This window comes from Aquabacterium sp. (genome assembly GCF_016195855.1).
Lineage (GTDB): Bacteria > Pseudomonadota > Gammaproteobacteria > Burkholderiales > Burkholderiaceae_C > Aquabacterium.
The window spans coordinates 1-57,671 of sequence record NZ_JACPYU010000021.1 but is presented as its reverse complement, the minus strand read 5'-3'; the positions used below and the strand labels follow the sequence as shown (position 1 = coordinate 57,671).

General features: G+C 64.8%; 45 protein-coding genes and 1 pseudogene (1 of these 46 running past the window's edge). 11 read left to right on the top strand and 35 right to left on the bottom strand.

Features of this window, described 5'->3' with window-relative positions; genetic code table 11:
• The 21 genes from HY019_RS17735 to HY019_RS17635 all read right to left on the bottom strand — a co-directional run.
• On the bottom strand, positions 1–93 hold the 5' end (the start) of the coding sequence (locus HY019_RS17735) for a biopolymer transporter ExbD (protein ID WP_290694725.1). The gene continues 309 nt to the left of window position 1, outside the view; only the first 93 of its 402 coding nucleotides appear in the window; the start codon lies at positions 91–93; its stop codon lies off the left edge, out of view.
• A gap of 14 nt (positions 94–107) precedes the next feature.
• Positions 108–515 carry a biopolymer transporter ExbD gene (locus HY019_RS17730; protein ID WP_290694723.1) on the bottom strand — a complete coding sequence of 136 codons (408 nt, stop codon included), beginning with the start codon at positions 513–515 and terminating at the stop codon, positions 108–110.
• A gap of 13 nt (positions 516–528) precedes the next feature.
• A complete protein-coding gene (locus tag HY019_RS17725; RefSeq protein WP_290694721.1) occupies positions 529–2,235 on the bottom strand; it encodes a DUF2341 domain-containing protein in 1,707 nt (568 codons plus the stop codon).
• Positions 2,236–2,404: 169 nt separating this feature from the next.
• Positions 2,405–13,285 carry a filamentous haemagglutinin family protein gene (locus HY019_RS17720; protein WP_290694720.1) on the bottom strand — a complete coding sequence of 3,627 codons (10,881 nt, stop codon included), beginning with the start codon at positions 13,283–13,285 and terminating at the stop codon, positions 2,405–2,407.
• A gap of 30 nt (positions 13,286–13,315) precedes the next feature.
• Positions 13,316–14,941 carry a POTRA domain-containing protein gene (locus HY019_RS17715; protein ID WP_290694719.1) on the bottom strand — a complete coding sequence of 542 codons (1,626 nt, stop codon included), beginning with the start codon at positions 14,939–14,941 and terminating at the stop codon, positions 13,316–13,318.
• Positions 14,942–15,050: 109 nt separating this feature from the next.
• Entirely contained in the window at positions 15,051–16,349 is a 1,299-nt protein-coding gene (locus HY019_RS17710; protein ID WP_290694718.1) for a hypothetical protein, read from the bottom strand.
• Positions 16,350–16,424: 75 nt separating this feature from the next.
• The gene (locus tag HY019_RS17705) at positions 16,425–17,312 is read right to left on the bottom strand and encodes a PEP-CTERM sorting domain-containing protein (protein WP_290694717.1); all 888 of its coding nucleotides are present in this window, start codon (positions 17,310–17,312) and stop codon (positions 16,425–16,427) included.
• Between the two features lie 398 nt (positions 17,313–17,710).
• Positions 17,711–18,583, bottom strand: a complete 873-nt coding sequence (locus tag HY019_RS17700; RefSeq protein WP_290694716.1) for an ankyrin repeat domain-containing protein — start codon at positions 18,581–18,583, stop codon at positions 17,711–17,713.
• Between the two features lie 9 nt (positions 18,584–18,592).
• Positions 18,593–19,420, bottom strand: a complete 828-nt coding sequence (locus HY019_RS17695) for a LuxR C-terminal-related transcriptional regulator (RefSeq protein WP_290694715.1) — start codon at positions 19,418–19,420, stop codon at positions 18,593–18,595.
• A 78-nt stretch (positions 19,421–19,498) separates the two neighbouring features.
• A complete protein-coding gene (locus HY019_RS17690; protein WP_290694714.1) occupies positions 19,499–19,936 on the bottom strand; it encodes a type II secretion system protein in 438 nt (145 codons plus the stop codon).
• 5 nt (positions 19,937–19,941) lie between these two features.
• Positions 19,942–20,337 carry a prepilin-type N-terminal cleavage/methylation domain-containing protein gene (locus HY019_RS17685; RefSeq protein WP_290694713.1) on the bottom strand — a complete coding sequence of 132 codons (396 nt, stop codon included), beginning with the start codon at positions 20,335–20,337 and terminating at the stop codon, positions 19,942–19,944.
• 18 nt (positions 20,338–20,355) lie between these two features.
• Positions 20,356–20,841 (bottom strand): type II secretion system protein, encoded by a 486-nt coding sequence (locus tag HY019_RS17680; RefSeq protein ID WP_290694712.1) that lies wholly within the window; start codon positions 20,839–20,841, stop codon positions 20,356–20,358.
• Complete coding sequence (locus tag HY019_RS17675; protein ID WP_290694711.1) at positions 20,822–23,017, bottom strand: secretin N-terminal domain-containing protein; 2,196 nt, start codon at positions 23,015–23,017, stop codon at positions 20,822–20,824. The genes HY019_RS17680 and HY019_RS17675 overlap by 20 nt, the downstream gene beginning before the upstream one ends.
• 2 nt (positions 23,018–23,019) lie before the next feature.
• Positions 23,020–23,676 carry a hypothetical protein gene (locus HY019_RS17670; RefSeq protein ID WP_290694710.1) on the bottom strand — a complete coding sequence of 219 codons (657 nt, stop codon included), beginning with the start codon at positions 23,674–23,676 and terminating at the stop codon, positions 23,020–23,022.
• A complete protein-coding gene (locus HY019_RS17665) occupies positions 23,673–24,242 on the bottom strand; it encodes a hypothetical protein (protein WP_290694709.1) in 570 nt (189 codons plus the stop codon). The genes HY019_RS17670 and HY019_RS17665 overlap by 4 nt, the downstream gene beginning before the upstream one ends.
• Positions 24,242–24,835 (bottom strand): hypothetical protein, encoded by a 594-nt coding sequence (locus tag HY019_RS17660; protein WP_290694708.1) that lies wholly within the window; start codon positions 24,833–24,835, stop codon positions 24,242–24,244. The genes HY019_RS17665 and HY019_RS17660 overlap by 1 nt, the downstream gene beginning before the upstream one ends.
• A gap of 20 nt (positions 24,836–24,855) precedes the next feature.
• The gene (locus HY019_RS17655; protein ID WP_290694707.1) at positions 24,856–25,689 is read right to left on the bottom strand and encodes a hypothetical protein; all 834 of its coding nucleotides are present in this window, start codon (positions 25,687–25,689) and stop codon (positions 24,856–24,858) included.
• A gap of 2 nt (positions 25,690–25,691) precedes the next feature.
• A complete protein-coding gene (locus HY019_RS17650; RefSeq protein ID WP_290694706.1) occupies positions 25,692–27,272 on the bottom strand; it encodes a GspE/PulE family protein in 1,581 nt (526 codons plus the stop codon).
• Positions 27,269–28,357, bottom strand: coding sequence for a type II secretion system F family protein (locus tag HY019_RS17645; protein ID WP_290694705.1), 1,089 nt, complete (start codon positions 28,355–28,357; stop codon positions 27,269–27,271). The genes HY019_RS17650 and HY019_RS17645 overlap by 4 nt, the downstream gene beginning before the upstream one ends.
• Positions 28,358–28,377: 20 nt before the next feature.
• The gene (gene gspG, locus HY019_RS17640) at positions 28,378–28,857 is read right to left on the bottom strand and encodes a type II secretion system major pseudopilin GspG (RefSeq protein ID WP_290694704.1); all 480 of its coding nucleotides are present in this window, start codon (positions 28,855–28,857) and stop codon (positions 28,378–28,380) included.
• Positions 28,858–29,018: 161 nt separating this feature from the next.
• A complete protein-coding gene (locus tag HY019_RS17635) occupies positions 29,019–31,826 on the bottom strand; it encodes a right-handed parallel beta-helix repeat-containing protein (protein WP_290694703.1) in 2,808 nt (935 codons plus the stop codon).
• Between the two features lie 119 nt (positions 31,827–31,945).
• On the opposite strand from HY019_RS17635, the gene HY019_RS17630 reads away from it, so the two are divergent.
• Entirely contained in the window at positions 31,946–32,551 is a 606-nt protein-coding gene (locus tag HY019_RS17630; protein ID WP_290694702.1) for a YqiA/YcfP family alpha/beta fold hydrolase, read from the top strand.
• Here HY019_RS17630 and HY019_RS17625 read toward each other — a convergent pair.
• Positions 32,487–33,122, bottom strand: a complete 636-nt coding sequence (locus HY019_RS17625) for a GNAT family protein (RefSeq protein WP_290694701.1) — start codon at positions 33,120–33,122, stop codon at positions 32,487–32,489. The two genes, HY019_RS17630 and HY019_RS17625, sit on opposite strands and share 65 nt — an antisense overlap.
• Positions 33,123–33,236: 114 nt before the next feature.
• Between HY019_RS17625 and HY019_RS17620 the strand changes: the two genes are divergently transcribed.
• From HY019_RS17620 to HY019_RS17605, 4 genes are all read left to right on the top strand, one after another.
• Positions 33,237–35,300: an RNB domain-containing ribonuclease gene (locus HY019_RS17620; protein ID WP_290694700.1), complete on the top strand. Its 2,064-nt coding sequence runs from the start codon at positions 33,237–33,239 to the stop codon at positions 35,298–35,300.
• 70 nt (positions 35,301–35,370) lie between these two features.
• Positions 35,371–36,240 (top strand): energy transducer TonB, encoded by an 870-nt coding sequence (locus tag HY019_RS17615; RefSeq protein WP_363302789.1) that lies wholly within the window; start codon positions 35,371–35,373, stop codon positions 36,238–36,240.
• Positions 36,241–36,265: 25 nt separating this feature from the next.
• Positions 36,266–37,126, top strand: coding sequence for a shikimate dehydrogenase (gene aroE / locus HY019_RS17610; protein ID WP_290694698.1), 861 nt, complete (start codon positions 36,266–36,268; stop codon positions 37,124–37,126).
• 37 nt (positions 37,127–37,163) lie between these two features.
• Complete coding sequence (locus tag HY019_RS17605; RefSeq protein WP_290694697.1) at positions 37,164–37,964, top strand: transglycosylase domain-containing protein; 801 nt, start codon at positions 37,164–37,166, stop codon at positions 37,962–37,964.
• Between the two features lie 24 nt (positions 37,965–37,988).
• On the opposite strand, the gene HY019_RS17600 is transcribed toward HY019_RS17605, so the two are convergent.
• The 6 genes from HY019_RS17600 to HY019_RS17575 form a co-directional block, all read right to left on the bottom strand.
• The gene (locus HY019_RS17600; protein ID WP_290694696.1) at positions 37,989–38,204 is read right to left on the bottom strand and encodes a hypothetical protein; all 216 of its coding nucleotides are present in this window, start codon (positions 38,202–38,204) and stop codon (positions 37,989–37,991) included.
• 28 nt (positions 38,205–38,232) lie between these two features.
• On the bottom strand, positions 38,233–38,748 hold the full coding sequence (locus HY019_RS17595) for a DoxX family protein (RefSeq protein WP_290694695.1): 516 nt from the start codon (positions 38,746–38,748) through the stop codon (positions 38,233–38,235).
• Between the two features lie 91 nt (positions 38,749–38,839).
• Entirely contained in the window at positions 38,840–39,079 is a 240-nt protein-coding gene (locus tag HY019_RS17590) for a zf-HC2 domain-containing protein (RefSeq protein WP_290694694.1), read from the bottom strand.
• Positions 39,080–39,098: 19 nt separating this feature from the next.
• Positions 39,099–39,770 carry an RNA polymerase factor sigma-70 gene (locus tag HY019_RS17585; protein ID WP_290694693.1) on the bottom strand — a complete coding sequence of 224 codons (672 nt, stop codon included), beginning with the start codon at positions 39,768–39,770 and terminating at the stop codon, positions 39,099–39,101.
• Positions 39,771–39,837: 67 nt separating this feature from the next.
• Positions 39,838–40,005, bottom strand: coding sequence for a rubredoxin (locus HY019_RS17580; protein WP_363302788.1), 168 nt, complete (start codon positions 40,003–40,005; stop codon positions 39,838–39,840).
• Positions 40,006–40,070: 65 nt separating this feature from the next.
• The gene (locus HY019_RS17575; RefSeq protein WP_290694691.1) at positions 40,071–41,258 is read right to left on the bottom strand and encodes an alkane 1-monooxygenase; all 1,188 of its coding nucleotides are present in this window, start codon (positions 41,256–41,258) and stop codon (positions 40,071–40,073) included.
• A gap of 207 nt (positions 41,259–41,465) precedes the next feature.
• Here HY019_RS17575 and HY019_RS17570 point away from each other — a divergent pair, with 207 nt between their 5' ends.
• On the top strand, positions 41,466–42,443 hold the full coding sequence (locus HY019_RS17570; RefSeq protein WP_290694690.1) for an AraC family transcriptional regulator: 978 nt from the start codon (positions 41,466–41,468) through the stop codon (positions 42,441–42,443).
• Positions 42,444–42,543: 100 nt separating this feature from the next.
• Here HY019_RS17570 and HY019_RS17565 read toward each other — a convergent pair whose 3' ends face one another.
• Both HY019_RS17565 and HY019_RS17560 read right to left on the bottom strand, forming a co-directional pair.
• Complete coding sequence (locus tag HY019_RS17565; RefSeq protein WP_290694689.1) at positions 42,544–44,127, bottom strand: DEAD/DEAH box helicase; 1,584 nt, start codon at positions 44,125–44,127, stop codon at positions 42,544–42,546.
• Positions 44,128–44,186: 59 nt separating this feature from the next.
• Positions 44,187–45,296, bottom strand: a complete 1,110-nt coding sequence (locus tag HY019_RS17560) for a phosphotransferase (protein WP_290694688.1) — start codon at positions 45,294–45,296, stop codon at positions 44,187–44,189.
• A gap of 197 nt (positions 45,297–45,493) precedes the next feature.
• Here HY019_RS17560 and lptD point away from each other — a divergent pair, with 197 nt between their 5' ends.
• From lptD to rsmA, 3 genes are read left to right on the top strand one after another with little or no spacing between them, the layout of a single operon-like run.
• A complete protein-coding gene (gene lptD, locus HY019_RS17555; protein WP_290694687.1) occupies positions 45,494–48,031 on the top strand; it encodes an LPS assembly protein LptD in 2,538 nt (845 codons plus the stop codon).
• On the top strand, positions 48,024–49,460 hold the full coding sequence (locus tag HY019_RS17550; RefSeq protein WP_290694686.1) for a peptidylprolyl isomerase: 1,437 nt from the start codon (positions 48,024–48,026) through the stop codon (positions 49,458–49,460). The genes lptD and HY019_RS17550 overlap by 8 nt, the downstream gene beginning before the upstream one ends.
• Positions 49,450–50,304 carry a 16S rRNA (adenine(1518)-N(6)/adenine(1519)-N(6))-dimethyltransferase RsmA gene (rsmA, locus tag HY019_RS17545; RefSeq protein ID WP_290694685.1) on the top strand — a complete coding sequence of 285 codons (855 nt, stop codon included), beginning with the start codon at positions 49,450–49,452 and terminating at the stop codon, positions 50,302–50,304. Before HY019_RS17550 ends, rsmA begins: the two co-directional genes overlap by 11 nt.
• Positions 50,305–50,328: 24 nt before the next feature.
• Here rsmA and HY019_RS17540 read toward each other — a convergent pair whose 3' ends face one another.
• Complete coding sequence (locus tag HY019_RS17540; protein WP_290694684.1) at positions 50,329–50,772, bottom strand: FxDxF family PEP-CTERM protein; 444 nt, start codon at positions 50,770–50,772, stop codon at positions 50,329–50,331.
• Positions 50,773–50,912: 140 nt separating this feature from the next.
• On the opposite strand from HY019_RS17540, the gene HY019_RS17535 reads away from it, so the two are divergent.
• Both HY019_RS17535 and HY019_RS17530 read left to right on the top strand, forming a co-directional pair.
• Positions 50,913–52,136: a multifunctional CCA addition/repair protein gene (locus tag HY019_RS17535; protein ID WP_290694683.1), complete on the top strand. Its 1,224-nt coding sequence runs from the start codon at positions 50,913–50,915 to the stop codon at positions 52,134–52,136.
• A gap of 77 nt (positions 52,137–52,213) precedes the next feature.
• Positions 52,214–54,013: a long-chain-acyl-CoA synthetase gene (locus tag HY019_RS17530; RefSeq protein ID WP_290694682.1), complete on the top strand. Its 1,800-nt coding sequence runs from the start codon at positions 52,214–52,216 to the stop codon at positions 54,011–54,013.
• Positions 54,014–54,094: 81 nt separating this feature from the next.
• Here HY019_RS17530 and HY019_RS17525 read toward each other — a convergent pair whose 3' ends face one another.
• From HY019_RS17525 to HY019_RS17510, 4 genes and pseudogenes are all read right to left on the bottom strand, one after another.
• On the bottom strand, positions 54,095–54,736 hold the full coding sequence (locus HY019_RS17525) for a hypothetical protein (RefSeq protein WP_290694681.1): 642 nt from the start codon (positions 54,734–54,736) through the stop codon (positions 54,095–54,097).
• Positions 54,737–54,924: 188 nt separating this feature from the next.
• Positions 54,925–56,187: a cell division protein FtsZ gene (gene ftsZ, locus HY019_RS17520; protein WP_290694680.1), complete on the bottom strand. Its 1,263-nt coding sequence runs from the start codon at positions 56,185–56,187 to the stop codon at positions 54,925–54,927.
• 59 nt (positions 56,188–56,246) lie between these two features.
• On the bottom strand, positions 56,247–57,476 hold the full coding sequence (gene ftsA / locus HY019_RS17515; RefSeq protein ID WP_035036455.1) for a cell division protein FtsA: 1,230 nt from the start codon (positions 57,474–57,476) through the stop codon (positions 56,247–56,249).
• 13 nt (positions 57,477–57,489) lie between these two features.
• Positions 57,490–57,671 (bottom strand): annotated as a pseudogene (locus HY019_RS17510) (hypothetical protein); the annotation flags it as partial.

Genomic DNA, 57,671 nt, shown 5'->3' with positions numbered 1-57,671 from the left:
CAGGATGAACACCACGAGCAGCACGTACGCCAGGTCCAGCATGGGCGTGACGTTGATGGTGTCGTAGGGTTTGGCGTCGTCTTGAACTTGCATGGGGTGTTCCGCCTTTATTGCAGGCGCTTGGTCGCCAGGCCGATCTCGGTGATGTCGAGCTTCTTGGCGATCTCCAGCACAGCCATGACCTTGTCGTATTGCGTGGCCGCATCGGCCTTGAGCACCACAGGCAAGGCCGGGTTGGCGGCCTTGTACTGCGCCAGCGAGGACTGGAGCTGGTCCAGGCTCACAGGGTAGGCATCCAGATAGACCTGGCCATCGGCGGTGATCGTGATGCCACGCGTTTGCGGCTTGGCCAGGTTGTTGGTGGCCTGGGTCAAGGGCGGCTGGACCTTCACGCCCTGCACGGAGGCCGTGGTCATGATGATGAACGTCACCAGCAACACGTACGCGAGGTCCAACATCGGGGTGATGTTGATGTCGTCGTAAGGCTGGTTATCCGCTTTGACGTCGCCGGCCATGGCTTGCCCCTGTTCAGCGAGCGCCGTAGGTTTCGGCCACGCGCGTCACGAACTCATCGACGAAGATCTGCATGTCCGACGAGATGTTCTTGATGCGCGCTGCCAGGTAGTTGTAGCCAAACAGCGCAGGGATGGCCACGCCCAGGCCCGCCACCGTGGCCAACAGGGCCGCCGCGATGCCGGGAGCGATGGCATTGACGTTGACGTCGCCCGCCGCGGCAATGGCCGCGAAGGTGATCATCACGCCCACCACGGTGCCCAGCAGGCCCAGGAACGGGCCGCCGGAGATGGCGATGGTCAGCAGCACCATCTTGGAGTTCAGCTCGTGGCTCTCACGGACCAGGTCGGCGTCGATGGCGGCCTTGACGGCGTCGATCGAAGCGCCCGACAAGGGGTTGGAACCCGCCTTGCCCACATCGCGCTTGGTCAACTCGCGCAGGCCGGCTTCGTACAGACGCTGCAATGACGAGTGCTTGAGGGCCTTGGCCTCGATCTGCATCACGTCGCGCGCACCGCGAAAGCGCTGCAGGAAAGCACGGTTGGCCTTGTCGGCACGGCCCACGAACACGGCCTTGGCATACATGACCCATGCGGCCACGGCGAACATCACACCCAGGATGCCGATCACCACCCAGGCGTCCACGGTGAGGTTGCCCACCAGGATGCCGAAGTAGCCCGGCTCGCCGCCGCCGTCCTTGGCGGTGTCCGGTGTCTGGCTGATGCCGGCCACCAGCTTGGCGTCAGCGCTTTGCGCGGCGCGGGCCAATTTCAGCCAGTCGCCACTGCGCGCGGTGCTGGCGACTTCCAGCTCGTCGATTTGCGCTGCCAGGCCTTGGCCCAGGCTGATCTCGCCTTCGATGGGCGTGGTCGAGGCGGCCAGGTCAGCCTGCGCGGCTTGCTCGCCATTGAGGTACAGGCTGAGCTTGCTGTTGCCCACGACCACGGCCACATGGGCCCAGGCCGAAGCGGGCAGTTCACCGCCAGCGGCTTGCAGCTTGCCCAGGCTGGCTTGCAGCTTGCCTGCGTTCAGGGTCAGCGACAGGGGGCCTTGCTGGAAGACCGTGCCGGTGAGCGTCACGGGCTTGATCCACAGGCTGACCGTGTAAGGGCCGGAGGCCGAGGCCTTGAGCTTGTCCGCTGCGGGGATCACGATAGCTTGCTGGCCATCGAGCTTGGCGGCCGGGCCGATCAGGCCATTGATCTCGCGGGCCACAGGGGCAGCGCTGGCAATCTGGTTGACCGCATCCTGGGCGACAGCGCCATCCTTGCCCGCAAACGAGAAGGCGGCGCTCATGCTGCCGTCGTACACAGCGGTCGAGGTCTGCTCGGCTGTGGCCTTGTCATTGCCAGCGTAGACGTACACGACGTTCTTGTCGGTGCCAGGCGCCACGCTGGGCACCTGCACCCAGATCACGGCCAGCTCGTTCGTGCCATCAAAACGCTCGACCCAGTATTTCAACGGGGTCTTGTCGTCAGCGGCGACCACACGCAGGTCTGCACCATCGGGCTTGGCCGACAGGAAGTCGAAGTTGCCGGAATGCAGGCGCACAGGCACCACCACGCCCGACAGGGCTTCCTTGGTCTCCACGCCTTGCGCCGTGGTGTTCAAGGTGATCTTGGCCCGGGCCTTCCAGTCGCCGTTCCACCAGGCGTGGGCAGAGGTGGAGAAGAGGCCGCCCATCAGGGCTGCACCCAGCATCAAGGATCTGACAGTGTTCATGGGGCTCAGTCCGTCCAAATACAAACGGCTATTGTCAAAAGTGCATGTGTCGCCCTCGGGAAAACGCATGATCCAAAAGGACCATCGTTGACGACGATGGGGTGTCACAGCTTGGTCATAAAGGACCGACACCCCGCAGACGGGGGTGTCGGTATGGGGCAGGCCGGGCTCAGCGCTTGGTGCAGGCTTTGGCCTTGTCCTTCTTCTTGTCATCGTCTTCGCAGGCCTCGGTGCCGGCCGCTGGCGCGGTGTTGCCGGCAGCGGGCGCGTTGGCGTCGTCACCCATGCCCAGCAGGTCCACCGTCACCACGGAGGCGGGGTCCTTGGGCTTGCCATCCTGGCTGCTGGCTGCGGCTTGCGCACCGGCTGCGGTCTGGCTGGGCACACTGGTGTTGACGTTGATGGCTACGTTGACGGAGACCGCAGGCGGCGCGCCGTTGACCTTGCCGGCGATGTTGTCGCCGCCCTTGACCACCTGGGCACCGATGTTGATCTGACCGCCGCCCTCGTTGCGGATCTGCGCATCCAGTGCGCGGATCTCACCGTTGGGTGCGTTCAGGTAGACCTGCCCCTGCGACGCACCTTCCGAAGACGTGAGCCGGCCGATGCCACTGCCCGTGGTGAGGGGCGGCAACTCGAAGCTCACGCTGCCATCGGCGTTGCGCACGGCCACAGGCGGCGGCACGGTCACGTCGGTGTTGGCGCCACGGCCGGCGTCCAGGCTGCCGTAGGACGACCACAGCATGATGTCGCCATTGCCCACCACAAAGGTCTTCTGGGCGTTGACCAGGAAGTCACCCGCGGACATGGCGCGGATGCTGCCGCCGCCGTAGGTGACCAAGCCGTGGTCCTTGGCTTGATCCTGCTGCGCCTTCGTCAAGGCATTGAGCCCCACCAGCACACCGCCACCTGGCGCGAAGATGTCGATGCCACCGGTGTTCAGGTCGCCCTTGCCCTGCGTCTGCACGCCACTGCCGGCAATCTGGATGTCGCCCACGAAGTGGAAGCCCTTGCCCAGGCCAGCCAGATCGATGGCGGCAAAAGCCTTGTCGTACAGCGCCTGGCGTTGGGCATTGGCCAGCGCATTGGCAGCCGGGTCCAGCGACAGCGCCACATCGGCCGCCGCCTTGCCCCAGACCTTGAGCTCGTTCATGACCACATCGGCCTTGAATTGGGCAAAGGCGGTGCTGTCATAGGCGGTGTCGGACACGCCCATGCCCTTCGCCTTGGCTTGCCATGCCAGGGCATAGTCACTGCCGCTGGCCAGGTAGGCCTGGATGAAGGCCTTGTTGACCACGGCATCCGCGAAGGCAAGCTGATGCTCACGCGTGAAGGCCTTGTAGTAACTCAACGCCTGCTCATAGGCCGCTGCAGGATCGGCAGGCAAGTCGGCATCGCTCAATTTGAGCACCTGCTGCACATAGACCACCAGATCGGCACGGGCTGCGTCACCGGCAGGCAAGAAGCGCTGCACGAAGGTATCCGCATCCAGCGTCTTGGCCATGCCGGCTGCGAGCGTGATCTTGGCAGAGTCCGCCGACAGCTCGGTGTTGTACTTGTTGCCCACTGTGCGCACGCCGCCAGCGTCGCCCAGATCAAGCTGGCGGCCCGCCTTGACTTGCAGCTCGCCTGGGCCGGCCAGGGCAATCAAGCCCGACGAACCTCCGAGCCCGGCCGTGAACGAACCTGTGTTCTTGCCCAGGATATTGCGCCCCGCTTCGATGCGTGTCACGTCGCCATCGTGGTATTGCTGCCCCACATAGGTTAGCCCGATGATGTCCCGCCCCGCTGTGATCTCAGCGGCTTTTGGCAAATTGAAGGACGTACCCGTGAAACCCGTCGCCGCTCCCCCAATGTCCCGTTCCGCATGGATGTGGGCCACAGTAGCGTCGTTCTGATGCAAGGTGGACGAGGGCAAGCCGCTACCCGGTGCAGTCAAAACAGCCATCCCACCCACGCGGTAGCTCTGGAAGGCTTTGAGGAAGTTGGTCGCCCACGCCGAGTCCGACTGAGACGCGTCCACTGCGGTGCTCAAGGTGGGCCACAGACTGGGATCGCCATCGGCCATGACCAACCTGGCGTTCATCTTCAGATCGCGACCGGCAAACAGATCAAGCTGACCTTGCGATGAGGGAAAGAGCGTCATGACCATGTTGGTGACGGGTGTACTGAACACCACGTCGCCCGACAGCGCGGACACCGCCAGTGATGGTGGCGCGATCATCGTCAAGGGATAGTTGGTCACATATTGCGTGGGCAATTGATCCTGGCCAGCGATCTTGTTGAGTTGATTCAGGTAGTCCTTGAATCCGTCACCTTCAGGGGTCCAGTTCACGTCGCCGGACGTGCTGGTGATCGATACGCCCGCATCAGCGCCATAGGTGAAATAGCTTCCCCCAAGGTCGCCCGTTCGGTTGGATGAGGGCAAGGCCGTCGGGTTGTATACCGCTGCGATGGTGGCGCCCTTGGTCGCCTGCAAGGCCACATGACCATCCATCAGCCCGACCACGGCGCCAACTTGCGGCACCCCGGACTTGAGGCTGTCACCCTTGGTGATGGCGCCCCCTGCCTGAATCAGCGCGTCGCCACGCCCCAGGAAGTACACGCCGCCCTTGATGTCCTGGCCCGCATGCACATGGATGTCGCCCCCGTTGTCCACCACCTGCGTGCGCTCGGCGGTGACGTCATCCGTCACCTGCCTCATGGAGGTGGGTGCCACCACGCCGAGGTTGTTGATCGACTGGCCGGCGCGTACATCGATGTTGCCGCCGCCGAATGAGCCCACACCCTGCTTGAAGCTGTCAAAGAAGCTGTACCAGGAACCGCCGGTGATCTCGCTTTCACCCGCGTGCTGGAACCAGTTGTTGATCAACTGCGCCGCCGCAGGCGCCACGATGTTGCCGCCCGCAGCCAGCGACACACGCCCGCCATGGTTTGTGAACTGCGCCCAGTCATTGGGTGCGGTGTAAGACTGCCCCGCTGGCAACTCGGCACGTTGCCCAGCCACATACACCACCGCCTGGACAGGTGAGGCACCTGTGCCGGCCTTGAGCTCGATGTCCTTGGCGGCCGCCAGTTCGATCGAGCCACTGGTCGTGCGGACCATCTTGCCGCCATCGATGCGCAGGTTGCCATTGCTGGTCTTGGCGTCTGTCTTGAGCACATTGGCCGCAGACAGGTCTGCCCCCGCCACCAGGCGGAAGGACGCAGCCGGCCCGGCCTTGACTTCGGTGGGCAGGCTGTCGCCCGTGCCGATGCGCGTGGCGGTGGCAAAACCATCACTGAGGCTGCCCTTGATGTTGAGGTCACCCGCTGCGCGGATGGTGAGGTTCAAGGGCTCGCCACCTGCGCGCTCTTCGCTCCACAGGTTCCAGTCCTTGCTGACCTCGAAGTTGCCGCTGGATTGAATTTCGACGCCGGAGCGCAGGTGGGCGTTGGCAAAACGGCCCAACCCCATAGCGCTGGCAATGCTGTCCTTGCTGACCATGAAGTCATCGTTGTCGGCCATCAGGCTGAGCTGGCCCAGCGTGGTGCCCGTGCTGGCGCCCGTGGTCAGCTTGGTACCGGTGTAGACACGCACGGCTTCCACGGTGAACTCACCGGCCTTGACCTTGGTGTTAGGGCCGATGGCGTCCACGTTGACACGCAACTCGTCAGGCAAGTTGCCGTCGTCGGTGCGCAGCGCACGAATGACCACGCGGCCATCCTGCTCATCGTCGCCACCGGCAGACAAGGTCACGCCATCCTGGATGCGCACCTGGCCCTCGGCTGAGGCGAGCAGGATGTCGCCACCATTGGCGCCCACACGCGACGAATCGGCTAGGACGTTCGCGCCGATGATCAGGTCTTGCCCCGCCGCCAGTTGCACCACGCCACCTTGAGGCGCGCGGGCATCGATGGTGCCGGTGTGCGTTGCCAGCTGGCCGTTGGCCAGCAGCGTCTGGCTTTGCCCCAGCTGCAGGCTGCCAGCGTCAGCGCTGATGAACACGCGTTGCGCGGTCAGTTCCGTGTTGAGCGATTGCGCACCTTCGCGGATGCGCCAGTCCACTTCTCGGCGTACGCCACCGGCCTTGGTGATCTCGGCCAGGCGGTCCAGCGTGCCATGCGTGATGGCTGCGGCCTGTGCAGCGTCAGACAAGCCTGGGGTTTGCTCGTTGCTCAGGCGCTGCGCGTCAACGCTCAAGCTGGCAGACAAGCGGTCGCTGCCCGCGCTGCCCTTGAGGCTGGCGTTGGTGCCCACCACCAGCTGGCCACGGTAGCCATCGGTCGGGTTGAAACCATTGGCCAGCAGCGTCACGGTGCCAGCGGCCTGGCCTTGCTCGGGCTTGGTGCTGGCCACCGGGGCCGACACGTCGATCTGGCCACGCCAGATCAGGTCGCCCTGCACCGCCTGCACGGTGACATCACCGCCAGGCGCATCGACCGACCAGCTCTTGCCCGCTTGTTGCGTCCAGCCCGCGGCCTTGGTGACCGAGCGCTCGGTCAGCGTCACGGTGTCGCGCCGCTGTGTGGTGTTGCCCTTGCCGATGATGTTGATCTTGCCGGAGGCCACGTCCACCACGCCGTCCTGCACCACGCGCTCACCGCTCAGGGTCAAGGCACCGCCTGCCCCCACGCGTTCATTGAGCGTGCGGGCGTTGGCGGCCGAGGTGATGGTCAAGGTGGCCGCACTGTCCACACCGTGGTCAGCCGTGCTGGTGGCGGTCACACGGGCCGCAGCCAGCGTGACGTCACCCTGCACACCCAGCTGGCCCTTGCCGTCGAACACGATGTCGCCCTTGGATGTCAGCGTGCTGTTGGCGAAGGCCAGGCGCTGCGCACCTTCGCCAATGGTGATGCCACCCGTGACCTTGTCAGACAGCACCGGCTCGGCCTGGATGGCCAGCGCCGAGGTGCCGGTTTCGGTGGCCGACGGCACAATGCCGGATGTGTTGCGCAAGATGACGCTTTGCGCCGTCACGCTGACCGTGTCAGCGCTTTGGCCCAGGCCGCGCAGCTGGGGCGCATCGAGCACCACCTTGCGCAAGACGGGCTTGCCGTCTGCACCACGCGCATCAAAAGCCAACGCACCCTTGAAGTCGATGCTGCTGTAGCTGCGAAGCTGCATGCTGTCTGCACCCTTGAGCGAGTTCAGCAAGACGCCGTCCAGCGCCACCGCGCCAGCCGTGTCAGCCGCACCACCCACCACGATGCGCGGCGCGCCCAAGCCAAACAGTTTGCTGTTGATGGTGGCATGGGCGTTGAGGTTCAGGCTCTGCGAGGCGTCCAGTTGAACGGCCTGGCCCGACAGCGTGGCCTGCCCGATGTTCAGCGTGCCCTTGTTCACCGTCACGCCGCTCAGGTCGCGCCGGATGTCGGTGTTGCTGTTCTGGCTGACCACCACGGCAGCACCCTGGCCCTTGATGGTGAGCTGGTTGGCCTTATTGCCCACCGCCCCTTCGGCTGTCAACTTGACGCCGTCGTCCACGGTGACCGTGTCCGTGGCCACCGCGATCACTTCGCCTGCAGACAAGCTGCTGCTGGCCAGGCGCACCTGGCTGGACGACACCGTCGCCGTGGCGCCTTCTACCGTCCCGGTGCGCACGCCGCCGAGCATGATGCTGCCGGCATGCGTGCCGTTGAGCGACTGGGCCGAGACACGGGCAGAACCTGCCTCAATCTGCACCTGGGTGTCGCCATCGTCGGCCACGGTCATCGAGGGCATGACGACGTCAAGCTGGCCGGCCGCCAGGCTGCCTTTGCCGGCCAGGTTGAACTGACCCAGCAGGTCGAAGGCACCCTTGGCCTCCAGCGACACGCGCCCGGCGTCACCGGCCAGGCTGGGCAGCAAGGTGTCCAGCTGCACGGCGCGATCGGTGAGCAGGCTGTTGATGGAGGTCAGCGCATACGCCGATTTGGCGCGGAAGGTGGCCGCCGACTCCAGCATGAAAGTCTGGCGGGGGTCGCCACCCGTGGTGCTGGTGCCGGTGGCCGTGCGTTGGCCCGACACGAACACGCTGCCATCGTCTTGCGTGATCGCCTGGTTCAATGTGCCACCCGCGCCCACGTTGGCCGCAGACACGAGCACCGCGCCGGGCAGCAAGGCATAGCGAGACGGCAGCAAGGTATAGGTACCCTTCGCCAGCACGCCATTGGCTGTGCTGATCGTGATCTTGTCACCCGCTTGCAGCGACGTGCCGCTCAGCGCCGTCGACTTGGCGATCTCGGTGTCGTAGGGGGCGAAGTCGTATTGGTAATTGGGCAGGACCGCAAACAAATTGGCACGGTTGAGCGTGTCGGTGCTGCCGCCCACGCCCCGGATGAACTCCCAGGCCTGCAGGTCGCCCCCGGCCTGTGCCTGGACGATGCTCGTGTTGCTCAGGCTGATGCCCTGGCCCTTGACCTGGATGCCCTTGGCCACAGGCAGGCCATCGAGGTTTTGCACCAGGGGCGTGGTGATCGTTGAATCAGAAGGGTTGGGCGTGTACACCCAGCTGCGCTCGTTGACCGTGGTGCCCACCGGCACCGTCACACCATCACCCGACACGGACAGGGTGCTGCCCGCGCCCAGCGTGACCTTGTTGACGGCATTGAGGGTCAGGGCGCCAAAGGGTTGGCGCAGGACACCGTTGTGCGCGATGTCATCAGCCTGCAAGGTGAGCGAGGCCAGCGCGGTCAGCGGTGTGGCGCTGGTGGAACTGCCAGCGGATGGCTGTTCCGTTTTCAGCGTGGCATGCCCCAATGCGCCCTGCACCGTGACCTTGGACAAGGTGGTGGCATAGCTTTGGCCCGCACGCAGGGTCAGCACGCCATCAAAGCCCAGGTAGCCGATCAGGTCGGTGCTGTTGTTATCAAAAGTGCGGCCGATGAAGCGAATCTCGCCATCACGGCGGGTGTCACCAAAGGACTTGTCCAGCGTGGCATTGAGGTCCACCGACTGCCAGCCCTGGAAGGCCGACTTGCCGTGCAGCTCGATCAGCCCGGCGTTCACCGCCAGCGTGGCATTGCCCGCGGCAGAGGCCGGCCGGCTGTCCTTCGTGGTGCCGAACTTGCTGACCAGATTGACATCACCCAGCGCCACATAGCTGGCGCGCAGTTCATGTGCGCCGCCGTCTTCTGCCTTCAAGACAGGTGCCGACACGATGATGGCACGCAGCTTCTGTCCCTCGCTGGTGCCAATGCTGGCACCCTTGTCCAGCACGACGCGATCATCAGCACGCAGGCTGATGCGGTCAAAGCCGGCATCGGCCAGTTGCTGGGCCGAGACGACGCCTTCGCCGTAAGCGTCTGCATGCGTGGCCACTTCACTTTGCGTGGCCGTGACGCGGACCACGCGATCGGCGCTCGGGTACTTCGATGGGTTGAAAGTCGCATCGCTCTTGCCCTCGCGACTGACGGACGCGATGAACTCACCGCCGCCCACCGAAGCGTCGGGCGCCTGGGCATGGATGTCACCCATGAGCGCGAACCCGTCCGCACCGCCCACCTTCACGCTGCCAGCGCCTTGGCTCACCGTGGTGCGGCGTGAACCTCGCCCCAGGTTCAATTGCGCCGACTGCCCGCTGACATCGATCAAGGAGGCTGCCAGCTTGTCTGTGGCTGCTTCCGTGATCACACGTCCACGCTGGCCACTTTCTTCATCAGTGGGGTTGTAGTTCAAGCTGACGGTGCCGCCACCCAAGACGGTACCGGTCACGCGTTCCTGGCCGCTCACAACCTGTGTCTGGGTCCTGGCCACGCCCGACACATCAATGCGAGAGCCGGCGCTCAGGCGGACCTCGTTGTCGGCCACATAACCGATGACGTCGGCCGAGTTCTTGTCCTCAGCCTGGTTACTGCCGCGACGCCCCGTCAGTGTCATGGCCACCGAGCCGCCGTGTGCCGTGATGCTGGCTTCCTGCCCGAGAACAATCTGGCGCCCTGCCAATGCCGCGAAACGGCCGCCTGCACCCAGATCAAGCTGGGCACCGGCGCCAATGCGCACACGCCCCCCCTCCTTGTAGCCCTGGCGGTTGTCCTGGTTCGGTTTGATCGCCGTGAGCGTCAGGTTGACGGGGGCGCGTTGCGCATCGTTCACCTCTGTGGTGATAAACAGCGCCGCCCCGTTGCCGGAGCCCACGCGCGCCGCATCAAGCTGGTAGTTCTTCAATCGAGGTGTCAGCACCGTGCCGGCCACCACGTCCACATCCCCCAGCGAACTCAGCTCAAAGCTGCCAAAACCGTTGTCACTGAAGAAGGCTGCGGTCAGTTGCAGGTCATCAGCCTTGCCGCCTTGCCCGATCGACAAACCCGGCGCCCCCTTGATACTCAGCTTGCCGCCGGACTGGAAGTCATAACCACTTAGTCGCCCATTGAGCACCACCGTGCCCGGCAAAGATTGGGTCTGATCAACATTGGCCTCCAGTGCAAGCGAGCCCGCCTTGCCCGTGGTGATGCCCCCTGTGCTGGCTCGCCATGCGCCGGCAGAGACGTCGATCTGGCTGCGCTCACTCAGGCGCACCGAGCCGCCAGCTTTGAGCGCCACGGCACCACCATTGACATCCACAGGCACCGTGCCCGTTGCCTGCCCCAGTTCATCGAGCTTGCTGCCCGACACATCAATCGCCGCACCTTCACCCAGCACCACATCACCAATGGCGCTCAGGCTGACGCTGCCGCCTGCTGCCTTGATCTGACCATCGATCTGAATCTGCTTGGCCTTGTTGGCGCTGAATGAGCCGGTGGGACCCAGATCCAGACGCGCGTCCTTGGCCACATTGAGCGCAGTGGCATACACCGACAGGCCGGCAAAGCCGCCCTTGCTCAAGGTGTCGGTGGTGAGCTGGTTGCGCATCAACGAAGCGCTCACCAGTTGCGTCACGGCGGTCGCGTCCACGCCAGCTACCGGCCCCAATGTGCCGGAGCGCGCCCCAGCCACCGTGACGCCGTCCATGGCGAGCGCCAAATCTTCAGAAAAGCCCAGCGTCAGGCGCGCGCCCAGAGGGCGAAGCGAGGCATAGAGATCCGGCCTCTTGGCCAGGTCCACGCTGGAGGAAATGGGGCCCCCGCGCTGATACGGCCCCACCACCACGTCGCCCTTGAGCGTGCCTTCGCCGATGTAGAACTGCGGCGCGAACAGCTGGATCTCGCCGCCATCCTTGCCTTCGACATAACTGGCCAGCTGAGCCGATGTGCCGCGGCCGGTGCCGGAGATCAACTCGTCATACTTGACGCCAGCCTGGGCATCTTCAAGTTTGACCAGCGTATTGCCCTTGCGCAGCAGGCTGCTGTTGATGGTGCCGGCCTGGTAGACCACGCTGCCGCCCGACACGTCGACCTTGGCGCCATCAGCCACCACCGTGCTGCCTTGCGCCTGGATCTTGACCGTACCCGCCTTGGTGGCGATCTCTTCAGCTGTGCGGCCAACCAGGTTGTAAAAGCCGCTGACATTGGCCACCTTGACCAGGCTGCGCGCATCGGCTGAGACCTCGCTGCGGTACAGCACACCACCGCGCTGCACGGGCGAATCCGCCAGCTCGTTAGCAAAGAGGCGCCCGTTCAACTGGTTGCGGCTCATGGGCAGCAGCACATCGCGCAGGCCCGCGGCGCTGACGAGCGCACCGTCTTCAATCACGATGGCGCTGTTGTCCTTGCCGATTTCGTTGAAGCCAAACAGTGCTGACTTGGACGCGTCTTCACTGGCCAGCAGGCTGATCTTGCCGTACGGCGCCACCACCTGGGCACCACCCTGCACACGGATGCTGGCGCCACTGATCTCGATACGCGACTGGTTGAAAGTCTCTGCATCGGTCTGGGTTGGCGCCTCGAATTTCTTGGTGTCTTCGTTGTAGACCTGCGCGGTAGACGGCGTGATCTGGGTCACGCTGCCCGATCCGAGTTCGACCGTGCCGAGTTGGGCTGCCATCCGGGGCGCTGCGCCGCTGTCGCCTGTCAGGGGCGTGCCGTTGAACGTGGTCGTCGTCTTCTGCGCCTGCAAATAGATCGCGCCGTTCTGCCCCTTCACCGCTGTGGTGGCGGTGAGGATGCCGTTGTTGCGCACGGTCAGGCCCACCAGGTTAATCGAGCCTTGTTCGGCCACGATCTGGTTGACCTGCTTGGCCAGGCCTGCGGTGCTGTCTGGCGTGCTGTTGTCTACCGTCTTGCCGTCCACCGTGCGGTACTCGGCCGCCGCGGCATTTTCAACGGTGTTGACGCCGGCTGGGCCCGATGCGAACGGGTCCACGGCCACGAGCAGGCCGCGTTGTGCCGGGTCCAGCGAGCTGTAGAGGTAGACCTTCTGGCCAGCCGCCAGCACGGTCTGACCCTTGGGGGTTTCAATCGTGCCTTCGTTGTAGACCTTGGGGGCGATCATCAGCACATCGCCCCCAGCCAGGGCCTTGACTTCGGCACCACGCTCGATGGTGATGAAGCCAGTGGGATCAGCGTCATCGCCACCGAACATCACCTGGCCATCGCGGTTGGCGCGCAGGCCCTTGGTGATGGCCTCTTCGGTCATCTTCAAGGCCGTGGTCACGAAGCGGCCGGTCTGCACGCGCGCGGTGGCGCCAAAGATCACGCCATGGGTGTTCTCCAGGATCACCTCGCCATTGGCGGTGATCTTGCCCATGATGACCGTCGGGTTGAGATCCCAGATGCGGTTGTAGGCCGAGCCACCCTTGGGCTGGTTGAACAGCACGCTGTAGTCGGCGCCCACATTGAAGCTGTCCCAGTTGATGATGACGCGACTGTCGTACTGGTCGATCTGCGTCGTCAGGCCATCCGGGTTGGTGACCTTGAACTGCGAGGCCTTGCCAGCATCACGGGCTGCGCTCCACACCGGGCCGGTGTTGCGCGCGATGTTGAAGGTCGAGGCGCGCATCATGGTGTCCACGATGCTGCGGTTGGTTGAGGGGGTCACATCCCGCGCATCGGCCACGCCGCTCAAGGCCATGGACACCAGGGTCACGCCGGCCACGGCGCGGGCACGGGTCTGACCACCAGCGGCCTTGCCGGCGGCGCGCACGCTCTCTGCGGCGGGCACACGCATGCCACGCTTGCGATCAAAAACCAGACGGTGGATGTGCTTGTTCATGTCAACTGCTCCAAGGGGTTCACTACAGGGTCAGAAGGACTGGCGCAGGGCCGCGTCCACGCGCCAGCGGCGCGCGCTCTGACTGCCTGTTGCGGCCTCCTGGCCGCCAGACTCGGTGGGTTTGCTCGTGTCGTAAATCGGGAAGGCCAGGTCCAGGCGGGCTGTCAGGCCTTTGCTGTTGTCCAGGCGCAGACCCAGGCCATAGCTGCCCATCTGCACCTTCTGAATCTCGGTGGGCAACGGTTTGATCAGGCGCAGCTCGCCCCGGTCCCAGAACAACAGGGCACGCACGCCTTCGCCGTCCTTGAGCTTGAGCCAGGCCGGCGAAATCAGCTCCAGGCGCGTGTTCCAGCCCTGGTCGGCAGATTGCTCGTAGTCGTAGTAGCCCCGGATGGAGTCGATGCCACCCAGGCTGTATTGCTCGGCGGGCACCAAGGGGCCGGATGCCAGTTGCGCGTCGATGTCGAACTTCACTTGCCAGTTGGCGGGCAGGTTCTGCACGCGGCCCATGCCCAGCTTGAACACGCTGAAGTCTGCCGATGCACCGCTGCGCTTGCAGGCGAACTGCTCCAGCCTGATGCCATTGCAGTCCACCTGGCGCTCCGAGATGGATCGGAACGATGAATACAGGCCCGCACGCCAGTTGGTGACGTTGTCGTTCTCACCGCGCCAGCTCAGGTTGTAGCGGGCCGACAGCACCTCGTAGTGCAGGCTGGGCTTTTCGGTGGTGACGCCACCGATGTCGATGTTGCGGTCGCTGCTGCGCTTGAAATCCAGGCCCAGGTCGAAGCCGTGGGTCACGGGCCACTGCCGGGCCTGCAGGTCGTGGTGGTAGACCAGGCCGGCATAACGGCCACGCGTGAACGTGGAGCCGCCCAGCCCGGACTTGGTGGGCGTGTCGGTGTTGCTGCGCGCAAAGTAGGCGGACACGCTGTCCACCGGGGTGAGCGGCAGGCTGTAGAGCGCGGCCAGGGTGTTGGCATCGGCCGGTCTGGAAGGGGCGTAGATCCAGCTCAGGCCAATGGTGTGATCCCGCTGGAAGAGGTTGCCGTAAGTCAGCACGGCCTCGGTGCGGCCTTGTGTGGTGTTGAAGTTCTGGCGCGAATTGGCTTCGAGCGAGCCATGCACGGGCAGGTTGTCCTTGACCTTGAGGTCTACTTCGATTTTTTGTGGATCCTGGCCGGGCCCGATCAGGGGGGTGACGTCCACATCCTGTGTCTGCACGGTCGCCAACTGCTCCTGCACCTCGGGGAAGTAGGGCACCTTGCCAGGAGCCAATGCCGGCGTCTTGTCGGCAATCAGGCTGGGCCGGTGGTACTGCGCACCGGTGACCTTGAGTTTTTCCACACTGGCCTGGATGACTTCGAGCTTCACCTCACCCGCGTCCACGCGCTGGTCGGGCAGGTTGACCACCACCGACAGGTAGCCTGCATCCTGATAGGCTTTTTCCAATGCCGTGCGGGCGGCTTCCATGTCCTTGAATGTCTTGCCAGGGCCCATGAAGGGGGAGACCACACGTTCGACCTGCTCGGGCGGCAGAACCGTGTTGCCTTCAACCACGAACTCCATGACGTCGAAGGTGACGGCTGCGGGTGCCTGAGCCTGCGCAAACGCGGCCAGAGCAGACAACACAAACAGGGAAGCCAGTTTTTTCATTTGAGACTGCACACAAAGCAACAGTCCCCAAGTGGGGACTGTGTGCAAAAGAGCTAAAAAAGCCCGGGTATCAGGCCCCCGAACAAGCGTTCAGGGGCGCCGTCACCAATTAACGCGAGGCGTAAGGCTTGTTGGAGTTGCCGCCGCGGCCGAACTTCGACTCGACACCGGTGATGAAGATGCCGGGGCTGGAAGAACCAGCGGTCACAGCCGACTTGATGCCGTCGATGACGGGGGCGCAAGTACCGGCGGGGCAGTAAGCCGACAGCTCGTACACGAAGTCATAACGACCAGCGATGGCGGTAGCGGTTTGCGAAGCGCCAGCCACACCTTCGGTAGCGGACACTTCGTTCAGGCGAACGAAGCGGTAAGTGTCAGCACCACCGATGGGGTTGTTTTCCAAGGACAGGGCACCGAACTTGTAGCCATCAGCCAAAGTGTTGGCGTTCAGGCAGGTCTTGACGTTGCCCGACGAAGCGTTTTCAACCGAAGCGTACTTGGACAGGGTCACGTTGCCGACGATAGGCTCCTTGCCACCCAGGGGGCCCTGTGCGTCGTAGTTCAGGAAGTACAGCTGGGCGCTTTGTTGCGTGCCCGAAGACTGAGGGCGCTTGCAATAGGTGATCTTGTTGGTCAGGCCAGTGGTCTGGTTGGCGGCGGCCACCAGGTAAGCCAGGCCGCCTGTCTTGGCGGGGTTGGAAGTAGCCGAGTTGATCAGCGACTCAACCTGGGCACGGCTCAGGCTAGGCTGGCAAGCAGGCGTGGTGTCGCCAGCGGCGCAGGTAGCGGGCACGACGTTGCCACCGGCTGCGGTCTTCTGGTAGGCCTGCAGGTCGTTGTACAGCGTCGAGTTGACGGCGATGCCAAACACTTGGCTGAAGCCGGCGGCGGTGAAGTCACCACCATCGTAGGCCGTGTTGAAGATGGGGCCTTCCACGTCCAGGAAGCCGCCGTCGGACTTGCTGCTGTCGGCCAGGGTGGTGCCGCAGTTCAGCATCTGGCCAGCAGCCAGGAAGGACAGGGCTTCGGTGCCAGCAGCCAGCGGTGTGCACGAACCGGTGGGGACCAGGAATGTGGTGGCCGTCGAAGAAGGATAGGCAGCGGCGTTGGTGATGGCGGTTTCAGAGCCGTTGGCCACGTTCACGCGCAGTTCGTTGGCAGTGACAGGGATGGTGGCGTCGAAATCGGTCGAGCAGGTCACGGTGAACTGGTTGCCCAGTGCGTTCGTGGCGGCAGTCGTCTTGTACACCAGGGCAGAGCCACCGTTGTTCACGCACATGTTCACGGCACCGCGAACAACGTTGATGGACGAAGCGGAAGAACCGGTCAGGCGGGTCACGCCGGCGGCCATGGCTTGCGAAGCACCGCACACGGCGATGGCAGCGATCATCAGCTTGGAGAGTTTCATAGTGGGTATCCAGTTAAAGCGGAGGGATGAAGCGGGGCATGACATGGGCGCAGCCAGCGCTGCGCCCTTCAGGCATTACTTGGTCTTGCGACGGGCAGCAAAGCCCATGGCGGCCAGGGCCACCAGGCCCAGGGAGTAAGTGCTGGGCTCAGGGATCGAAGGCGTCACAGCCACGGTGGCGGTCTGCCAGGTCAGGGTCTGGGCAGCAGCGTTCAGCGTGAAGGTGCCACGGGCGTTCAGCAGGCCAGTGGTGGTGGAGCCCACGGGAGATGCGCCGACAAAGGCTTCACTGCCGTCACCATTGAGGTACAGGAAGTTGGTTTGCGTGCCGGCAGTCGTGCCGTTCCAGCTGATGTTGTTCTGCCACTTGCCCAGGGTGCCGATGCCGGTGGAGTTGCTGGCAACCCAGGCCGGGTCGGTGTTGGAGGAAGCGAAGTACGAACCGTTGTCAGCCGAACCGGTGATGGCATTGCGGGTCAGGTCGTACAGTGGGGCAACAAGTTGCAGGGCCGACGAATCGGCTTGGGCGTTCAACTGGGAAGCAGTGGGCGTACCGGTGCTCAGATAACGGGTGATGAAGTCCACGCCAACGGTGTCACCAGCGATCACGCCCCAGCGAGCGTCAGCACCAGCAGCAGCGGCGTAAGGAGCGAAAGCCGAGAAGTCGTTGGTCACGCCACCGACCACTTGACCGTTGCGGGTGATGGTGTTGTTGGCGAAGTTCCACACCACGGTATTGTTCACGTCAGACAGGTTGCCTGCAGTGCCGCCAACCGATGCGGGCATGAAGTCAGAGAAGGCATAGCCCAGGTCCACGAACACGGAACCTTGAACAGCGCCAGTGGCGTCGAACGAAACGAAGGCGACCGAGTTGGCGGTGCCGGCGTCCATGCCGTTGAGGCTAGCGTTGGCGGCGCCAGTGGCGGCCAGGGCCAGGGCGGCGACGATGGTTTGCAATTTCATGTGCTTGCTCCGTTTAGGAAGTCAGATAGAAGGAAGAAATTTTTTGGAACCCCGAGCGAACTGCTCCTCGAAGTGCCTGCAGTGTCAAAAACACGTGTGACAGGCGTTCCGGGTCAACCCTGAGTGCACATGAGCCGTTCAGACTGCCGCTGGCAGGCCCTCCGCAACTCGGCTCACGATAGTCAGCAGACGTGACACCGATAGAGCCCGACAAGGGCACCTGACGTGATCCGAAAGGACCAAGTCACGTGACATCCCGGCGTCAGTGCTGCCTGCGCCCCCCTCCCCCCCTTGTTTGAGTGGAGAGGCGCTCCCGCGTGCACCATGAACAACGCCACGTCCCTTTCGGGTACGTGGCGTTGCGCTTGCCGCGATGGCTGGCCTGGTGATCAGGCCATTCAATGCGGGATGGCGGCGGCCTGATCGCTGCCCAGTTGATCGATGAGCACCTGCGTCAACACCGAACTCACGAGCACACCCTGTGCACGCAACCACAACAAGGTCTCGCGCTGTTCACCCAATGCCGCAGCATGGACAGCGTTGAGCCCGTAGCCATCGGGCGTGGACAAGTCCATGCCCCGCGCCTTGAACAACTGCAAGACAGGCATTTGCCCGGCATGTGCGGCCTCGGCCAGGGCGTGTCGCCCTTGTTTGTTGGTCAGGCGCCAATCGGCGCCGCCGTCGAGCAACAAGGCCACCGTGCGCTGCTGGCCACTGACACAAGCCAGGTGCAAGGCGGTCTGCCCCAGGGCGTTGGGCTGGTCGATGTCGGCGCCCTTTCTCAGCAGGTCACGCACCATGGTCTCCTGCCCCGCCAGGGCGGCAGCGCCAAGCGGCGTCATGCCCGATGCCCCCACCTGATCCAGGTCGGCGCCACGTTTGATCAACTCCCTGACCAGCTCCAGCTGATCGGCCTGCACCGCCATGGTCAAGGGCGTGCGACCTGATTCATCGCGGCGGTTGAGGTCCGGCTGGTTCTGTTTGAGCCATGCCAGGGCTTCGCGCCAGCGCTTGTCACCCAGCATCTGCAGCAACGTGCGCTCAGAGGCTGACAAGGCCCCCTCGGCCTGGCGCGACCAGGGGCCATCGCGGCGCACATCCTGCAAGACCAGATCCGGCACAGGGCCCGTGCGTTCGGGCTGGTTGCCTGCGGGGATGAACGACGACCACTCGGTCTGATCACCGCTGCTGATACCCTGAGCCTGAGCCGCCAGGCTGATGAGACAAAAGAAGGTCGCGCAAAGGGCGCGACCACCATGGAGATGGTTCATGCTGCTGCTTCAGTAATAAGCCTCGCCCGAGCCATGGGGCATCGCGCCAAAGGCATTCATGGTCATGGCCTTGGCCACAGCCTGCGCGCGGTTGGCCGCACCCAGCTTGCGCAGAATCTTCTGGACATGGTTCTTGACGGTCAAGGCACTGATCCCCAGCTTCTCGCTGATCTGCTGGTTGCTCAGCCCATCACGCACCCACAAGAGGATCTCGCGCTCGCGCTCGGTGATGGGCACCACCCGTTGATAAGGTGCAGGGCTGCTGGTGCCGGCCATCGGCAACCTGGCGGACACCATCTGGCGCTCGGTCACGCACACGCGTTGGTACGCCGTGTGCAGGCAGGGCAGGAGCATCTCCAGTGCCAGGATGTCGGGGTCGTCATAGAGGCGCTGCGGCTGCCCGAAGACAAAGAAGCTCTCCAGCTCTTCAGGCCGCCCCGGCCTGGTCACCCCATGGATCAACAGGTGCTGATAGCCCATGTCCAGCAAGCTGCGCACAGCAGGGTCTGCCCGGTCCAGCAAGACCAGATCCAGGCGGCAAGCCTGATAGCGCGCGCGGCGCCAGCATTGCAAGGCAGCTGCCATCAAGGGCGCGCGTGCATTTTTCAGCCGTTCTGCGATGTCTTCCGGAACCGGCACGCTGTTGAACAGATCGAACACCACATCACGCTGGTCCCGGTCATAGCTGCCGCAAACGCTGAACTTGTGAGGCAACCAGCGCTGGAAGTCGCCCTGGCACCAGACAAAGTACTGGTGTCTGCGGCGGACTTGAGGCGCGGCCTCAACGACGCGCAGCAAACACTCGGATTGCTCTGGTGCGATGTTGGGATATGGCATGGTGGGTAGAGGGGATAGCGGCCGTAGTCTAGGAACGGTCAATGACGGTTTGTTGACGAAACATTCGTGAAACCACCTTTATCCGTTTGACACCACAAAAAGCCACAGCTTGTACTGCCCCACCCCTTCGGGCGCAGCCAAAGGCCTGGCGGGTGAATTGCTGTACACGCCCTTGATGCCTGCACCCTCTTTGACCAACCCCCAGGTTCGCTCACCCGTGATGGGATCAGGCCACAGGCGCCGCAAATGACGCATGACCACGGGCCCGCGCCGGTCTTCCAGCAAGTCTTCAAGTTGCGTGGGCCATTGGGATGCGCCACCGGGTGCGACCACCTGGTGATAGGCCTCGATGGCCTTGCGGATCTGTTCACCCCGAAACACCAGTTCGGCCTCACGCTGGCGGCGCATGGCATGCGACCAGTTGTCGGCCAGGGCTGCCAGCATCACACCCGAGATCGCCACCCACCAGATGAGCATCAGGTAGGTGAAGCCGCCTTGTGCACGCCTGCCTTGCATGGCCTTCACCATGATGAAAAGGGGCGGCCGTTCTGCCCGTTGCCCGCTGCACCACTGCGCACATCGGCCATCTTGCCGGGCACGCTGCCGTCCACGGGCGGCGGCAGCATCTGCCAGCTGTCGCGGCGGCCGGTCACGGGGTCTTCGGGGATCTGGCGGATGTAGCCTAGCGTGACCAGCTCATCGAGCGAGTCCGGGTAGTGGCCTTTATCGCCCACGTATTTGTCGATGGCATCGCGCATGACGTTGAGCGAGGTGCGCAGGGAGGCCTCACGCGCGTTGTCAACGGTGCGCACATAACGCGGTGCCACGATGCTGGCCAGCAGGCCGATGATGGCCAGCACGACGATCAACTCGATCAAGGTGAAGCCGCGATGGGGGCGCCTGGTGTGGATGGTCATGATGTGCTCAGGGCTGGCTCACCATTGCCGGTAAGGCGTACCGTCCAGCCCCTGTCCTTCACTGGTGGAATACACATCGAACACGTCGGCGCCAACGGCCGGTGCATCGGGTGGGCTGGCATAGCTGCGCAAGCCCCAGGTCTCGGCGGCCGGCAAGTTGGGGTCGGCAAAAGGGTCGCGTGGCAAACGCCGCAGGAAGTAGATGCGCAGGCCCTTGGGGGACGCCGCGTCCTTGACCCCCTTGACCAGCACATCCAGCTTGGGCGGGTAACCCGATTCATCGGGCTTCTTCTCGATGCGGCCTTGGTCCCAGGCGTGCTTGTAGTCATCCAGGGCAGTGCGCAGCACACGCAGGGCCTGCCGTAGCTCAGCCTCCTGCGTGCGTTTCTTGTGCAAGGCCGCCAGTGGCATGGCCGCGCTGGCCAGGATGCTGACGATCAGCACCACCACGACCATCTCGATGAGCGTGAAACCACGCGAACGATCAATGGAAGGCTGCACCATTGCCGGCATCCCCGCCTTGTTGGCCGTCGCTGTCTGGTGCGGTGGCTTCGTTGTGGACCTTGATCCGCCAGGACGCGCCGGAAGGCTCCAGCAAGAGCAGGGCTTCGCTTTGCGTCGCGTCAGCGCGCATCCGGATGGTCACGGCTTGCGAGCCATTGGGGGGCAAGGTCACGGTCAGGCGGCCATTGGCATTGGCGGCGCCATCCAGCTCCAGCACCGCGGGGTCCACCACCAGCGTCACAGGCGAGGCCTGGCCCTTCTGGTTGCTCAGGGTGACCTGGAAGCTCGCGCCGGGGCTGACCTCATCGGGACCGCTCACCGTGAAGCCCTCCCCCACACCATTGGCGGGCTTGGGTGCAGATGCGCCGCGCTGCTCGCCCGCGCCGCCTGTTCCGGAACCGGACAGGCTGGCCTCGTCGCGCAAGATCAGGGCGGGGGCCCCGGGCTGTGTCTCGGTACCCGATGGCATGAAGGCGGCCGTGGTGCCCGGCTGGATCACGTTGCGCACGATGTGCGGCGTCACCAGCAGGATGATCTCGGACTTCTTGTGTTCGGTGGTGGTCAGGCCAAACAGGCGGCCCGCGATCGGCAGGTCATGCAGGCCGGGGATACCAGCCGAGCTGCGACTTTCGTTGTCATTGATGAGGCCGGCGAGGATCTGCGTTTCACCATCACGCAAGCGCAGCGTGGTGGTCGCCTGGCGCGTGCCGACCTGGTAGGCAAAGGAGTCGGATGGGCCGGACACCTTGTTGGTGATGCTGCTGACTTCCAGCGCCACCTTGATGGTCACGTCGTTGTCCAGCTGCACTTGCGGCTCCACTTCGAGCTTGAGCCCCACATCGATGTAGCTCACGGACACGGCGTTCGAGATCGCGCCATTGCTGGGGGTGGACGTAGTGGTGAACACCGGCAGCTTCTCGCCCAGCAGCACCTTGGCCTTTTCACGGTTGCGCGCCCGAATCTTGGGGTTGGCCAGGATGTTGGTCGTGTCGTGCGAGGCCTTGAGCGTGGCCAGCGCCAGGGGGTTGGCCGTGTAGGCCTGCAAGCCGGTGAAGGTGGTGAGCGGGGCGGTGCTGCCGGGCACGCCGTAGGACACATTGGTGGGCCAGCTCAGGCCCATCGAATTGAGCTTGTTGTTGGAGACCTCCATGACCTCCAGCTCCAGCATCACCTCCGGATCGGCCAGGTCGATGCTCTGGATGAGGCGCTCGACGAGGCGCACCACCTCCGGCGTATCCCGCACCACCAGCAGGTTCAAACGCTCGTCAACGAAGATGTCCCGCGTCTTGGCTACGGTTCGCACCAGGGACTGTGCCTGCTTGGGGTCGGCGTTGACCAGGTAAAAAGTGCGCGTAACGGTGTCCAGCAGGTCACGCTGCTTTTGCTGCGTGGCTGGGAACACCAGCACGGTGTTGTCATTGAGCAGCTTGGCGGTCAGCTGCTGCGTGTTGAGGATCACCCGCATGGCCTCGTCCACCGTGGTGTTCTTCAGGAACAGGGTGACCTTGGCATCACCGCGCACATCCTTGTCGAACACGAAGTTGACATTGGCCGCGCGCGACAGGGTCTCGAACACCGTGCGCACGGACGCCTCGCGGAACTCCAGGGTCACCGGGTTGGAGGCCGTTGCCAGTTGCAAGGTGGATTGCTTGCGGCTTTGTGATTCACGCAGCTCGGCCACACGGGCCATCTGGGCGCGCGCCTTGCCGTTGCCGGGGTCTTCGGCCAACACGGTCTGCAGGGCGGCTTCTGCACGCTCAAACTGCCTGGCGTCCAGGCGCTGCTGGGCTTCCACCATCAGGCGCTGGTGGCGCTGCAGACGGGCCAGCTCGCTGCGCAGCCAGGCCACGCGGGGGTGCTGGGGGGCAGCCTGCTCCAGCCGCTTGAGCACCTTCTCGACCTCATCGAGCCGGCCGGCAGACCTGGCGGCATCGGCCATGTAAACCAGGTAGCCCACGGTGGCGTCACGCTGCATCAGCACTTCATTGCGCAGTTGCCGGTCGGCCTGGTCCTCGCCTGCCGCCTGGGTCAGGCGTTGCAAGGCGGCTTCGTGCTGGCCCTGGCCAGCCAGCCGATGCGCGTCCTCAATGGCCGGGTTGGCGCACCCTGCCAGATAGGCCGCGATCAACAACATCGCCATCACCAGCTGCGCACGCAGCGCCGACAAATCCATCATGTTCATCTCATCACAACGGTCTGCTGCTGCTTCAAGGGCAGGTAAGTCAGACTCATGGTTCGGTCCTGAATGCGATCGATGCGCCATTGGCCTTCGATCACGTCGCCCGCACGGACGACCCAGGTGCTTTGGGGCCCGGCCAGCACGGCACGGGCAATGACTTGAGATGCGGGCGCCGACGCCCCGCTGGCAGCCACAGCGACGGCTTCATCGTTGAAGCGGCCAACCCACGCATGCGGAAAGGGTGGCGCAGTCGGCGCAGGCGGTGGCCCGGTGTCGACCACGGCCGTGCGGGGCGGTGGGGGCGGCTGCACACTGCGCCAGGCAGCGGGATCACCCGTGGTGCTCGGCCCTTGCCCGGCCAGGCGCGCCTGCCATCGCGTGGCGCCCTGCGTCAGCCCATCGGCAAGCCAAGCCTCCATCGGGGGCGCCCGCTTGTCTGCCGGGCGGGGCGCGCTGGTCGTGGCACGAGTCCTTTCAGGCTGCTCAACCCGCTCGCCTTGTTCGCCCTGATTGCCTGGCGCGGTGCGGCTCACCTGGGCCCCTGGCTTGCCGCCTGGCTGGCGCGATGCCGCGAGCAAGTCATCATCAGACTGGTTGCCCAGATACAGGCTCAGGCCGCCCACCAGGGCCAGCACCAGCAACAGACCGCGGTTCATGGCCTGGCCCTTTCCTGGCGGCGCCACCACAGCGACACCGACACACGCGCCTTGACCTGGTCGCTCATGACGTCGCTGCGCTGCAGGTCCAGGCTGTCGATGCTGAGCGCGGGCTCCTTGAGCAACTGCGCCAGCCAGATGCGCACGGCGCCGTAACCGCCCTCAACCGGCATCACCATGCGCTGGCGCCACAGCACGGCACCCTCTTGCGCGGCCCACGTCTGCTTGCTGCCCAGGTACTGAACCGAGTTGACCGTCAAGCCCTGCTGCCGGGCCTGTGCCAGCACCTGCGACTGCAGTGTCACACGCTGGTCGGCGCCGGGCAGGGTCTGCCACAGGCGCTGCCAGGCCTGATCGGGGGTGCTCAAGACCTCGGGCTGGCTGCTGGCCTGCACCTGAACGGCGGCTTGCAATTCATGGCGGGTGCGGCGTACCTGCGAGCCCCATTCATCGATCTGGGCCTGCTGCCTGGGCAGCCACACGAAATGCGCCCAGGCCGCACCGCCGAGCAGCAGCGCACCCAGCAGGCCTGCCAGGCCAAAGCGTTGCCATGTGCGCAGGCTCATCATGGCGACACCCCGCTGAGCAAGGCTTCTGCACGCCATTCGTAGTTGCCCGCAGCGGCCACAAACGGTGTGCTCAAGCGCTCACGGCTGAGCAGCTGGGCCACACTGCCTTGCGCCTGCACCCAACGCAAGGCCGAGGCGTCGTCCTTAACGGCTGCGCTGAGGTGCACGTCAGGTGCGCTGTCCGGGCGGTTGCCCAAGGTGGCCAGATCCAGGTTGAAGCCCAGCATCACGGCTTGCTCGGCCTGGGCGGCTTCTTCCACCTGGCTCAGCAAACCCAGCCATGGGTAACCCAGCCACTGCGCCATCTGCGCTGCATGCCGGGCCGAATCGGACGACAAGGTGGGCGCCTGATCGGCTTTTGGCACCGGGGCCTTGGGCGCCTTGGCTGCCAGTGTTTGCTGGTGCACCGCACGTTGCAGGCGCTTGAGCGTGGCCTGGGCTTCGGCCTCTTGCGCCGTCACCGCCTGCACCTGCGGCAGGACCACACCGAGCGCCACCAGGCCCAGCAGCAAGAGCAACCATGACCAGGGAGAGGGGCTGATGCGGGGCCCGACGAAGTCCAGCTCCTGCGCCCATTGGGGTGGGCTCATCATGTGCTGCAGTCGACGCTTCATCGCTTCAAACCCCATGCCGCGTTGTCACCTTGCAGCAAGGGCCGCAGCTGATCCTGATCCCAGACATGGGCGTGATGGGCTTCGCATGCGATGCCCTGTTGTTGGGGCGATGCCAGCCTGACCGACACCGCGCTCGCCGACGCCGAGGCACCGTTGTCCGCTTCCATCCACAGGCGTTGAAGACGGGGGGCTTGCCCTGGTACAGCGCGGGCCTCGATGCGCGTGACCAGGCCGGGCTCGCGCGCCTCCAGCGTCCATGTGGCCTCGCTGGCATCAGGCTGACCGCCACCCGATCCACTCAGATTGCGCAACCAGCTTTGCGCGCCACGCGCCCACCAGGGGCCCACCCAGCTCAGGCGCACGCCATGCGCCTGGGCGCCATCCAGCAAGGCATCGATCAGGGCCATCGGCGCCGCAGACACCAGATGCCGCCCACCCACCGTGACCCGACGCAAGAGCCAGTCTTCCTGCAGCGAAGCGGCATCCATGTCCAGGTAATGCGCCCACTGCTGCACCGCCTGCGCCACGGCATCCTGCTCGTTCAGATCGGCGTCCACCAGGGCATGGAGCAAGCCGTGGCTGGACAGCCCGACCATGCAGCGCTCGCCCACATGGGCCGCGCACCAGGCAGCAAAGCTTTGCGCCACACCGGCCCAGGCCGGCTCCATGGCCGACGGGTCTGCCTGCACATACACCACGCGCGGCTGGAACGTGGTGCGCAGGCGGCCGCGCAGGCAAGCCACCCAGTGCCCGGGTTGGAACCAGGCGGTCAGCCCCGCAGAATGTCCGGAAGAAGACGAAGAGGCGGGCGATACAACAATGGTGCTCATGCTCATTCCGCCAGCGTCACGCGGTTGAGTTCGTCCAGCGTGGACTCGCCACGCAAGACCGCCGCCAGCGCAGACTCCCGCAGCAACCTGGTGCCACTGGCGCGCGCGTGCGCCTTGATCTTGATGAGCGAAGCCCGCGTGACGATGAGGTCGCGCAAGGTATCGTCCATCAGCAGGATCTCGGACACGGCCCGGCGCCCTTTGAAGCCCGTGCCACGGCAGGCCGGGCAACCCACGGACTTGAAGAACTGGCCGTGCGTGTCCAGTGGCAGTTGCGCCATCCTCAGGTCGGCCGCAGCGGGTTGCCAGGGTTGGGCGCAGGCCATGCACAGCTTGCGCATCAGGCGCTGCGCCACCACACCATTGAGCGCCGACACCATGTTGTAAAGGTCCACCCCCATGTGCATGAAGCGGCCCACCACGTCAAACACATTGTTGGCGTGGATGGTGGACAGCACCAGGTGGCCTGTGAGCGCGGCTTGCGAGGCAATCTGCGCCGTCTCGGCATCGCGGATCTCGCCCACCATCACGCGGTCCGGGTCATGGCGCAGGATGCTGCGCAGGCCACGCGCAAAGGTCAGGCCCTTTTTTTCGTTCACCGGGATCTGCACGACACCACCGAGCTGGTACTCGACCGGGTCTTCGATGGTGATGATCTTGTCGGTGCCATCGTTGATCTCCTGCACGACGGCGTACAGCGTGGTGGTCTTGCCGCTGCCGGTCGGGCCGGTCACCAACAACATGCCATAGGGCTTGCGCGCCAGGCGGCGCACCACGGCCGCGTCATCGCCGTCAAAGCCCAGCCCTTCCAGGCTCAGGGCCTGCGCCTCGGTGGACAGGCGGCTGCGGTCCAGAATCCGCAGCACCGCGTCTTCGCCAAAGCTGCTGGGCATGATGGAGACACGGAAGTCCACATCCCGCACGCCCGACTCGGCCGACTGCTGCACGCGCAGCTTGAAGCGGCCATCTTGCGGCAGGCGGCGCTCGCCGATGTCCAGCTCGGCCATGACCTTCAAGCGCGACACCAGTTGCTCGGCCACCTCGCGCGAGCCCACATCGCCCACGTGCACCATCACGCCATCCAGGCGATGGCGAATCACCATGCCCGAGGCGGTGGACTCCAGATGCAGGTCGCTGGCCTGGGCCTTGAGCGCATCGAACAAGGTGGCATCCAGCAGTTTGACCACCGGGCTGCTCTGGCGGCTGATGGCGTCCACCGACAAGGCGTGCACCTCACCCCCCTGCTGGCCGGCATCGCTGCCCGCTTCATCACGGATCAGCGCACCGCGCGCCTCGTAGCTCTGCTCGCCTTGCGCCAGCAGCACCGCCAGCGTGTCTTCGTCCACCTCGCGCCACGACACGGGCCGTGCCACGGCGCGGCTCACGGCCTCGCGCAGCAAGACATCATCGACAACTGGCGTCAGCGCCCAGCACTGCTGCGCCGCGTCATGCGCCACCACCACGCGCAAACGCATGGCCTTGGCCAAAGGCCAGATGGCCCAGTCCGGCGTCCAACTCAGGATCGACGCGGCCTCGTCCAGCTCGGGCTGGATCGCCAGATCGGGTTTGAGCACGGCACTCATTGAATCTGCTCCGCCACCTGGAAGATGGGCAGGTACATCAGCACGACGATGCCGCCAATCAGCACGCCCATCACCAGCATCAACACCGGGCTGACCACCTTGCCCACCCATTCGGTGAAACGGGCCAGCTCTTCGTCATAGAAGGTGGCGGCACGCTCCAGCATGGGGCCCAGCTCGCCCGTCTGTTCACCCACGCGCATCATGCGCAAGGACACCGGCGTGGTCAGCGTGCACTGGTGCAGGCTGTCGGACAGGCGTGTGCCCTCCTTGACACGGCGTGTGGCCATTTGCAGCGAGCCGCGCAGGGAAGGCCCCACCAGCTCGCTGGACGCCTCCATGGCGGGCACCACGGCCACGCCGGCTTGCAGCAGCAGGCCCAGCGTGCGGTACAAGGCCGCCAGCTCGATCAGGCGCATGCGCGGACCGATCACTGGCGTGCGCCACAGCCGCGCCGAGGCCGCTGCACGCACGCTTGGTGAGCGCCAGGCCGCCACCGCGCCAAAGGCCATCGCCACCAGGCCCGCCAGCACCGGCCAGGGGTGCTCGCCCACGGCCTTGCCTGCGCCCAGCAACAGGCCCGACAACCAGGGCAGCTCCCCGCCCATGCCTTCGTAGATGTCTGCAAAACGCGGCACCACGAACACCGTCAGAAAAGTGATGACCAGCAAGCTCGCGCCAATCAGGATGGCCGGGTAGATGGCCGCGCTCACCAGCTTGTCACGCAAGCCGCCCAGCCAGGCCAGGTAAGCCGCATGCTGACGCAGCGCCTGCGCCGTCTGCCCCGTGCGCTGGCTGGCCTCAATGGAGGCGATCAACAAGGAGCTGAAAGCCAAGGGCTGCATGCGCATGGCCTGCGACAGCGTCTTGCCTTGCGACAAGGCCGTGGTCAGTGTGGACAACACCTGTGCCACCGACTGCGACGCTTCCTTTTCGCGCAAGGTCATCAAGGACTCGTACAGCGGGATGCCGGCATCCAGCAGCACGGCCAGTTCCTGACAGAACAGCCGGCGCGGGAAGTCCGCCGCACCGCGCTGCGCGGTGGCCTGCTTGCCGGGGCCGATGGACAAAGAAGCGGGGCGACGCATGCTGGTGACTGCCTTGCCCATCACCAATTGGTGATGTCCTGGTCTTCGCCCTCACCGCCCTCACGGCCATCCTTGCCCAGCGAGAACAGGTCGTAGTCGCCATGCTCGCCGGGTGCCTTGTACTGGTACTCGCGGCCCCATGGGTCCTTGGGCGGAGCCTTGCGCAGATAGGGGCCCCACCAACGCGTCTCGTCACCCGGCTTGACCCACAAGGCATTCAGGCCTTGCTCGGTGGCGGGGTAATGGCCGGTGTCCAGGCGATACTGGTCCAGCGCCTTGCCCAGCGCATCCAGCTGGGCCGCGGCGGTCTTGACTTCCGACTTGCCGATCTGGGCGAAAAAGCGTGGGCCCACATAACCGGCCAGCAGGCCGATGATCACGAGCACCACCAGCAACTCCAGCAAGGTGAAGCCGCGCGCGGCCCGAGCCTGGCGCGCAGTCAAAACAACAGGGACGAGCTCAGCCCGCACCCCATGCAGAGGCGCTTGACAGGTATTCATCAGAGGGGATCCTTCCAGCCGCACCAAGGTGTTGATGCAGCACTGGGCGTGATCCTATTGGGCTATTGCTGACAGCTTTGTGACAAGCCGCACACCGGGTCGAGGGGGAAACAAAAACGGGGGCACAAGGCCCCCGTTGCTGGACGCAAGTTAAACGGACATCAAGGCAGCGCCACCTGGCCAACCGTGCAACCGGCATCACTCACGCTGGCACCGTCTGCCGTGCCAGGGCAACGATCCAGGCCGCCGCTGGCGCCATCACCGGGTACACCATCGCGGTCGCTGTCCATCCACACCGGGTCCTTGAGCACGACCACCCGCGAAGACTTGGCAGCCAGGCTGAAGGGGAAGGTCACGGCCGCACCGGTCTTGACGTCCACGTACTTCGTGCAAGCGGTGGTATCGCTGACCGGACAGGCAATCGATTTCGCGCTTGCACCCGCGTTGTAGAAGCCAAACGGCTGCGCGTTGCCCGACACCGTCTGGGCTGGCACCAGTCGCACGTTGTCAATGCGCACCTTGCCCTGCGTCCACAACTCGAAGTCCAGGCGCGCATTGCTCAGTGTTTCCTTGCCAGTCAGGATGGCGGTGTAGGTTTGCCAGTTGCTCGACAGGGTGAAGCCCACCACATTCGTCTTGTCCGCATACGTGCTCATATTGCGCAGTACGGTGCGCACCACATCACCCGCGTTCACAGCCTGCGCGTCGAACGTGAGCACATAGGTTTGCCCCAACGCCACAGAGATCGGCGAGGTGGTGTTGACGATGTAGGTCTTGCGCCCGCCGCTGTCCACGGCGTCTGTGCTGGGCTCGGTGCTCAGGCACACGCCGCTGTTGAGGCAGCCGGTCGTGCCCACCGTCGACATGGCATGCCAATCAGCCCAACTGCTGAAGGACTGGTCAAACCCGCCATTGGCGACCATGTTGCTGGCGCCCGCAATCGGCTTGACGCCAAACGAGGTAGCAAACACGTTCCAGGGCGACAAGGCAATGTTGTCCTGGCCATTGGCGACCCACTGGCCAAAGGTCCTGGTCACCACTGCACCAGACTCGATCTGCGCCAGCACCGGCGTGCCATAGGTGGCATAGACGTTGCGCGAGTAGGTGGCAAAGTCGTCCGCGCCTGCAAAGTCACTCGTGTGCACGATGGTCGGGTTGACCTCACGCGAGGCAAAGGTGTTGCCGCTGACCGTGTTGAAGCGCAAGTAGTTGGTGGCATCGCAATCGGGCATGGTGCCGCAGTAGCCACTGGTGACAAAGTTCATCGTGGCCGGGCTGCCGTTTTCCTGCATCCAGATTTGCGTGCGCGCATTGCCAACCACGGTGTTGCCCGTGATCGTGTTGCTGCGGCCATAGTGCAGCATCACCCCCACATCAAAGCCCGTCACGTAGTTGCTGTCCACCGTGACCTTGCCCGCAAAGTCATCCAGGTAGATGCCGTTGGTTCCGCTGGTCTTGACGTCAGCCGGCACATTGACCAGGCCGTCCAGGCGATCGGGCGCATTGGCGAGGGTCGCGCCGTCCACGAAGTTCTTGTTGATCGTCGTGTTGATGTCGTTCTTGTAGGTCAGGCCATACAAGGTGCCGTCGTAATCCAGGCCGCGCGCATAGATGCCGCCGCAATCATCAAACTCCAGACAGCTGTTGAGCACCAGGTTGTCGCTGATGGTGTTGCCCTTCGCGGTTCGGATACCGATGTAACTCGATCGCTCCACCACATTGCCTGTGGCCTTGGACCCATGCCCCAGCCAGATACCGGCGTGGGCGTAAAAGCCTCGACCAGCATCCCGTACGGTGTTGTTGATGACATCCACCGAGCGCGTCGAGTTGCTGCCCAGGTAGATGCCCGCGCCTGCGCTGTCCGTCACCAGCGAGTTGCTCACTGTGCCGGTGCCGTTGCCATTGTTGGTGATGGCAATGCCCATGGCCCCTGCGCGCGCCACCGTCAGCTTGTCCAGCACGACAGACGTGGTGGCGTGGTTGACGGCCACGGCATCGGCGCGTGAATCCGTTGCGGCCAGGCCTTTGACGGTCACGGACGCAACGTCACGCCCTTCAATGGCGTGCACATGCGATGAGCCATACAGGTTCACGCCACTGGGCGAAATACCGCCAGGCAACCAGACGTAGAGCTTCTTGGTGCCAGCGTCATAGACCCACTCGCCTTCCTTGTCGAGCATCCACAGCTTGTTCTCCAGCCAGTAGCCATTGCCTGCCGTGATGCGGTAGTTCTTGGCGCCAGGCCAGGCGGCATCACCATTCAAGGTGACATTGGTCTTGCTGGGCGCGGCGGTGATGTCATAACGGGTGAGGTACCAGGCCCAGTTCTTCACATAGACCTGGGCGCCCAGCAAGTCCGTGGCCGTCACCGAGGAAGGCAGTGCGGTGGCCTCCAGCAGCATGGTCTGGGTAGGCACATCGTCCACGACCGGGGTGCCATCTGCCACGCGCAAGAAACGGTTTTGCCCACGCCCGAACACACCGCCACCACCGTTGGCACCGATGTTCGGATAGCGTGCACGCTGCAGGCGCTTGTCGTTGTAGATCAGCTGGGTGATGGCGGCGGGGTAGCTCACGCCTTGCACGTCCGTTTCGGCCCAGACTTTGGACGAGACATCGGCCACGTAGATGTTGCCGTTGTAGCGCGACCAGGTCAGCCCGCCCAGGTTGGTCGAGGCCCGGATCACCGGTGCGGCCTCGGTCGAGCTGTCAGGATAGCTGGCATACGTGACGCCGCTCTTGAGCTTGAGTGTGCCCTCCCAGGCTTGCCCCTTGCGGAACAGCACGCGGTCCCCGGACTGCAGATTGGCGGCATTGACACTGCTCAGCGACTTCCAAGGGAAGACGAGGCTGCCAGAATCCCCCCAGGAGGCCGTGTTGACGTAGTAATCAGTGGCGAAAGCCGCTTGCGCGCACATGGCCACCAGGCTCGCTACGGCGTAGCGAACCGCATGATGCGAATTGATCATGGGTTTGTTCCCTGAAAATGATGATTTACGAATATGAACCACGGGCAAACGTCCGGGGCGCATCATCGTAGTGCCTTCACCGGCGCGCAACCTTGCGTGCAAACACCAAGATTCCTGCCATGGCCACGACCACCCATCTGCTTTACCTGCACGGCTTCCGTTCATCGCCCAAGTCCTTCAAGGCGCAGATGCTGGCGCAGCACATCGCCCAACTCAATGCGCAAGGCGCGGGCCTGACCTGGTCCTGCCCTCAACTGCCCCCCTCGCCCGCCCAGGCCTGGTCATTGATGCAGCAGATCACCGCCTCATGGCCCGCCGACACCATGGTCGTGCTGGGCTCATCCCTGGGCGGCTTTTACGCCACCGTGCTGGCCGAGCACCGTGGCTGCCGCGCGGCCGTGATCAACCCGGCCATCGAGCCCGCCCGTGATCTGGCCCGCTACATCGGCGAGCAAACCTCGTTCCACGACCCGCAGGACCACTTCTTCTTCCGCGCCGAGTTCATCGACGAATTCAAGGCCCTGGCCCGCTACCCCATCACCCGACCCGAGCGCTACTGGGCCCTGATCGCCAAAGGTGACGAGGTGCTGGACTGGCGCGAGATGAGCGCGCGTTACCAGGGCAGCCACCTGACCTTGCTGGAAGGCAGCGACCACGCGGTCAGCGACTTTGATCAGCACATGCCCGGGCTGCTGTCGTGGCTGGGTTTGCCGGCATCCGCTTGAGCCACTCGTCGCGCGACAAGGCATAGACCCACGCGTCGCGCGGCTGGTCCGACACATTGGGGTGAGACAAGGCCCGGCGCATGCACCCCTCGCGCTGCATGCCGATGCGCGCCAGCATCGCGGCCGAGGCCCCATTGGCCACATCACACAGCGCATCCACACGCCAGACCTGGTCCACGCCAAACGCGGCATCCAGCACCGCTCGCCCCGCCTCCGCCATCAAGCCCTGACCCCAATGGCTGGCCGCCATCAGATAACCCAAACGCAGGTGGTGAGCCTGCTCCGACGGAAAGCTCATGGGCAGCAATTCGATCTGCCCGAACACCCGCCCGGCCTGCGCGTGTGGCGCCTGGCGCGTCAAGCCCCAGACCCAGGCACTGCGCTTCAACCTGCGGTGGATGTCATAGGCGATCTGCCGCCGGCTGTCATCGGCCGATTCGTGTGGCGCCCATTGCAGATAGCGCAAAACGGCCGGGTCACGGCCGTAAGAAGCGAACACATCCTCGGCATCGCCAGGGCGCATGTCCCGCAGGTGCAGACGGGGGGTGTCGATCAGGCGGGGCAGATCCATGGCGCCCACGATGCCGCATCCCAAAGCCCTTGTCACCCCCTGACGCAAGCCCCAGCGACAAAATGGGACAATCACGCCCTGATTCCCCAAAAGCCCCCACAGAGCCCCCATTCGATGTTTGCCCTTTTTGACGATGCCGGTAAGTTCCACGCCGGCCGTGTGATGTCCGAAGCCGACAGTTCGATGCAGATCGAGCTGGATTCGGGCAAGCGCGTGAAGGTGAAAGCCGCCAACGTGCTGATCAAGTTCGCCAAGCCCTCGCCCGCCGAGATCCTGGCGCAGGGTGCGGCCCAGGCGGCCGACATCGACGTGGACCTGATCTGGGAGGTTGCCCCCGAAGAAGAATTCGGCTTCGACGAGCTGGCCAAGGAATATTTCAGCGCCAATGCGGACGCCGTGCAGCAGGCCGCCATGCTGATGCGTCTGTTCGAGACCCCACACTACTTCCACCGCCGTGGCAAGGGCCGTTTCCGCAAGGCACCCGAGGACATCCTCAAGCAGGCCCTGGTCGCCATCGAGCGCAAGAAACAGCTGGCCTTGCAGATCGCACAATGGGCCACCGACCTGGCCGCCGGCACCTGTCCGCAGCCCATCAAGGACCAGCTCTACAAGATCCTGTTCAAGCCGGACAAGAACGGCCCCGAATACAAGGCCGTGGTGGACGCTGCCAAGGCCACGCAACGCGCCCCGCTGGACCTGCTCAAGGACGCTGGCGCCATCGACAGCCCCTACCAGTTCCACTTCAAGCGCTTCCTGTTCGAGTACTTCCCCAAGGGCACCGGTTTCCCACCCCTGGACGCGCCCCCGATCAAGGACGAGTTGCCTCTGGCGGCCGTCAAGGCCTTCTCGATCGACGACTCGATGACCACCGAGATCGACGACGCGCTGTCCGTGCAAGGCCTGGGCAGCGGCACCGTCACCTATGGCATCCACATCGCGGCACCCAGCCTGGCCATTGCCCCCGGCACACCCGTGGACAACCTGGCGCGCAACCGCATGTCCACGGTCTACATGCCCGGCCACAAGATCACCATGCTGCCCGACGACGTCGTGCAGACCTACACGCTGATCGAAGGCCGCGACTGCCCTGCCGTGTCGCTGTACGTCACGTTTGACGAAGCCACGCTTGCAGTCAAAAGCAGCGAGACCAGGCTGGAGCGCGTGCCCATCGTGGCCAACCTGCGTCACGACAAGCTCGATGGCGTCATCACCGACACCACCTTGAGCGGCGAGGCCCCGGCCGACTACGCCTTCGCACCCGAGCTGGCCTTTGCCTTCCGCCTGGCCAAGCATCTGAAGGCCCAGCGCGAAATCGTGCGTGGCAAGCCCGAGACCTTCAACCGCCCGGACTACAGCTTCAAACTGCTCGGCCCCAATGGCGAAAACACCATGAGCGACGGCATCGAGCCCACCGGGCAAGAGCAGGTCGTGATCGGCACGCGCGCCCGCGGTTCCGCACTTGATTTGATCGTGGCCGAGGCCATGATCCTGGCCAACAGCACCTGGGGTGGCTGGCTGGCCGAGCTGGGCGTGCCCGGCATCTACCGCAGCCAGGCCAGCCTGCAGCCGGGCATCAAGGTGCGCATGAGCACCAAGCCCGCGCCGCACGCCGGCATGGGCGTGGCGCAGTACACCTGGGCCACCTCGCCGCTGCGCCGCTATGTGGACCTGGTCAACCAGTGGCAGATCGTGGCCTGTGCCAAAAACGGCCGCACCGCCGCCCTGGCCGCGCCCTTCAAACCCAAGGACGCCGAGCTGTTTGCCATCATCAGCAACTTCGACACGGCCTACAGCGCCTACAACGGCTTCCAGTCCAGCCTGGAGCGCTACTGGACGCTCAAGTACCTGGGCCAGCAAGGCCTCACCGAGCTGGACTGCGCCGTCATGGTCAACGGCCTGGTGCGCGCCGACACCCTGCCCCTGGTCTTCAAGGCCATCGGTGCGGACAACCTGCCCCGCCACGCCAAGGTGCGCGTGCGCGTCACCGGGGTGGACGAGCTGACCCTGGACGTGCACGCCAGCGTGGTGGCGCGTCTCGATGAAGCCACAGCTGCTGCGGATCAGGGTGAATCGGAAGGTGGCGAGGACGACGAGGTGCTGGACAATGCAGGACCACTGACCCTGGCCATCGACGTGAAGGATGCCGACGCCCCCACAGGGGATGCCCCGACCGCCTGATCGCCAGACCAGCCCTCTCCATCGCCCCTCTACGCGGATGCTGCAACGCCTTCGATCACTGTGGAAATCCTTGAGCCTCCTGCAGATCTGCCTGGGGGTGTCGGCGCTGTTGCACATCGGCCTGTTCAGCTTCCGCCTGGTGGACCCTGAAGGCTTCAACCGCACCTTCAAGGACACGCCGCTGGAGGTCATCCTGGTCAACGCCGGCAGCGAAGCCGCGCCCGACAAGGCCCAGGCCCTGGCACAGCAGAACCTGGCCGGTGGCGGCGAGAGCACCGGCCGCGCCACCTCGCCCCTGCCACCCTCGCCCGAAGCCGAAACCGGCGACGCCATGGAGCAGACGGCCCGCATGATCGAGCAGATGCAGCAGGAACAGCAGCAACTGCTCACCCAGGTCAAAAGCGAGCTGTCGGCCCTGCCCCCGCCCCAGCCGCGTGCCAAGGCCGAAACCGAGCAAAACCGCGCCGACGAAGAACGCCGCCGCCAGCTGACCAAGCTGCTGGCCGAAATCGAAAAGCGCATCCGCGAAGAAAACGAGCGCCCCAAGAAGCGCTACATCAGCCCCGCCACCCTGAAGTCGGCTGACGCGCTGTACTACAGCCAGTTCCGCACCCTGGTGGAACGCGCCGGCACCGAGCACTTCCCCACGCAGGGTGGCCAGAAGCTGTATGGCGAGTTGGTGATGGAAGTCTGGCTCGACCGCCAGGGTAAGGTGGTGGACGCCATCATCACCCAGCCCTCGCGCAGCAAACAGCTCGACAAGCGCGCCCGCGCCATCGTGATGAACGCCGGCCCCTTTGGCGCCGTGCCGTCTGAAGTGATCGCCGGGCGCGACCTGCTGCTGATCTCATCGCGCTTTCGTTTCACGCGTGAGGCGGGCATGCAGGCCACCACCCAGGCGCCTGCCCCTACCCAGACCACCGCACCGGCCGCGCCCTGAGCGGCGCCTGATCGCAAGACCCCACATGACCACCGCAGACCGCTACGCCGTGGCCGGCAACCCGGTTGAACACAGCCGCTCGCCCCTGATCCACGCCCTGTTCGCCCAGCAGACCGGCCAGGCCGTGGACTACGGCCGCCTGCTGTGCCCGCTGGATGACTTCAAGGCCCACATCCGGGCCTTTGCCGCAGGCGGTGCCAAAGGCTGCAACGTGACCGTGCCCTTCAAGTTCGAGGCTTTCGAGCTGGCCGCACGCCGCACGCCCCGGGCCGAGCTGGCCCAGGCCGCCAACACCCTGCGCTTTGACGCGGACACCGATGGCGGCTGGCTGGCCGACAACACCGATGGCATCGGCCTGGTGCGCGACATCACCCTCAATGCGGGCATGCCGCTGACGGGCAAGCGCGTGCTGCTGCTGGGTGCCGGTGGCGCCAGCGCCGGCGTGCTGGGCCCCCTGATCGAGGCCCGCCCCGCCGAGATCGTCATGGCCAACCGCACCGTGGACAAGGCGCAGGCCATCGTGGCCCGTCATGCCGGCTGGGCCGCCCAACACGGCGTCCAGCTCAGTGCCTGTGGCCTGCAAAACCCCGGTGAGGGGTTCGACGTGTTCATCAACGGCACGGCTGCCAGCCTGGCCGGCAGCGGCGTGCCGGTTGGCGCTCAGGTGCTCAAGGCCGGCACTTTGGCGCTGGACATGATGTACGGCCCCGCCGCGCAGGCCTTCCTGGATTGGGCCCGCGCCCATGGTGCCACCCCACGCGATGGCCTGGGCATGCTGGTGGAACAAGCCGCCGAGGCCTTTGCCTTGTGGCGCGGCGTGCGCCCTGATACCACGCCGGTGCTGGCCCACATGCGTGCGCTCGTTGACGCGGCCCAGCCTCATTGAGTCCTGATCGTTCAGCCCATTTAGCAAGAGCCCATCGATGCGTGCAGTCTGGCGAATCGTCGTCCTGTTGATCCTCAGCGGCCTGAGCCTGCAGCTGTACTTCGCTGCGCGCATCGGCCTGATGCGTGTGGTCGCCCCGCAATCCACCACCTTCCAGCGCAGCGAGATGGCGCGGCTGGTACGCGAGCAAGGCCGCATCACCTGGACCCAGACCTGGCGCCCTTATGACGCCATCTCCGACAACCTCAAGCGCGCCGTGATCGCCTCGGAAGACGGCAACTTCGTGGACCACTACGGTGTCGAATGGGATGCACTGCAGAACGCCTGGAAGAAGAACAGCCAGGCCCAGGCCAAAGCCGAACGCGTGCGCCAGCAGGCCCAGGACCGCTATGACCGTGCCGTGGCCCGCGCCAAGGCACGCGGCCGCGCTGTACCGCCACCACCCACGGCCGCCACCAGCGCCACACCCAAGATCATCGGCGGCTCGACCATCACGCAGCAGCTCGCCAAGAACCTGTTCCTGAGCAGCGAGCGCAACTTCCTGCGCAAGGGCGAAGAGTTCATCATCACCTTCATGCTCGAAGGCCTGCTGGGCAAGGAACGCATCCTCACCGTCTACCTGAACAATGTGGAATGGGGTGAAGGCGTGTTTGGCGCCCAGGCTGCCTCGCGCCATTACTTCCAGGTGGAAGCATCGCAGCTGAGCCCCATACAGGCCGCCCGCTTGGCCGTGATGCTGCCTGCGCCCAAGCGCTTCGAGCAGCAGCCCCGCTCGGGCTATATCATGAGCCGATCCAGCACGATCGCTGCGCGCATGGGCGGGGCCGAGCTGCCCTGATCCCCGATCAAGGCAACAAGGGCATCACTTCTTGTTGATGTCGTCCACGCTCTTTTGATAACTGTCGTGGGGCTGACCAGCCTCGTTCATGCAGCGCCGGCGGTCGTCCATGTTCGTCAGCGCATTGCACTGGTTCTGACGCCAGGCCTGGCCAGCGTTGTACGCCTGTTGCGTGGAACAAGCGGTCAAGCTCCAGACTGCCAGCAGACCAACCCCGAATGTGATGATGGATTTTTTCATGCGGGCATCTTAGTGCGTCATGCCCCGCTCAACCAGCCTTCTTCAACCAGCGCCGCCACACCAGCGCATCCATCGACAGGCGGCCCGCACCGAACACCGCCAGCGCCGTGGCCAGCACGCCCCACAGGTGGTGGTCCTTCAAGGCCGCGGGCGCCAGATCCGGGTAGCTGATCACGGCCATGGCGTTGACGAAGAACAGGCCGACGGCAGCAGGCCGCGTCACCAGCCCCAGTGCCAGCAACACCGAAAAGCCCAACTCGCCGCCCGTGCCCATCCAGGCAGCCAGCTCGGGTGGCAAGACGGGCACGTGGTACTCCTCGTTGAACAGGAACAAGGTGGCATCCCAGTCCCGTACTTTGGTCAGGCCCGAGCGGAAGAACACGTCGAACAGGTACAGGCGCGCAGCCAACAAGGCCAGGGCCTGGGGCCAGGCCTCGAATCGCAACCAGCCTTGGGCCAGCCCGATCAGGCGCTGGCGCAGGGAAGGGGCAGCAGCGTCAGATGAGGCCGCTGCGGCAGAAAGGGATGAGTGGGTGGTGGACATGGTGCAAGCCTCGAAAAGTGGCACAGATGTCCATTGGTCGACGCCAGCGGCGGTTTCTTACACCACGCGCGCCCCATGGCGCATACCCCGCTTAAACGCCACCGGGCGGCGGGCGCTTGCCCCCACCGCCTGCCGCATCGTCACCATCGTCCGCGTGCGCCGCGAAGCCCTTCATGGCCTGGCGGATGAAACCCAGTTGGCCGCCAAAGTTGCGGCACCCCGAGCAGATCCAGGTGTGCATGCGCAAGACCGTGCGCTCGGTGGTGCCCAGCTTGCGCTCCTGCGACTCGGACATCATGCGGGTGGCTTGTTCGCAGTTGAGTTTCAACATCTTGGGGTGCTCCTCAACTTCAGGCGGCCTGCGCAAACCAGCGCTGGTTCAGGCACTCGCGCAGGCGCAGTCGGGCACGGTGCAAGAGCACAAACAGGTTGCTGCTGCTGACGTTCACGGTGCTGCAGATCTCGTCGGACTCGAAGCCCATGAACTCGCGCATCATGAACACGCGGGCCTGCGCAGGCGGCATGCCGTCCAGGCAGACTTCCAGCACGGCCCAGAACTGCTGCTGCTCCAGGCTGGCTTCGGGGCAATGCCAGGCGGTGGGCTTGCTGTCTTGCAGCCAGTGGCCACGCTCGTCGAACAGGTCCGACATGGCCTGCTCTTCGTCGTCTTTCATGAGGCTGCTGGCGTCCACCATGCGCTGCTTGTGGCGCAGCAGGTCGGCCACCTTGTTCTTGAGGATGGCGAACACCCAGGTCTTGATGGCCGCACGCCCGCCAAAGCGCTGCGCGCCGCTCCAGGCGCCGGCCAGGGCCTCCTGCACCGCATCCTCTGCCAGGTGGCGATCCCCCAGATGCAACTGGGCAAACTTGATCATCTGGGTGCGCAAGGCGCTCAGAAAGGCCTGATCCTGCAGACCATGCCGTTGCGGCTCGCCCCCCTCTGGCGCCGAAACGCCAGAAGCCGACACAGCAGGGTCGGCTTCATCAGGGGGCAGGGTCAAAGGGAATTCGTCGCGGGACATGGTGGGCGGCCAGTTTCAGCAGCCCCCACTGTAGCGCGTGGCAAGGACGCCGCAGCGCCCAGGGCCATCAGGCCGCCTCTTCGGCTTCGAAGTCCACCTTGTCGCGCACGGCGCACTCGGGGCAGGCCCAGTCGTCGGGGATCAGCGTCCAGGGGGTGCCGGGCTTGAAGCCCTCATGGGGCTCGCCCTTGGTTTCGTCGTACACGTATCCGCAGTTCGGGCAGCGGTATTTCATCAAAATGTCTCCTCGGTGGCCGGCGCCTGTTGATCTATTCTGGCGCCAGCTGCTTTTCTATCAGATCAGGCCTGGCGCGCCAGTTCACGCGCCTGCTCGGCATAACGGGCCGTCAGCTCGGCGCGACGGGGCTCGTACATGTTGATGCGGCTCATGTCACCCTTGTAGTGGGCCAACACACGCTTGTTCATCAGCGCATACCAGATGGGCGGGAAGTAAGCCAGGGTGATCATGCCGGCGTAACCAGAGGGCAGCTGAGGGCTGTGCTCGAAGTGGCGCAGGGCCTGGTACTTGCGGGTCGGGTTGGCGTGGTGATCGCTGTGGCGCTGCAGGTGGTACAGGAACAGGTTGGTCACCATGTGGTTGCTGTTCCACGAGTGCTCGGGCTCGCAGCGCTCATAACGGCCATCGGCCTTCTTGCGGCGGCACAGGCCATAGTGCTCCAGGTAGTTCACCACCTCCAGCAGATGGAAGCCATAGATGGCCTGGATGATCAGGAAAGGCAAGGCAGCCCAGCCCAGCACGGCCAGCACCACCGCGAACAGCACAACCGACATGCCCCAGGACTGCAGGTTCTCGTTGTCCAGGCTCCACACGCCCTTGCCTTGGCGAGCCAGGCGCTCGGCTTCGAGGTGCCAGGCCGAACGCAGGCTACCGAACACGGTGCGGGGCAGGAAGACCCAGAAAGATTCGCCAAAGCGCGAGCTGGCGGGGTCCTCCGGCGTGGCCACGTTCTTGTGGTGGCCGCGGTTGTGCTCGACATAGAAGTGGCCGTAGAACGTGGGCGCCAGCGAGATGCGGGCCATCCATCGGTCGAACTTGGACTTCTTGTGGCCCAGCTCATGCGCCGTGTTGATGGCGATGCCGTTGACCATGCCCACGCTGAGCGCCAGGCCAACCAGGTGGTACCAGGGCAGATCGGAGGTGACGGCCAGCCAGGCTCCAAACACGGTCACGGCCAGTTGCAGCGGCACGAAGGCGTACAGCACCCAGCTGTAGTAGCGGTCGTTTTCCAGGCCTTGCAGGGCGCTGTCGGGCGGGTTCTCGGCGTCCTCGCCAAAGAGCCAGTCCAGCATCGGCAGGATCACGTGCACCAGGCCCACCACGAACCACAAGGTCCACACGGCCTTGGTCTGCATGAACACCCCCAGCATGACGATGCCGATCAGGGGCACGGCCGGCCCGAGCAGCCACAGGTATCGTTTCGGGTCGGCCCATTTCTGTACGGGGGCCATGATGCTGGCGTTGGACATGTTCAATCTCCTTCAAGTGCAGCCAGTGTCTTGAATTTGACATGGATCAGGAAGGGGCAAAAGACCGTTCGACCATCGCGATACGCCGCACCCCAATCCGTGTTTACCCGAGGTTTGTCAAAGAACGCACATTCCCGGCGTTTGACACCTGAACCACGGATTTTCGGCAACGGCCATGACTGGCCTTTCATGGCATCCTGAGCAAATATGGATAGCCTCAGCCTGATTTTGGACGACATGCACTTTGACGGTGTCGTGTTCGCGTCCACGCACAACTCGACACCTTGGGCGTGGCGTCTGGCAACACCCGGCCTGGCGGCTTTCCACATGGTCACCAGCGGACAGGCCTGGTTGCTGCGCGAGGGCGAAGAGCCCGTGCTGGTGCAGACCGGTGACCTGATCGTGCTGCCGGCCGGCGGCAAGCATCAGATCCAGGACAAGCCCCAGACCATGGCCGTGGCGCAAGACCTGCTGCCCCATATGGCCGAGTCCGAGCTGGAGCCCCAGCGGCACGGTGGGCAAGGCGAGCCCAAATGCGACCTGATCAGCGGGCACGCCCGTTTTGACGTGGACATGGCCGCACCACTGATTGCCGCCCTGCCCGCCTTGATGCATGTGCGTGGCCTGGGCGAAGCGCCGCCCTTGTGGCTGGCCATCGGCCTGCAGTTCCTGGCTCAGGAAGTCGCAGCCCCACGCCCGGCCCAGCAGGCCATCATCAACCGCCTGGGTGACATCCTCTTCATGGAGTGCATCCGGGACTATGTCGAGTCCGTGCCGGAGGGCTCGGGCAACTGGCTGGCCGCCCTCAAGGACCGCGCCTTGTCCAATGCGCTGGCCCACATGCACCGCGACCCGCGCCGCAACTGGACGGTGCCGGAGCTGGCGCAACAGGCCTGCCTGTCACGCTCGGCCTTTGCCGACCGCTTCACCCAGACGCTGGGCGAGCCCCCTTTGACCTACCTGACGCGCCACCGCATGCGGCTGGCAGCCAGGCAGTTGAGCGGGTCGGGTTTGTCGATCAGCAAGATCGCCGATCTGGTGGGATATTCGTCCGAGGCGGCATTCAGCCAGGCCTTCAAGCGCGAATACGGCGCCTCGCCTTCGGTGTGGCGTCAGCAGCGGCTGGCTGCCGTCAACAGCATCACCGTGGCCGTGGCCAACGGCGGCCAGCAGGCAGCGGCCTGAGCCTGAACGGGCGGCCCGCTGATCGCGCTGAACCGCAAAGCCTTGACGAGGCCAACCTTCGCGGCGAGGTCTGGCGGCCGGGTTGGGCCACCAATGTGACTTAACGACGCGTCGTGCCCGAACCACCCAGCAAGGCCGCGACCTTGCGCTTGGGCTTGATGAAGCGCGACAGGCCCGTGCCACTGCTGGAGGGCGTTGCCGCGGCCGTCTTGTCTTCCCAGACCGGGTCGGCAGACGGATCAGGCTCGTAAGGCTTGTCGAAGAAGGGGTCGGACGGGCGACGCGGTGCGGGGCGCATCGAGCGCGAAGGCTCGCGGTGCTCGCGTGCTTCACGCGGCTCACGGCCACCCGATGAAGGTGCTGCACCCACATCAGAGCGCGCGTCCCCATCCTCGCTGCGGCGTTCACGGCGGTAAGCACCACGTTCACCGCCACGTTCACCGCCACGGTCACCACCACGGTCACCACCACGACCGCCCTCGAGCTCGAAAGGCTCGACATCGATCTTCTTCTTGATCAGCTTCTCGATGTCGGCCATCAGGCGAGCATCCGAGCCCGTCACCAGGGACACGGCCAGACCGCTGGCGCCAGCACGACCGGTACGGCCAATGCGGTGCACATAGTCTTCGGCGTTGAAGGGGATGTCGAAGTTGAACACCGCAGGCAGGGCCGCGATGTCGATGCCGCGCGCGGCCACGTCGGTGGCCACCAGCAGGTCCATCTCGCCGGACTTGAAGGCAGCCAGGGCCTTCATGCGCTCTTCTTGCGATTTGTCGCCGTGCAGGGCCGTGGTGCGCAGGCCATCGCGCTCGAACGTGCGCGCCAGGCGGGCGGCGCCCAGCTTGGAGTTCACGAAGACGATGCTTTGCGTGATGCCGCGGTCGCGCAGGATCTGGCGGATCACGTGGCGCTTGGCGTCGTCATCGACCTTGTAGAAACGCTGCTCGACGTTGGTGGCCGTCTGGTTGGGGCGGGCCACTTCGACCAGGATCGGGTTCTGCAGATAGCTTTGCGCCAGCTTCTTGATCTCGGGCGAGAAGGTGGCCGAGAACAGCAGGGTCTGGCGCTGCTTGGGCAGGTAGCTCAGGATGCGCTGCAGGTCCGGCAGGAAGCCGATGTCCAGCATGCGGTCGGCCTCGTCCAGCACCACGTACTCGACTTGCGAGAGGTTGCAATTCTTGGCTTCGATGTGGTCGATCAGGCGACCCGGGGTGGCGATCAGCACCTCGACGCCGGCCTTGAGCTCCAGCGTCTGCTCTTTCATGTTCATGCCGCCGAACACGACGGCCGAACGCAGATTGGATTTGCTCGCGTACTTCTTGACGTTGTCCGCCACCTGCACGGCCAGCTCACGCGTGGGCGCCAGCACGATGGCACGCACGGGGTGGCGGGCCGGCGACATGCTGGCGTTCTCGTGCTTCATCATTTTCTGAAGCAGCGGGATGGAGAAGGCGGCGGTCTTGCCGGTGCCGGTCTGCGCGGCGCCCATGACGTCACGGCCGGCCAGCACCAAGGGGATGGCCTTGGCCTGGATCGGCGTCATCGTCGGGTAGTCGATGGCCCGCAGCAGTTTGGGATCCAGCGGCAAGGTGTCGAACCGCGCTGGAAGGTCTTCGGGCGTGGCGTCTGGCAGGACGGCGGCGATATCGGCAAGTTCAGCCGCAAGGGAGGTATTCGAATTCATCGGTAGCGGATTATCCGCCTGTTGCTGCATTTTTGCGCAATTTAATTAAGGGGGAAGAATCAGAAGGTGTATCCGACCTGCGTCTGGGTGCCGCCGTGGGCCGCCTCGCACTGCTCCAGCAGGCGCGCCAGCGGGCCCAGGCCCTGGTAGCGCGAGGCCACGCGGTGGGCGTAAGTCCAGACACGGGGGATGTCGTCCAGGTACTGGCGCTTGCCGTCCCGCAGGGCCAGGCGGGCAAAAATGCCCAGCACCTTGAGGTGGCGCTGCAGGCCCATCCATTCAAAATCGCGCCAGAACTCGCCGAAATCGGCCGGCACGGGTAGGCCCCCCTTGCGGGCGCGTTCCCAGTAGCGCACGGCGTAATCGAGCTGGATGTCCTCGTCCCAGATCACGTAGGCATCGCGCAGCAGCGAAACCAGGTCATAGGTGACCGGGCCCCATACCGCATCCTGAAAATCGATCACACCAGGGCGGGCATGAGGGTCGGCCGGGTGTGCCATGAGGTTGCGCGAGTGGTAATCACGGTGCACCAGCACGGTGGGCTGGCTCAAGACCTGGGACTTGATCAGGGCAAATGCCTGCGCCAGCTGGGTTTGCTGCGGCTCGGTCAGCACCTGCCCGCGCAGCTTGCTGATGTACCAATCGGGGAAGAGGTCCAGCTCGCGCTGCAGCAGGGCATCGTCATACGGCGGCATGGCCTGGGCACCCTCGCCTTGCGCCACGCCTTGCAGGCGCACCAGTTCATCGATGGCGGCCTGATAGCGGGCACGGTTGGCAGACCCGGGCGCGTGCTCGTAGTCGGTCGCCTCCAGGGTGGCCAGCAAGGTGTGCTCGCCCAGGTCGCTCAGCAGCATGAAGCCCTGGGGCTCGTCCCAGCTCAGGATGTGCGGCACGTTGACACCACCGGCATCCAGCAAGCGGTCCACAGCCACGAAGGGGCGGCAGTCTTCCTTGTCGGGCGGGGCATCCATGATGATGAAGCTGCCCTTGCCCCCCTCTTTCAGCGCATCCACCCGGAAATAGCGCCGGAAGCTGGCGTCGGCGCTGGCCGAGCGCACCGTCTCGGGCTGGAGGCCGTGCGCGGGCGCCACCGAAGCCAGCCAGGCGGCAAATGCCTGCTGGCGGGCCTCGTCGGTCCAGTGGATGGCAGAAGAAGAAGCTGTGGTCATGAGGGGACTGATCCGTGGAAGTCGGCAAACGGCGCCGACATGAAATAATGCGTCGATTTTAGGCAAGGCTGGCTCCCCGTGACGAAGGCCCATGCCGCAGCCCCCCTCACTGCGACTGCGACATGTCTTCCGTGGCAACCCCTGCCCTCTGTGCCCCTTCCTCCGTGACTCCTCAACTGGCCCGCCCCACCTCCTCCATGCCCCGCCGCCCCGCCCTTGCCGCGCCGCGCCTGCGCTGGACCCCTGTCGCCGTCGCCGCCGGCTTGGCCGTGGCCCAGATCGGCTGGCCCGGCCTCGTCCAGGCCGATGACCGCGGCCTCAGCGTGGCCGGCCCCGCCCCCGACACCCCCACGATACCCACGTCGACGCTGGCGCCCCCCTTGCGCTTCAGCTTCACGCTGCCGGCCCCGCAAGCCGACCTGCACAACGGCAAGCTGCCCCTGTTCTTCGAGGCCGACAACCTGGAAGGCGAGTCCGGCACGCGCACCCGCGCCACCGGCTCCGTGCGCCTGCGCCAGGGCGACCTCACCGTGCGCGCCGACGAACTCACCCACACGCAAGCTGACAACACCGCGCGCGCGCTGGGCCACGTCGTCATCACGCGCAACAACAACATCTTCAGCGGGCCCGAGCTGATGCTCAAGCTCGACACCCTGGAGGGCGAGTTCATCCGCCCGCACTTCTGGTTTGCACGCACCCGCGCCGGTGGGGATGCCGAACTGGTCGAGTTCCTGGGTGCCAACCGCCTGCGCGCCACCAAGACCACCTACAGCAGCTGCACACCGGCCAATACGGCCGACGGCAGCCCGGGCGAGCCAGACTGGTCACTCAAGACCAGCCGCATCTACCTGGACTTCGATGCGAACGAAGGCAAGGCCGACAGCGCGGTGATCTGGTTCAAGGGCGTGCCCATCCTGGCCGCACCCACCTTGACCTTCCCGCTCAATGACGCGCGCAAGTCCGGCTGGCTGCCGCCCAGCTTCGACTTCGACAGCAAGAGCGGCTTCGAGCTGTCTGCACCGTATTACTGGAACATCGCGCCGGACAAGGACATGACGCTGGCGCCCACCCTGTCCGTGCGACGTGGTGCGGGCCTGGATGCCGAGTACCGCTACCTGACCCCGCAAGATGAAGGCACGCTGCGCGTCGTGGGCCTGCCCGATGACCGCGTGGCCATGCGCTCGCGCGGCCTGGTGGACTTCGGGCACAAGGGCAACTTCAACGACGGCAATGTGCTGGCGCAGACCAACTACGAGCTGAAGTGGCTGCGCGTGTCGGACGACGACTACTGGAAGGACTTCCCGCACGGCCTGCCGTCTCTGACCCCGCGTCTGTACGACAGCCACGCCACCATCGAGCGCCAGCTGAACGCGCGCAACTGGGGCCTGGGCAACAGCCAGACCACGCTGTACGGCGGCGTGCAGACCTGGCAGACCCTGCGCGACCTGGACCCGCTGGCCGACCCTGCCTTGAGCAGGATCGACACGCCTTACCGCCGCGAGCCCCAGATGGGCCTGCGCAGCCGCAGCGGCAATGACACCGGCATGGTCTGGTCCCTGAAAGGTGAATTCAACCGCTTCACCAACCAGGACACCACCAAGCCCACCGGCAACCGGCTCAATGCCGTCGGCCAGCTGGGCCAGACCTTCAACCTGGGCGGCCTGAACCTGACGCCCAAGGTCAGCCTCAACGCCACCAGCTACGACCTGGACCAGGCCATGGCCAACGGCAGCCGCAGCGCCACACGCGTGCTGCCGACCTTCAGTCTGGACTCGGGGCTGACCATGGAACGCCCCGTCCACCTGTTCAACCGTGACCTGACCCAGACCCTGGAGCCGCGCATCCAGTACGTGCGCACGCCCTACAGCGATCAAAGCCTGCTGCCCCTGTTTGACAGCGCCCCACGCGACTTCAACCAGTACGCCATCTACAGCGAAAACGCCTTCACGGGCGGCGACCGCATCTCCGACGCCAACCAGGTCACCGTGGGCGTGACCTCGCGCCTGCTGGACGACCGCACCGGCAACGAAGCCCTGCGCCTGGGCGTCGTGCAAAAACTGCTGCTGGCCGACCAGCGCATCAACCCGGACGGGCCCGAGCCCATCACGCAACGCCTGTCCGACCTGCTGCTGCTGGGCTCGGCCTCGGTGATCCCCCACTGGAACCTGGACGGCTCCATGCAGTTCAATGCCCAGAACCACGCCATGTCGCGCGGCCTGCTGGGTGTGCGTTACTCGCCCGGGCCCTGGCGCACCGTGGGTGCGGCCTACCGCTACACCCGCGAGGCCAGCGAACAGCTGGACCTGGGCTGGCAATGGCCGCTGGCCGGCCCCGTGCCCTCCAGCGCCCAGGTGCGTGACCAGGCCGTGGCCGACCCGCTCAACCTCACCGGCAAACGCGCCATCAACAGCAACGCCTGTGGTGGCACCTGGTACAGCGTGGGCCGCATGAGCTACAGCCTGCGCGACAGCCGCCTGACCGACTCGCTGCTGGGCGTCGAATACGATGCGGGCTGCTGGATTGGCCGCGTGGTGGCCGAGCGCGTGTCCGTGGGCCGAGCCCAGGCCAGCACGCGCATCATGTTCCAGCTCGAACTCGCCGGCCTGTCGCGCATCAGCCTGGGCTCCAACCCGCTGCGCGCCTTGAAGGACAATATCCCTGGCTACCAGTTGCTGCACGACGACAGCAAGGCTGCGCCTTCAACCGGCTCTTCGCCATTCATGACAGATGACTGATCACACACCACTGACCCACCGTGCGCATCGCCCCGCCGCACGCCAGCCACGCGCCGTCAGCACCTTCAGCGCCCTGGTGCATGGCCTGTGCCTGAGCCTGTTGGTCAGCACAACGGCGCCTGCCTGGGCCCAGTTCAAGCAATCGCCCACTGTCACGCCGCGCATCCCGGGCTCCCGCAACCTGAGCACCGAGCTCAAGATCGCCGGCATGCAGACCACGTCCGACTACATCCTGGCCGTGGTCAATCAGGAGCCCATCACCCACACCGAAGTCGACAAGCGGGTGGCCCGCATCACCGACACGGCACCGGCCGGCACCCGCCTGCCCCCCGTCGAAGAGCTGCGCAAGCAGGTGCTCGACGCCCTGATTGACGAGAAGGTGCAAGTCTCGTATGCCAGGACCATCGGCATGGACATCTCTGACGCCGAAGTCGACGGCGCCATCGAGAACATCGCCGCGCAGAACCAGATGACCCTGGTGGACCTGCGTGCCCGCATGCAAGCCGACGGCCTGGACTTCCAGCGTTACCGCAACAGCCTGCGAGAACAGTTGCTGCTGCAGCGCCTGCGCGAGCGCGAGGTCAACAGCCGCATCCAGATCAGCGAAGACGAACTCAGCGCCTTCATGAAGGAAGACCCGACGGCGCAATCGGAAGTGGCGCTCAACGTGGCCCACATCCTGATCGCCGTGCCCGAAAAGGCCACCCAAGCCCAGGTCGCTACCTTGATGACCAAGGCCCAGGGCATCCAGGAGCGCGCTGCGCAAGGCGCGAACTTCGCCCAATTGGCCAAGGAGTTCTCGGCCGACACCGGCACGCGTGACCAGGGCGGCGCCCTGGGGCTGCGCGAAGCCAGCCGCCTGCCCGAGCTCTTCGTGGCTACCACGGCCAAGCTCAAGGTCGGCCAGGTGGCGCCGGTGGTGCGCTCCAACGCGGGTTTTCACATCATCAAGCTGATCGAGCGCGAAAACAGCGCCCAGGCCACCTACACACAGCAACGCGCCCGCCACATCCTGCTGCGCACCAACCCGCAGCAAGCCGTGCGCGAGCAGATCGACCGCATGCTGGAGATCCGCAAGCAGATCGTGGGCGGCCAGACCAGCTTCGCGCAAATGGCCCGCCAGTACTCTGAAGACGGCAGCGGCGCACGCGGTGGCGACCTGGGCTGGGCCGCGCCCGGCCAGTTCGTGCCCGAGTTCGAAAAGGCTCTGACCGCATTGCAACCCGGCCAGATCTCCGAGCCGGTGGTGAGCCGCTATGGCGTGCACCTGATCCAGCTGATCGAGCGCCGCGAAGTGCAGCTCAACGAGCAGCAAAAGCGCGAAGCCGCCCGCTCGGTGCTGCGTGAACGCCGTTTCGAGCCCACCTACGAAGAATGGGCCCGCGAGTTGCGCGCAGCCGCCTACATTGAAATGCGTGATGCGCCCTGACCGCCCCTCTGATCGCCCCTCGTCTTCACGCCCTGCCAAGCCTCATGGCAAGCGGGCGGTGCAAGGTGGCGGCGGGCACATCGCCCGCAAGCGCTTTGGCCAGAACTTCCTGGTGGACCTGGGTGTCATCGACGAGATCGTGCGCGCCATCTCGCCCAAGCCCGGTCAGGCGCTCATCGAGATCGGCCCGGGCCTGGGTGCCTTGACCAACCCGGTGGTCGAGCGCTGCGAGCACCTCACCGTGGTCGAACTCGACCGCGACCTGGCAGCCCGCCTGCGCAAGCGCCCTGAGTTGACGGTCATCGAGTCCGACGTGCTCAAGGTGGACTTCGGCCAGATTGCGCAAGAGCGTGGGCAAAAGCTGCGCGTCATCGGCAACCTGCCCTACAACATCTCCAGCCCCATCCTGTTCCACCTGCTGCCCTGGGCCTCGCAGGTGGAGGATCAGCACTTCATGCTGCAAAAAGAGGTCGTCGACCGCATGGTGGCCACGCCCGGCAACAAGGACTTCGGGCGCCTGAGCGTGATGCTGCAATGGCGCTACGACATGGAGTGCGTGGTCGATGTCCCGCCGGAATCGTTCGACCCACCGCCCAAGGTGAACTCGGCTGTGGTGCGCATGGTGCCGCTGGCCCAGCCCCCGGATGTGGACCCGCACGTGCTGGAAGAAATGGTGGCCGTGGCCTTCTCGCAGCGCCGCAAGATCCTGCGCAACACGCTGGGCGCCTGGATCGAACAGAACGGCATCAACACCGACTTCGATCTGCAGCGCCGCGCCGAAGAAGTGCCCGTGGCCGAGTTCGTGGCACTGGCCGCGCTCAAGCGCACAGGCACGCCGGGCTGACCCAGGCCAGCCCGTCCAGCCAGATCAACCGCCCCTGGGCGATCCACCCAGGCGGCGACGCGCCACGCTGCCCACCAGCAGCATGCCGACCAGCGCCATGGCCTCGGCTGAGGGCTCTGGCACCGCCGTCACGTCGTAGCTGCCCACAAAGCTGCCGCCATACGACTTGCCGAACACCGCGACGGTGTGAAAGCCACTGAGCACCGGGGCCGAGAAGTAATAGTAGTCATCCAGACCGGGCAACAGGTCTGCCACGGTGGCGCCGTCGATCTGGACCGAGAAAATGTCGTAGCCGGCCTTGCCCGTGAATGAGGACAGGACCGAGGCCGTCAACACGCCCGCATCCGAGGCAAATCCCGTCATGTAGGCCGGCGATGAACCGACAAAACTGCCCGACACCTCGTCGGCCAGGGCCCCCGTTGCCGTGACGGCCAGCGCCAGGCCCAAAGATACTGCTGTGCGTTTCATGACTCTCTCCTGCAAGTAAAACCAACAAGACACTGGCTGGATCCATGCATATTGCATACCAGCGCCTTGCCCGCTTTACTGCACCAAAGCAGCAACACGCCGGCCCCTGATGCACCACGAAGCTCACTAAACTCACCCTGATGAAAACTTACCTCGTTGGTGGTGCGGTCCGCGACCGCTTGCTGGGGCGCCCATCCGGCGACCGGGACTGGGTCGTGGTGGGCAGCACGCCGCAAGCCATGGGCGCACTGGGCTACATGCCCGTCGGCAAGGACTTTCCCGTTTTCCTGCACCCGCAGACCAAGGAGGAATACGCCCTGGCCCGCACCGAGCGCAAGAGCGGCCACGGCTACCATGGCTTCCAGGTCCACGCCTCACCGGATGTCACCCTGGAAGAAGACCTGGCCCGGCGTGACCTCACCATCAACGCCATGGCCCAGGACGACGACGGCCACGTCATCGACCCCTACGGCGGCCAGCGTGACCTGCGCGAGCGCGTGCTGCGCCACGTGTCGCCCGCCTTTGCCGAAGACCCCGTGCGCATCCTGCGTCTGGCCCGCTTTGCCGCGCGCTTTCATGACTTCGGTGTGGCCGAAGACACCGTGGTGCTGATGCGCAAGATGGTGGAAGCAGGCGAGGTGGACCACCTGGTGGCCGAACGCGTGTGGCAGGAACTCGCCCGCGGCCTGATGGAAGACAAGCCCTCGCGCATGTTCGAGGTGCTGCGCGACTGCGGCGCCCTGGCCCGCCTGCTGCCCGAGGTCGACCGCTTGTGGGGCGTGCCGCAACGCGCCGACTACCACCCCGAGGTCGACACCGGCGTGCACCTGATGATGGTGATGGACATGAGCGCCCGCCTGCACACCTCGCTGGCCGTGCGTTATGCCTGCCTGGGCCACGACCTGGGCAAAGGCACCACGCCACCCGATGTGCTGCCCCGGCATCTGGGCCATGAAGGCCGCAGCGCGTTGCTGCTCAAGCAAGTCAACGAGCGCCTGCGTGTGCCTGTGGACTGCCGTGAGCTGGCCGACGTGGTGGCCCGCGAGCATGGCAATGTGCACCGCAGCGACGCCCTCAATGCCCCCGCCGTGCTGCGCCTGTTGGAGCGCTGCGACGCGTTTCGCAAGCCGCAACGCTTTCGCGAGATCCTGCAAGCCTGCGAATGCGATGCACGCGGCCGGCTGGGCCTGCAGGACGAGCCCTACCCCCAAGCCGAACGCTTGAGCCTGGCGCTGGACATCGCGCTGGCCGTGCAGACGGCCGAGGTCTCTGCTGCAGCGCAACAACGCGGCCTGCGCGGCGAAGCCATTGGCCAGGCCATCGCCCAGGCCCGCACCGAGGCCCTGGTTCTCGGGGGGTTTTGACGCCATTGTTTCCTTGCTGTCGCCAGATGTGCGTCTGACGCTTCCCATGAATGGGCTGCGCGCACTAGACTGGTCGGATGGCCAGCCAAACGATCAATCTCCTGCAGTGGATGGGTGCTGTTGCACGCACCGCACCCGCCTTGCCCCACGTCGCCAAGGGGCTGTGGAACCTGGTGACCCTCAAGCCAGACCAGATCGGCTCGATCGGATTGCGCTTCGCGCAACTGGCGGCCAGCCAGCCTGATCAACCCGCCCTGGTTTTTGAAGGCCGCACCTGGAGCTACGCGCAGTTCAACATCTGGGCCAACCAGATCGCGCACAGCCTGGAAGCCGCCGGCATCCGCCAGGGCGACGCGGTGGGCGTGCTGATGGAAAACCGCGCCGAGTTGCTGGCCTGCGTGCTGGGCATCGTCAAACTGGGCGCCATCGCCACATTGCTCAACAACCAGCAACGCGGCGACCCGCTGGCCCACAGCCTGCGCATCACGAAACCCAAGGTCGTGATCTTTGGTGAAGAATGCGTCGAGGCCTTCGAGAGCCTGCCCCCCGCCACCCGCGCCGAACTGGGCGCCCAATGGTGGTGGGAGGGGGATGCCGCCGCGCCCGCGGGCACCGACAGCCTGCGCCGCCGCACGCTCAAGGCCGACAGCAGCAACCCGCCGCAGACCGAGCGCATCACCTTGCGCCAGCCTTGCTTTCACATCTTCACCTCCGGCACCACGGGCATGCCCAAGGCCTCGGTGATGACGCACTACCGCTGGCACCGCTGCATGGCGGGCCTGGGCCAGCTGGGCCTGCGCCTCAAGTCAGATGACGTGCTCTACTGCCCGCTGCCCATGTACCACAACAACGCCCTGACGGTGTCGTGGAGCGCGGTGGTAGGGGCGGGTGCCTGCATGGCCCTGAGCCGCAAGTTCAGCGCATCGCGTTTCTGGGACGAGATCCGCGCCAACAAGGCCACGGCCTTTTGCTACATCGGCGAGCTGTGCCGCTACCTGCTCAACCAGCCCGCGCGTGCAAGCGACCAGACCCATGGTGTGCGCGCCATCATCGGCAACGGCCTGCGCCCGGACATCTGGGAGACCTTCCAGCAACGCTTTGGCATCGACCACATCGCCGAGTTCTACACCGCCAGCGAATGCAACCTCGCCTTCGTCAACGCGTTCAACTTCCAGGGCACGGCCGGTTACTGCCCCCTGCCCTACGCCATCGTGGCCTTCGATGTGGAAAACGAGGTGCCGGTGCGCCAGGCCGAGGGCAAGAATGCCGGCACGATGCGCAAGGTGGCCAAGGGCGAGTGCGGCCTGCTGCTGACCGAGATCACCGACAAGGCGCCGCTGGACGGCTACACAGACAGCAAGGCCACCGAGGCCAAGGTCTTCCGCAACGTGTTCAAGCCAGGTGATGCCTGGTTCAACACCGGCGACCTGATCCGCGACATGGGCTTTGGCCACATCGGCTTTGTCGACCGTGTGGGCGATACCTTCCGCTGGAAAGGCGAGAACGTGGCCACCACCGAAGTCGAAGCCGCACTGGGCTGCATCGAGGGCATCGAAGAAGCCGTGGTGTATGGCGTGGAAGTGCCCGGGGCAGATGGCCGCGCCGGCATGGCCGCCATCCGCTGGGATCACAGCAAGGGCGCGCTCGATGGCGTGGCGTTGGCCCAGGCCTTGCACAAGGCCCTGCCGAAGTACGCCGTGCCGTTGTTCATCCGCGTGCGTGACGAGCACGAGATCACCGCCACCTTCAAGCACCGCAAGGTGGAGCTCAAGCGTGAGGGTTTCGATGTGGACAAGGTCGAAGACGCCTTGTATGCACTGGGCGAGCAGGGCTACGAACTGATGCAGCCTGCGCACCAGATTGCCCGGCGCGCCTGACGGCGGGCTCCATGGAGCCGCCCTTTCCCAAGCGATCCAGGCCCCGCATCAAGCGGGGTCTGGCTACTCAGCCCACCCGTGTCAGAGCGACTGAACGAGCTTGTTGGAGAGGTACTTCGACGCCTTGCGCAGTTGTTCTTCGACCTGCTTGGGGTCGCCGGCCAGTTGCTTCCACTCCATGGCGTCCATGGGGCTGGCAATGGAGGGCAGCATCCGGTCGCTGGCGCTCCACACCACCTTGCCGGATGAGGCATCGATCATTTCACCCTTGATCTGCAAAACCGGCACGACGTTGGAGCTGAGCAGGTGGGTGACGCCAAAGCCATACTGGGGAATGGACAACTTGATGGTCGGAACGCTGGCATCCGGGGCGCTGACGACGGCCAACTTGCCTGAGGCACGCAGCGCGGATTCAAACTCCTGCTGGACGATCTTCTCGATGGAGATGTCGTTTCTCTTCAAGTAGTCCAAAAAAGTCGTTTGCTCGTTTGCCTGTGAGCCGGACGTGGCCAGTGCGCCAGCTGCGCCAAACATCAAACCAGCAGACGAACCGCCGGGCGTCAACAAGAAGACCTGGCCCTTGTCGACCGACTGGCTGATCTGCGTGGACTTGATCTTTTGCTTGTCCTCGCTGCTCATCTTCTGCGAGGTGGCGCAGCCGCTGATCACGAGTGCCATCAAGATGGCGGACATCACTTTGGTGGTGGCTTGAAATGGGTACATGACTCTCTGATGCAGGTTGTGATGGGTATTCAGGCTATATACGGCAATGCATTTGCCGCACCAAAGTATTGCGCAATTGCCTGGCACATCCTTCCCGCTGGAACGCCAAAAGCCCCCCGCACCTGAGGGTGCGGGGGGAAAAATCTTGGCAACGGTACGCGCTGGCTGATCAGGCCAGCTTCAGGCTATCAGTCAGCCTGCTTGCGCAGGAAAGCCGGGATCTCGATTTCATCCATGCCGTTGCTGGCCAGGGCGTCCACCTTGGCTGCCGCTTGCGTGCGACCACTGCGCCACACGCTGGGCGTGTTCAGGCCGCTGAAGTCGTTGCCGCCAGCGCTGGCGTGGCCCATGCCACCCATGCCGCCAGCCAGACCTTGCGCGTGGCCTGCATGGCCGATCGGCTGGGTCAGCACGGGGATGTTGTCGGTGCCGGTGCGTTGGAAGACTTGCGTCTGCGGTGCGCTGTGGACCACGGTCATCGGGGCTTGCTGGCGCTTGGAGCCGCACAGGCCGGTGGCGATCACGGTCACGCGCAGGGCATCACCCAGGCTCTCGTCGTAGGCCGTACCGTAGATGACGTGTGCATCTTCAGCGGCATAACGACGGATGGTGTTCATGGCATTGCGCGACTCGCTCAGCTTGAAGCTGGACTTGCCTGCAGCGATCAGCACCAGCACGCCACGGGCGCCGGACAGGTCGATGCCTTCCAGCAGCGGGCAGGCCACAGCGGCTTCGGCAGCCTTGGTGGCACGGTCCGGGCCGCCAGCGGTGGCAGTGCCCATCATGGCCTTGCCAGGCTCGCTCATCACGGTCTTGACGTCTTCGAAGTCGACGTTCACCAGACCGGGGATGTGGATGATGTCGGAGATGCCACCCACGGCGTTCTTCAGCACGTCATTGGCCTTGCCGAAAGCTTCTTCCTGCGTGACGTCGTCACCCAGCACTTCCAGCAGCTTCTCGTTGAGCACCACGATCAGCGAGTCGACATTGGCTTCGAGTTCGTTCAAGCCGGTGTCAGCCTGCTTCATGCGGCGGTTGCCTTCGAATTCGAAAGGCTTGGTCACCACACCCACGGTCAGGATGCCCATCTCCTTGGCCACGCGTGCGATCACGGGGGCCGCACCGGTGCCGGTACCACCGCCCATGCCGGCGGTGATGAACACCATGTGGGCGCCGTCCAGCGCAGCACGGATCTGGTCGGTGGCTTCTTCAGCCGCCGCCTTGCCGGCTTCAGGTTTGGCGCCCGCGCCCAGGCCGGAGTTGCCCAGTTGCAGTTGCATCTCGGCGCTGGAGCGCAGCAGAGCTTGCGAGTCGGTGTTGGCGCAGATGAACTGCACGCCTTGCACGCCTTGCGAGATCATGTGCTCGACCGCGTTGCCGCCGCCGCCCCCCACACCGATCACCTTGATCTGTGTGCCCATATCGAAGTTGTCGATCATCTCGATTGCCATGTCGTACCTCTTTTATTAATCAAGCAGTTGCCAATTGAAAATCGTACCAAGTTAGGCGCTTAAAAATTGCCTACAAACCAATCGCGTACGCGACCGAACAAGGTCTGTACGGACCCTGCTTGTTGCGCCGCTTTCATCCCGCGCATGCGCGCGAGTCTTGCCTCTTCGAGCAAGCCCATGACGGTGGCCGAGCGAGGGCTGGCCACCATGTCGTGCAGTGCGCCTGAGTACAAGGGCGTGCCCTTGCGCACAGGCTTCAAGAAGATGTCTTCGGCCAGCTCGACCATGCCCGGCATCACCGCCGAGCCGCCTGTCAGCACGATGCCGGAAGACAGCAACTCTTCATACCCGGACTCGCGGATCACCTGGTGGACCAGCGAGAAGATTTCTTCGACACGCGGCTCGATCACGCCAGCCAGTGCCTGACGCGAGAGCATGCGCGGTGCGCGGTCACCCAGACCGGGCACTTCGACTTGTTCGTTGGGGTCGGCCAGCAGTTGCTTGGCCACGCCGAAGTCCACCTTGATATCTTCGGCGTCCTTCGTCGGTGTGCGCAGGGCCATCGCGATGTCGCTGGTGATGAGGTCACCGGCGATGGGGATCACGGCGGTGTGGCGCACCGAGCCATCGGTGAAGATGGAGACGTCTGTGGTGCCTGCGCCGATGTCCACCATGGCCACACCGAGCGACTTCTCGTCTTCGGTGAGGACTGCTGCAGAAGAAGCAGAGGGATTGAGGACCAGCTGTTCGGCCTCCAAGCCGCAGCGGCGAACGCACTTGACGATGTTCTCGGCAGCGCTTTGGGCTCCGGTCACGATGTGGACCTTCACCTCCAGACGTCCGCCGCTCATGCCGATCGGCTCTTTGACTTCATGGCCGTCAATGATGAACTCTTGAGGCTCAACAAGCAATAGGCGTTGATCATTGGGGATGTTGATCGCCTTCGCTGTTTCCACCACACGCTGCACGTCGATGGGCGCCACTTCCTTGTCCCGCACGATGACCATGCCCGTGCTGTTCTGACCACGGATGTGGCTGCCGGTGATGCCCGTCCACACACGGCTGATCTTGCAGTCGGCCATCAGTTCGGCCTCTTTCAAGGCTTGCTGAATGGACTGCACGGTGGCGTCGATGTTGACGACCACGCCGCGCTTGAGGCCGTGGCTGGGCGCCACGCCCAGCCCCGCCAGGCGCAGGTCACCGCCCGGCATGACCTCGGCCACGACCGCCATCACTTTGGCGGTGCCGATGTCCAGCCCGACGACCAGATCCTTGTATTCCTTGGCCATGGTGTGTGTGGATTTATCTGGTTGAAGACGAAGGTTTGTTGTTGGCCGGTGCGTTGTGCGCAGCCACCGGTTTGGCAACGACGGGTTTCTTGATCACAGGGGCCTTCTGGCCCTCCTGCAAAGTGGTCAGGCCACGCAGCTTGACGGCGTAACCCTCCGGGTAACGCAGGTCCGCGTGAGCCAGCGGTGCGGGGT

Bases quoted from the DNA above. Each gene is read 5' to 3' on its own strand.
- HY019_RS17730 (WP_290694723.1), bottom strand. From the start codon at position 515: ATGGCCGGCGACGTCAAAGCGGATAACCAGCCTTACGACGACATCAAC.
- HY019_RS17725 (WP_290694721.1), bottom strand. From the start codon at position 2,235: ATGAACACTGTCAGATCCTTGATGCTGGGTGCAGCCCTGATGGGCGGC.
- HY019_RS17720 (WP_290694720.1), bottom strand. From the start codon at position 13,285: ATGAACAAGCACATCCACCGTCTGGTTTTTGATCGCAAGCGTGGCATG.
- HY019_RS17715 (WP_290694719.1), bottom strand. From the start codon at position 14,941: ATGAAAAAACTGGCTTCCCTGTTTGTGTTGTCTGCTCTGGCCGCGTTT.
- HY019_RS17710 (WP_290694718.1), bottom strand. From the start codon at position 16,349: ATGAAACTCTCCAAGCTGATGATCGCTGCCATCGCCGTGTGCGGTGCT.
- HY019_RS17705 (WP_290694717.1), bottom strand. From the start codon at position 17,312: ATGAAATTGCAAACCATCGTCGCCGCCCTGGCCCTGGCCGCCACTGGC.
- HY019_RS17700 (WP_290694716.1), bottom strand. From the start codon at position 18,583: ATGAACCATCTCCATGGTGGTCGCGCCCTTTGCGCGACCTTCTTTTGT.
- HY019_RS17695 (WP_290694715.1), bottom strand. From the start codon at position 19,420: ATGCCATATCCCAACATCGCACCAGAGCAATCCGAGTGTTTGCTGCGC.
- HY019_RS17690 (WP_290694714.1), bottom strand. From the start codon at position 19,936: ATGCAAGGCAGGCGTGCACAAGGCGGCTTCACCTACCTGATGCTCATC.
- HY019_RS17685 (WP_290694713.1), bottom strand. From the start codon at position 20,337: ATGACCATCCACACCAGGCGCCCCCATCGCGGCTTCACCTTGATCGAG.
- HY019_RS17680 (WP_290694712.1), bottom strand. From the start codon at position 20,841: ATGGTGCAGCCTTCCATTGATCGTTCGCGTGGTTTCACGCTCATCGAG.
- HY019_RS17675 (WP_290694711.1), bottom strand. From the start codon at position 23,017: ATGATGGATTTGTCGGCGCTGCGTGCGCAGCTGGTGATGGCGATGTTG.
- HY019_RS17670 (WP_290694710.1), bottom strand. From the start codon at position 23,676: ATGAACCGCGGTCTGTTGCTGGTGCTGGCCCTGGTGGGCGGCCTGAGC.
- HY019_RS17665 (WP_290694709.1), bottom strand. From the start codon at position 24,242: ATGAGCCTGCGCACATGGCAACGCTTTGGCCTGGCAGGCCTGCTGGGT.
- HY019_RS17660 (WP_290694708.1), bottom strand. From the start codon at position 24,835: ATGAGCCCACCCCAATGGGCGCAGGAGCTGGACTTCGTCGGGCCCCGC.
- HY019_RS17655 (WP_290694707.1), bottom strand. From the start codon at position 25,689: ATGAGCACCATTGTTGTATCGCCCGCCTCTTCGTCTTCTTCCGGACAT.
- HY019_RS17650 (WP_290694706.1), bottom strand. From the start codon at position 27,272: ATGAGTGCCGTGCTCAAACCCGATCTGGCGATCCAGCCCGAGCTGGAC.
- HY019_RS17645 (WP_290694705.1), bottom strand. From the start codon at position 28,357: ATGCGTCGCCCCGCTTCTTTGTCCATCGGCCCCGGCAAGCAGGCCACC.
- gspG (WP_290694704.1), bottom strand. From the start codon at position 28,857: ATGAATACCTGTCAAGCGCCTCTGCATGGGGTGCGGGCTGAGCTCGTC.
- HY019_RS17635 (WP_290694703.1), bottom strand. From the start codon at position 31,826: ATGATCAATTCGCATCATGCGGTTCGCTACGCCGTAGCGAGCCTGGTG.
- HY019_RS17630 (WP_290694702.1), top strand. From the start codon at position 31,946: ATGGCCACGACCACCCATCTGCTTTACCTGCACGGCTTCCGTTCATCG.
- HY019_RS17625 (WP_290694701.1), bottom strand. From the start codon at position 33,122: ATGGATCTGCCCCGCCTGATCGACACCCCCCGTCTGCACCTGCGGGAC.
- HY019_RS17620 (WP_290694700.1), top strand. From the start codon at position 33,237: ATGTTTGCCCTTTTTGACGATGCCGGTAAGTTCCACGCCGGCCGTGTG.
- aroE (WP_290694698.1), top strand. From the start codon at position 36,266: ATGACCACCGCAGACCGCTACGCCGTGGCCGGCAACCCGGTTGAACAC.
- HY019_RS17605 (WP_290694697.1), top strand. From the start codon at position 37,164: ATGCGTGCAGTCTGGCGAATCGTCGTCCTGTTGATCCTCAGCGGCCTG.
- HY019_RS17600 (WP_290694696.1), bottom strand. From the start codon at position 38,204: ATGAAAAAATCCATCATCACATTCGGGGTTGGTCTGCTGGCAGTCTGG.
- HY019_RS17595 (WP_290694695.1), bottom strand. From the start codon at position 38,748: ATGTCCACCACCCACTCATCCCTTTCTGCCGCAGCGGCCTCATCTGAC.
- HY019_RS17590 (WP_290694694.1), bottom strand. From the start codon at position 39,079: ATGTTGAAACTCAACTGCGAACAAGCCACCCGCATGATGTCCGAGTCG.
- HY019_RS17585 (WP_290694693.1), bottom strand. From the start codon at position 39,770: ATGTCCCGCGACGAATTCCCTTTGACCCTGCCCCCTGATGAAGCCGAC.
- HY019_RS17580 (WP_363302788.1), bottom strand. From the start codon at position 40,005: ATGAAATACCGCTGCCCGAACTGCGGATACGTGTACGACGAAACCAAG.
- HY019_RS17575 (WP_290694691.1), bottom strand. From the start codon at position 41,258: ATGTCCAACGCCAGCATCATGGCCCCCGTACAGAAATGGGCCGACCCG.
- HY019_RS17570 (WP_290694690.1), top strand. From the start codon at position 41,466: ATGGATAGCCTCAGCCTGATTTTGGACGACATGCACTTTGACGGTGTC.
- HY019_RS17565 (WP_290694689.1), bottom strand. From the start codon at position 44,127: ATGAATTCGAATACCTCCCTTGCGGCTGAACTTGCCGATATCGCCGCC.
- HY019_RS17560 (WP_290694688.1), bottom strand. From the start codon at position 45,296: ATGACCACAGCTTCTTCTTCTGCCATCCACTGGACCGACGAGGCCCGC.
- lptD (WP_290694687.1), top strand. From the start codon at position 45,494: ATGCCCCGCCGCCCCGCCCTTGCCGCGCCGCGCCTGCGCTGGACCCCT.
- HY019_RS17550 (WP_290694686.1), top strand. From the start codon at position 48,024: ATGACTGATCACACACCACTGACCCACCGTGCGCATCGCCCCGCCGCA.
- rsmA (WP_290694685.1), top strand. From the start codon at position 49,450: ATGCGCCCTGACCGCCCCTCTGATCGCCCCTCGTCTTCACGCCCTGCC.
- HY019_RS17540 (WP_290694684.1), bottom strand. From the start codon at position 50,772: ATGAAACGCACAGCAGTATCTTTGGGCCTGGCGCTGGCCGTCACGGCA.
- HY019_RS17535 (WP_290694683.1), top strand. From the start codon at position 50,913: ATGAAAACTTACCTCGTTGGTGGTGCGGTCCGCGACCGCTTGCTGGGG.
- HY019_RS17530 (WP_290694682.1), top strand. From the start codon at position 52,214: ATGGCCAGCCAAACGATCAATCTCCTGCAGTGGATGGGTGCTGTTGCA.
- HY019_RS17525 (WP_290694681.1), bottom strand. From the start codon at position 54,736: ATGTACCCATTTCAAGCCACCACCAAAGTGATGTCCGCCATCTTGATG.
- ftsZ (WP_290694680.1), bottom strand. From the start codon at position 56,187: ATGGCAATCGAGATGATCGACAACTTCGATATGGGCACACAGATCAAG.
- ftsA (WP_035036455.1), bottom strand. From the start codon at position 57,476: ATGGCCAAGGAATACAAGGATCTGGTCGTCGGGCTGGACATCGGCACC.